This window comes from Kitasatospora sp. NPDC003701, from assembly GCF_053587085.1.
Genome location: NZ_JBSFNM010000025.1, coordinates 55,808 through 113,478 on the forward strand (window position 1 = coordinate 55,808; position 57,671 = coordinate 113,478).

At 73.9% G+C, this 57,671-nt stretch carries 40 protein-coding genes (1 of these 40 cut by a window edge); 16 read left to right on the forward strand and 24 right to left on the reverse strand.

Annotation, left to right across the window (positions count from 1 at the left end; genetic code table 11):
- Window positions 1-134 precede the first annotated feature (134 nt).
- Window positions 135-899 carry a C1 family peptidase gene (locus ACWDRR_RS23445; RefSeq protein WP_449774142.1) on the reverse strand — a complete coding sequence of 255 codons (765 nt, stop codon included), beginning with the start codon at window positions 897-899 and terminating at the stop codon, window positions 135-137.
- 704 nt (window positions 900-1,603) lie between these two features.
- Here ACWDRR_RS23445 and ACWDRR_RS23450 point away from each other — a divergent pair.
- Window positions 1,604-3,016 (forward strand): DUF7507 domain-containing protein, encoded by a 1,413-nt coding sequence (locus ACWDRR_RS23450; protein WP_449774143.1) that lies wholly within the window; start codon window positions 1,604-1,606, stop codon window positions 3,014-3,016.
- Window positions 3,017-3,149: 133 nt separating this feature from the next.
- On the opposite strand, the gene ACWDRR_RS23455 is transcribed toward ACWDRR_RS23450, so the two are convergent.
- Both ACWDRR_RS23455 and ACWDRR_RS23460 read right to left on the reverse strand, forming a co-directional pair.
- The gene (locus ACWDRR_RS23455) at window positions 3,150-3,392 is read right to left on the reverse strand and encodes a hypothetical protein (RefSeq protein WP_449774144.1); all 243 of its coding nucleotides are present in this window, start codon (window positions 3,390-3,392) and stop codon (window positions 3,150-3,152) included.
- A 36-nt stretch (window positions 3,393-3,428) separates the two neighbouring features.
- Window positions 3,429-3,560, reverse strand: coding sequence for a hypothetical protein (locus ACWDRR_RS23460; protein WP_449774145.1), 132 nt, complete (start codon window positions 3,558-3,560; stop codon window positions 3,429-3,431).
- Window positions 3,561-3,612: 52 nt separating this feature from the next.
- On the opposite strand from ACWDRR_RS23460, the gene ACWDRR_RS23465 reads away from it, so the two are divergent.
- From ACWDRR_RS23465 to ACWDRR_RS23485, 5 genes are all read left to right on the forward strand, one after another.
- Window positions 3,613-4,005 carry an Imm32 family immunity protein gene (locus tag ACWDRR_RS23465; RefSeq protein WP_449774146.1) on the forward strand — a complete coding sequence of 131 codons (393 nt, stop codon included), beginning with the start codon at window positions 3,613-3,615 and terminating at the stop codon, window positions 4,003-4,005.
- 125 nt (window positions 4,006-4,130) lie between these two features.
- Window positions 4,131-4,676, forward strand: coding sequence for a hypothetical protein (locus ACWDRR_RS23470; RefSeq protein ID WP_449774147.1), 546 nt, complete (start codon window positions 4,131-4,133; stop codon window positions 4,674-4,676).
- A 388-nt stretch (window positions 4,677-5,064) separates the two neighbouring features.
- Window positions 5,065-5,922 (forward strand): NAD-dependent epimerase/dehydratase family protein, encoded by an 858-nt coding sequence (locus ACWDRR_RS23475; RefSeq protein ID WP_449774148.1) that lies wholly within the window; start codon window positions 5,065-5,067, stop codon window positions 5,920-5,922.
- Between the two features lie 125 nt (window positions 5,923-6,047).
- Window positions 6,048-6,926, forward strand: a complete 879-nt coding sequence (locus ACWDRR_RS23480) for a LysR family transcriptional regulator (RefSeq protein ID WP_449774149.1) — start codon at window positions 6,048-6,050, stop codon at window positions 6,924-6,926.
- A 126-nt stretch (window positions 6,927-7,052) separates the two neighbouring features.
- Complete coding sequence (locus tag ACWDRR_RS23485) at window positions 7,053-7,676, forward strand: DJ-1/PfpI family protein (protein ID WP_449774150.1); 624 nt, start codon at window positions 7,053-7,055, stop codon at window positions 7,674-7,676.
- 90 nt (window positions 7,677-7,766) lie between these two features.
- Here ACWDRR_RS23485 and ACWDRR_RS23490 read toward each other — a convergent pair whose 3' ends face one another.
- On the reverse strand, window positions 7,767-9,080 hold the full coding sequence (locus ACWDRR_RS23490) for an MFS transporter (protein WP_449774151.1): 1,314 nt from the start codon (window positions 9,078-9,080) through the stop codon (window positions 7,767-7,769).
- A 133-nt stretch (window positions 9,081-9,213) separates the two neighbouring features.
- Between ACWDRR_RS23490 and ACWDRR_RS23495 the strand changes: the two genes are divergently transcribed.
- A complete protein-coding gene (locus ACWDRR_RS23495) occupies window positions 9,214-10,149 on the forward strand; it encodes a LysR family transcriptional regulator (protein ID WP_449774152.1) in 936 nt (311 codons plus the stop codon).
- 126 nt (window positions 10,150-10,275) lie between these two features.
- Here the strand turns inward: ACWDRR_RS23495 and ACWDRR_RS23500 are convergent, their stop codons facing one another.
- The 3 genes from ACWDRR_RS23500 to ACWDRR_RS23510 are packed head-to-tail and all read right to left on the reverse strand — an operon-like array spanning window position 10,276 to window position 11,796.
- Window positions 10,276-10,497 carry a hypothetical protein gene (locus ACWDRR_RS23500; protein WP_449774153.1) on the reverse strand — a complete coding sequence of 74 codons (222 nt, stop codon included), beginning with the start codon at window positions 10,495-10,497 and terminating at the stop codon, window positions 10,276-10,278.
- 23 nt (window positions 10,498-10,520) lie between these two features.
- The gene (locus ACWDRR_RS23505; RefSeq protein ID WP_449774154.1) at window positions 10,521-11,108 is read right to left on the reverse strand and encodes an SMI1/KNR4 family protein; all 588 of its coding nucleotides are present in this window, start codon (window positions 11,106-11,108) and stop codon (window positions 10,521-10,523) included.
- Window positions 11,092-11,796 (reverse strand): DUF6000 family protein, encoded by a 705-nt coding sequence (locus tag ACWDRR_RS23510; RefSeq protein ID WP_449774155.1) that lies wholly within the window; start codon window positions 11,794-11,796, stop codon window positions 11,092-11,094. Before ACWDRR_RS23510 ends, ACWDRR_RS23505 begins: the two co-directional genes overlap by 17 nt.
- 286 nt (window positions 11,797-12,082) lie before the next feature.
- Here ACWDRR_RS23510 and ACWDRR_RS23515 point away from each other — a divergent pair, with 286 nt between their 5' ends.
- The 4 genes from ACWDRR_RS23515 (at window position 12,083) to ACWDRR_RS23530 (ending at window position 18,121) form a co-directional block, all read left to right on the forward strand.
- Window positions 12,083-13,024, forward strand: coding sequence for a MerR family transcriptional regulator (locus ACWDRR_RS23515; protein WP_449774156.1), 942 nt, complete (start codon window positions 12,083-12,085; stop codon window positions 13,022-13,024).
- 437 nt (window positions 13,025-13,461) lie between these two features.
- Window positions 13,462-14,967: a hypothetical protein gene (locus tag ACWDRR_RS23520; protein ID WP_449774157.1), complete on the forward strand. Its 1,506-nt coding sequence runs from the start codon at window positions 13,462-13,464 to the stop codon at window positions 14,965-14,967.
- A 442-nt stretch (window positions 14,968-15,409) separates the two neighbouring features.
- Entirely contained in the window at window positions 15,410-16,576 is a 1,167-nt protein-coding gene (locus tag ACWDRR_RS23525; RefSeq protein WP_449774158.1) for a methyltransferase domain-containing protein, read from the forward strand.
- Window positions 16,577-17,098: 522 nt separating this feature from the next.
- Window positions 17,099-18,121: an alcohol dehydrogenase gene (locus tag ACWDRR_RS23530; RefSeq protein ID WP_449774159.1), complete on the forward strand. Its 1,023-nt coding sequence runs from the start codon at window positions 17,099-17,101 to the stop codon at window positions 18,119-18,121.
- A 74-nt stretch (window positions 18,122-18,195) separates the two neighbouring features.
- Here the strand turns inward: ACWDRR_RS23530 and gndA are convergent, their stop codons facing one another.
- Window positions 18,196-19,641, reverse strand: a complete 1,446-nt coding sequence (gene gndA, locus ACWDRR_RS23535) for an NADP-dependent phosphogluconate dehydrogenase (RefSeq protein ID WP_449774160.1) — start codon at window positions 19,639-19,641, stop codon at window positions 18,196-18,198.
- A 9-nt stretch (window positions 19,642-19,650) separates the two neighbouring features.
- Entirely contained in the window at window positions 19,651-19,911 is a 261-nt protein-coding gene (locus tag ACWDRR_RS23540) for a co-chaperone GroES (RefSeq protein ID WP_449774161.1), read from the reverse strand.
- A 420-nt stretch (window positions 19,912-20,331) separates the two neighbouring features.
- Between ACWDRR_RS23540 and ACWDRR_RS23545 the strand changes: the two genes are divergently transcribed.
- Both ACWDRR_RS23545 and ACWDRR_RS23550 read left to right on the forward strand, forming a co-directional pair.
- Entirely contained in the window at window positions 20,332-22,572 is a 2,241-nt protein-coding gene (locus tag ACWDRR_RS23545) for a protein kinase domain-containing protein (protein ID WP_449774162.1), read from the forward strand.
- 2 nt (window positions 22,573-22,574) lie between these two features.
- On the forward strand, window positions 22,575-25,007 hold the full coding sequence (locus ACWDRR_RS23550; RefSeq protein ID WP_449774163.1) for a protein kinase domain-containing protein: 2,433 nt from the start codon (window positions 22,575-22,577) through the stop codon (window positions 25,005-25,007).
- 87 nt (window positions 25,008-25,094) lie between these two features.
- Here the strand turns inward: ACWDRR_RS23550 and cspE are convergent, their stop codons facing one another.
- The 10 genes from cspE to ACWDRR_RS23600 form a co-directional block, all read right to left on the reverse strand.
- Window positions 25,095-25,307, reverse strand: a complete 213-nt coding sequence (gene cspE / locus ACWDRR_RS23555) for a transcription antiterminator/RNA stability regulator CspE (protein ID WP_449774164.1) — start codon at window positions 25,305-25,307, stop codon at window positions 25,095-25,097.
- Window positions 25,308-25,580: 273 nt separating this feature from the next.
- Window positions 25,581-27,461 (reverse strand): hypothetical protein, encoded by a 1,881-nt coding sequence (locus ACWDRR_RS23560; protein WP_449774165.1) that lies wholly within the window; start codon window positions 27,459-27,461, stop codon window positions 25,581-25,583.
- Window positions 27,454-32,727: a hypothetical protein gene (locus tag ACWDRR_RS23565; RefSeq protein WP_449774166.1), complete on the reverse strand. Its 5,274-nt coding sequence runs from the start codon at window positions 32,725-32,727 to the stop codon at window positions 27,454-27,456. Before ACWDRR_RS23565 ends, ACWDRR_RS23560 begins: the two co-directional genes overlap by 8 nt.
- Window positions 32,709-35,951: a hypothetical protein gene (locus tag ACWDRR_RS23570; RefSeq protein ID WP_449774167.1), complete on the reverse strand. Its 3,243-nt coding sequence runs from the start codon at window positions 35,949-35,951 to the stop codon at window positions 32,709-32,711. Before ACWDRR_RS23570 ends, ACWDRR_RS23565 begins: the two co-directional genes overlap by 19 nt.
- Entirely contained in the window at window positions 35,948-37,132 is a 1,185-nt protein-coding gene (locus tag ACWDRR_RS23575) for a Kelch repeat-containing protein (RefSeq protein WP_449774168.1), read from the reverse strand. The genes ACWDRR_RS23570 and ACWDRR_RS23575 overlap by 4 nt, the downstream gene beginning before the upstream one ends.
- Window positions 37,133-37,151: 19 nt before the next feature.
- A complete protein-coding gene (locus tag ACWDRR_RS23580) occupies window positions 37,152-41,843 on the reverse strand; it encodes a DUF6603 domain-containing protein (protein WP_449774169.1) in 4,692 nt (1,563 codons plus the stop codon).
- A complete protein-coding gene (locus ACWDRR_RS23585) occupies window positions 41,836-44,391 on the reverse strand; it encodes a hypothetical protein (protein ID WP_449774170.1) in 2,556 nt (851 codons plus the stop codon). Before ACWDRR_RS23585 ends, ACWDRR_RS23580 begins: the two co-directional genes overlap by 8 nt.
- Window positions 44,392-44,696: 305 nt before the next feature.
- Complete coding sequence (locus ACWDRR_RS23590; protein WP_449774171.1) at window positions 44,697-46,097, reverse strand: amidohydrolase family protein; 1,401 nt, start codon at window positions 46,095-46,097, stop codon at window positions 44,697-44,699.
- A gap of 224 nt (window positions 46,098-46,321) precedes the next feature.
- Window positions 46,322-47,188 (reverse strand): helix-turn-helix transcriptional regulator, encoded by an 867-nt coding sequence (locus ACWDRR_RS23595; RefSeq protein WP_449774172.1) that lies wholly within the window; start codon window positions 47,186-47,188, stop codon window positions 46,322-46,324.
- A gap of 385 nt (window positions 47,189-47,573) precedes the next feature.
- A complete protein-coding gene (locus tag ACWDRR_RS23600; protein ID WP_449774173.1) occupies window positions 47,574-47,921 on the reverse strand; it encodes a hypothetical protein in 348 nt (115 codons plus the stop codon).
- Window positions 47,922-48,373: 452 nt separating this feature from the next.
- Here ACWDRR_RS23600 and ACWDRR_RS23605 point away from each other — a divergent pair, with 452 nt between their 5' ends.
- Together ACWDRR_RS23605 and ACWDRR_RS23610 are read left to right on the forward strand one after the other, a co-directional pair.
- Window positions 48,374-50,275, forward strand: coding sequence for an RICIN domain-containing protein (locus ACWDRR_RS23605; protein WP_449774174.1), 1,902 nt, complete (start codon window positions 48,374-48,376; stop codon window positions 50,273-50,275).
- A gap of 132 nt (window positions 50,276-50,407) precedes the next feature.
- Window positions 50,408-50,752: a hypothetical protein gene (locus ACWDRR_RS23610; RefSeq protein ID WP_449774175.1), complete on the forward strand. Its 345-nt coding sequence runs from the start codon at window positions 50,408-50,410 to the stop codon at window positions 50,750-50,752.
- A gap of 129 nt (window positions 50,753-50,881) precedes the next feature.
- On the opposite strand, the gene ACWDRR_RS23615 is transcribed toward ACWDRR_RS23610, so the two are convergent.
- From ACWDRR_RS23615 to ACWDRR_RS23635, 5 genes are all read right to left on the reverse strand, one after another.
- Window positions 50,882-51,973 carry a CU044_5270 family protein gene (locus ACWDRR_RS23615; protein WP_449774176.1) on the reverse strand — a complete coding sequence of 364 codons (1,092 nt, stop codon included), beginning with the start codon at window positions 51,971-51,973 and terminating at the stop codon, window positions 50,882-50,884.
- Window positions 51,970-52,599 (reverse strand): RNA polymerase sigma factor, encoded by a 630-nt coding sequence (locus tag ACWDRR_RS23620; RefSeq protein ID WP_449774177.1) that lies wholly within the window; start codon window positions 52,597-52,599, stop codon window positions 51,970-51,972. Before ACWDRR_RS23620 ends, ACWDRR_RS23615 begins: the two co-directional genes overlap by 4 nt.
- Window positions 52,600-52,747: 148 nt before the next feature.
- Complete coding sequence (locus ACWDRR_RS23625; RefSeq protein ID WP_449774178.1) at window positions 52,748-54,847, reverse strand: HelD family protein; 2,100 nt, start codon at window positions 54,845-54,847, stop codon at window positions 52,748-52,750.
- A gap of 172 nt (window positions 54,848-55,019) precedes the next feature.
- Window positions 55,020-55,544, reverse strand: a complete 525-nt coding sequence (locus ACWDRR_RS23630; RefSeq protein ID WP_449774179.1) for a hypothetical protein — start codon at window positions 55,542-55,544, stop codon at window positions 55,020-55,022.
- 310 nt (window positions 55,545-55,854) lie between these two features.
- Complete coding sequence (locus tag ACWDRR_RS23635) at window positions 55,855-56,595, reverse strand: VOC family protein (RefSeq protein WP_449774180.1); 741 nt, start codon at window positions 56,593-56,595, stop codon at window positions 55,855-55,857.
- A 379-nt stretch (window positions 56,596-56,974) separates the two neighbouring features.
- Here ACWDRR_RS23635 and ACWDRR_RS23640 point away from each other — a divergent pair, with 379 nt between their 5' ends.
- Window positions 56,975-57,671, forward strand: the 5' portion of a protein-coding gene (locus tag ACWDRR_RS23640) for a phospholipase (RefSeq protein WP_449774181.1). 311 nt of this gene lie beyond the right edge of the window; 697 of the gene's 1,008 nt are visible here — the first part of the coding sequence; the start codon lies at window positions 56,975-56,977; its stop codon lies off the right edge, out of view.

Here is a 57,671-nt window from a genome sequence, read left to right on the forward strand (position 1 = left end):
GCACCTGACGGCCGTCCCGGCAAGGCGCATCACCCCTCCTTCACCGTCCCCGAGGACGGCCTCCGCGCCCGCCCCGGGGCATGAGAAGGCCGCGGGGCAGGGGCTCGGGGTCGGGGCGGGCGGAGGGTCCGGGGCTACGCGGTTGTGGGCCACGGGTTCTGGTAGGGCGCGGGACGATTGAGGACGGGCTGGTCGGCCTCGGTGGCGATGCCGCACTGGTTGTCCTTGCCGCGGGACATCTCGATGTAGCCCTGGATGCCCCAGGAGGTGCCGTAGTCGTTCTTCACGAGCCAGTAGTCCTCCCCGGCGTCGGTGCCGTACCCGACGACGGTCGCGTACGTGTCCAGGTCCGTGGACGAGCACAGCGGCTCGTCGTACACGCCCGTGGTGTAGAGCTGGAAGCTGGCCCGGGAGGCGTCGATCCGGACGCGGACCGGGCCCTGGTCCACGGCCTGCCGCAGCGCCTCCTCGCTGCCGGACGGCCCCACCGGCTTCCACTCCCTGAACTCCTCGACGGGGAAAACCTCGCCCCCGCGGGGGTGGTCGCAGACGGTCTCGAAGACGTCCTGCCCGTTCTGGTCCACGACCTGCGGCTTGAGGACCCGCAGCGCGTGGCCGTTCTGGAGGACCCACGCGCTTTCGAGAACGGCGGCGGTGGCGAACGCCTTGCCGACCACCGCCCGGTCGCACTGCCCCCGGTCCGCCACCGGGGTCACCACCCCGGCGTCGCGCCAGTCGACGGTGGCCGCCCGGACGGCTCGCTCGGCGGCCGGAGCGGCGCCGCTCGCGGCGGCGGGCAGGGGCGCGCCACCGGTCACGGCGAGCGCGGACACGACAGCGAGCAGCGCGGTGCGCGCACGGTGGCGGGCAGCTGCGGGCGGGGCCTGAAAGGGGATCACGCGTTCCTCCGGGAGGACAGTGGGGCCTTCCCGGACGACGTACGGACGGCGTCCGGGACGAACGGTCTCAACGCACGAGTCATCCTGGGCAGCGGGCCCCTCCCCGCCGCTCGCGGCGCGCGGGTGCTGCGACGCGCACCACCCGGCCGGTGCTCCGCCGCCCTGCACGGAGCCGGCCGCTGCCCCCTGCCACTGGCCGACCCCGGCCCCGGCTTTCCGACATCGCCGTCCTGACGGTCTCCACCGAATCGCCGGGCTCCCCGTCGAGGTGCCGGGCCCGGCGCGGAGCCGACGGCCGTCACCAGGGCCAAACCCTGGCCATGGGGGCACACGGAGACGTCCCCCCGGCCCGTGCCGCCGGCTTCGCGCGGGCCGCGCAGAGCAGGGGCGGCCGGCCGGACGGATCGCGACCCCGTGCACTCCGGGAGCCGCACTCCACGCTCTCGTACGTACGGGAACCATTGCGCACTCTGAGGTCGGACGCCTCCTGCGACCGACGCCGCCCGGGCTCCCGGGCACAGGGCGTGTCGTAAGGCCGTGGGCCCCTTCCTCCATCCCCTCACCCCCGCATCGAGGGACCGCCCCGCTCCCGGTCGACGCCACCGGAGCCGCCGTTCCCGTGCACCGGTGGCCCGCTCGTGCGGGTCCCCGGGCCTGCGGCCAGGCCGGCGTCCAGCTCCCGGCATCGAACGAAAGGCAAGACCGTGACCACTCCCGTCCCGTCCCGCATCGCCCTCACGAACGGCAGCTTCGAGCAGCCCGTCATCGGCGGCGGCAACGCGCTGCTGCCCGACGCCTCCCAGACCCAGAGCCCGAACCGCGTCCCGGGCTGGCTGACCACCGCCACCGACCACGTCATCGAGATCTGGCACGACGGCTTCAACGGCGTCCCCTCCGCCGACGGCGCCCAGTTCGCCGAACTCAACGCCAACCAGGTCTCCACCCTCTACCAGGACCTGCCCACCACCCCCGGGGCCACGCTGTACTGGCGGCTCTACCACCGCGGGCGGCTCGGCCAGGACACCATGGCCCTGGACATCGGCAGGCCCGGCGCGACCGTCCAGCAGCGTCAGTTCACCGACGGCACCACGGCCTGGGGCTTCTACACCGGCACCTACACCGTCCCGGCCGGGCAGACCACCACCCGCTTCGCCTTCCGCTCCGTCGCCTCCGCAGGCGGCAACCAGTCGGTCGGCAACTTCCTCGACGGCATCTTCTTCGGCACCGCCCCCGCCGTCACCCTCACCAAGTACGCCGTCCCCGACGGGCCCCTCCAGGTGGGCGACGTCCTCACCTACCGCGTGGTCGCCACGAACGAGGGCGGGGGCAACGCCGAAGCCCTCGTCCTGACCGACACCATCCCGGCCGGCACCACCTACCGACCCGGCTCCCTGCGCATCGTCAACGGGCCCAACGCCGGCGCGAAGACCGACCAGGCGGGTGACGACCAGGCCCACTTCGACCCGGCGGGCAACCGGGTGGTGTTCAACCTCGGCAACGGCGCCGCCGCCGACCGGGGCGGCAGCCTGCCCAGCACCGACACCCTCCCGAACGGCACGACCGTCGAGTACCGGGTCACCATCGACGAGGCCAGCGGTGGCGGACACGTCAGCAACACCGCCACCGCCACCTACGAGAACCGCCTCGGCGCCACCCCCGCGCCCCTCACCGCCACCTCCAACCAGACCGACACCCAGATACTCCCGGCCGCCGACCTGAGCGTCACCAAGTCCGCCGACGCCACCACCGTCACCGTCGGCCAGACCGTCACCTACCGTGTCACCGTCCGCAACGCCGGACCCAACACGGCCACCGGCGTCACCGTCGCCGACCCCCTCCCGGCCGGCCTGGCGTTCGTCTCCGCCACCCCCGGCACCGGCACCTACGACCCCGGGACCGGCCGGTGGAGCGTCGGGGCGCTGACCGTCGGCGGCTCCGCCACCCTGGTCCTCCGGGCCAAGGCCACCACCCCCGGCCCGGTCACCAACACCGCCACGGCGCACGCGCCCGAGACCGACCTCCACCCCGCCAACAACACCGACTCCGTCACCGTCTGCGTCGAGGCCGCCCCCACCTGCTGCCCGCCGTCCGGCGGCTGCGGGCCCTGCGACTCCTGACCGCCACCCGGCATCACGCGTGCGGGTGACTAACGGCCGGCCACCGCTCCCGGCCGGTCGTCCGCGGCCACCGTTGTGGCGGCGCGGTACCGATCACCGTGCCGCCGCACGGCGCACCCCGCCCGACCGGGTGTCACCGGCGAGGGTCGCGCGGACGGTTCGACGCCCCGAGGCGCCGGCCCCGGGCCGGGCCGGGCCGGCCGCGCTCACGGTGCGGTCCGGTCCGGTCCGGCCAGTTCGGAGTGGGCCAGGCCCGGAGGAGCCTGCGGGCGGCTCCGCTGCTTCCGAGCCGGTGGACGGCGACGGCCGCCGGGCGGACGGTGAAGGCGTCGACCACCGCGTCCGGGGCGAAGCCGTCCGGGCCGCTCTCGCGCATCCGGTCGTTCAAAAGCGCGGAGCAGCGCAGGGGCGTTCATGAGGCCAAGGTCGCTCCGGACGGCGGCCGGCGCTGTTCGGTGATCGCCTGGTCGGTGATCGCCTGGTCGGTGATCGCCTGGTCGGTGATCCCCTGGTCGGCGTCCCGCAGCGGGGCCGCTGCTAGCATCCGTCCGGTCCGGCCGGGGCCCGGACCGGCCCGCCCCCCAGACGGAGGAACCATGCAGCTGCACTACTCGGACCACGGCGGGGAGGCCGCGCTCTTCGGCGGTCCCGACGAGCTGATCGCGCTCGCGGCGGTGATCCGCGCGGGGGCCGGCACCGTCGCGCTGGACCCGGTCGCCGATGCGGCGCCCTACGACCGCGGGCTGGCTGTCCTGGAGGTCGGGACCGCGGCCGGGGCGGCGGTCACGCTGTCGGTCGAGGGGCCCTCCGACCGGTACCGGATCACCGGGGAGCCCCGGCTGCTCGACGTGCTCGCGGCGAACGTCGAGGAGTACGCCCGTTACGCCGACCCCGACGACTCGCTCGACCACCTGCACGTCGATCCCTTCCCCGGCCACTACTACCTGTCGCCGGAGTCCGAGTCCCTGGTCGTCCACCTGAGCGCCTGACACCACCGGCTCCCCCCGCCACCTTTCGCGCTTGCCTCCCCCGGGCCCGTCGGGGGACAGTGGCCCCTGCTGCGGACGCCGGTGGGGGCGTGACCACGGGACACGGGGGGCGACGGATGTGCGCGATGGATGCGACGGCCATGGAGGCCCTCGTCGCCCGGTTCCTCGCCGAGCATCCGAGAGCCGGGCGCGCCGCGTGCGACCACCCGGCGCTGCGCGGCTGCGACGACGCCCCCTGGGAGCGGATCCCCGGCTGCCCCGCCGGGATCCCCGTCCTGCTGCGCGCCCTGCTCGACGAGGCGGTCGACGCCGAGGCGCTGCGCGTGCTGACCAACCTCCTGCTGAGCAGCGTCCTGCACGCGAGCGCGGCGATGCCGGTCGCCCTGCCGTTCCTGATCCGCCTCGCGGCCGACCCCGGCCTCCGGTTGCGGACCGAGCTGCTCGACCTCGTGCTCCTCGTCGCGAACATCGCCCGGCCCGTCGACCCGGACGAGGGCGCGGCGGGACTCTTCGGGCACGAGCTCGACCACCCGGAACGTGCCGAGTGCCGGGCCGTGTTCACCGAGCACGCGACCGAACTGCTTGCGCTGCTGGTCGACGAGACGCTGCCGGAGGGCCTGATCGGCACCGACGACCACGATGCCGTGCACGCCGTCCTGGCGTCCTGCTGACGCGTCCCGGCGGGCGGACCGGGGGCGGGGGGGCCGGGCCGGGCGGGCGCGCCCGGGCTCCCGGGCCGTCCGGCGCGCTCGTAGTCCCGCACCACGACGGCCGGACCGGCGGCGGCCAGCTGTGGCACGGTCACCGCCCACCCGGCCGGCGTCGTCACCGCGGCCGACCGCCCCCTGCCCCGCCGTTCGCACGACCGCCGATCGCGGTCGCGCGTGTCCCGCCCATCCGCCTCTCCGCCTCTCACGACGGGGGCGCGCGCCGGACGGCCCCGACCGCCTCCTCGATCCTGATGCCCGGACGGCATCACAGGCGCCGGAACAGGTCTTGGACGCCGGTACCGGCGCCGCCGCAGGCTGAAAGCGATCCCGAAACGAGAGGAACAACGTCATGAGGGTCTTCGTCACCGGCGGTTCCGGCTACATCGGCAAGGCGACCATCGGCGCGCTGACACGGCACGGCCACACCGTGCGCGCCCTGGCCCGCAACGAGCACGCCGCCCGGACCGTACGGACGCACGGGGCGGATCCGGTCACGGGCAGCCTGGCCGACCTGGGCGTGCTCAACGAGGCGGCAGCGGAGGCCGAAGCCGTCATTCACCTCGCCCAGGCGGCCACCGGCGCGGAGGATCTCGCCGCCGCCACCGCGATGCAGGACGGCATCGGCGCCGGCCCCTACGTACACACCGGCGGTACCTGGGTCTACGGCAACACCGACGGCGTCGTCGACGAGGACGCCCCGTGGGACCCGCCGGCCCTCGTCGCCTGGCGCCGCCCCGTCGAGGATGCCGTCCTCGCCCGCGCCGCGCGTGGAGGCCGTCCCGTCGTGGTCCGGCCCGGCCTGCTGTACGGCGGCGACAACCGGCTCATCGATGCCTACTTCACCCGTCCGGGCAAGCTGGCGGGCGCCGTCGCCCACATCGGAGACGGCTCGCAGCACTGGGCTCTGGTCCACGTCGACGACCTCGCGGAACTGTACGTGGCCACGTTGCGCGCCCGGCCCGGCGCCGTCTACGCCGGCGTCGGAGGAGTCGATCCCACGGCCCGGGAGTGCGCTGAGGCCATCAGCCGAGGAGCGGGTCTCGGCGGCAGGACCGTCTCCATCACTCTGGAGGAGGCACGCGCGGCCATGGGCGCCGTCGCCGACGCCTTCGCCCTGGACCAGCAGCTCACCCCGGCGCGCGCCCGCGACCAGCTCGGCTGGCACCCGACGTACACCGACCCGCTGACCGTCCTCGCCCGGGGCTGATCCACGCCCCGGCGGCCGGTCCCCGCGCCGACCGGGGGAGCCGCCGCCGGGAGCGGCACCCCGCCGGATCCCACGGGGTATCACCAGGTGTACGGACACCGATCAGGACGGGACACGGCCACGGTATGGACATCGACCTGCGGAAACTGCGGTACTTCGCGGCGGTCGCCGAGGAACTGCACTTCGGCCGCGCCGCCGAGCGACTGCACATCGCCCAGCCGGCCCTCTCCCGGCAAGTGCGCGCGTTGGAGAGCGACCTGGGCGTCACGCTCTTGCGCCGCGACCGCAGGGGCACCGTCCTCACGCCCGCCGGAGCCCAACTCCTCGACGATGTGGGCCCGCTCCTCGCGGCGGCCGAGGCCGTGGTCCGCCGGGTCACCGCCACAGCCGCCGCCACACGGGTCTTCACCATCGGGTTCATGCCCGGTATCACCGTCACCCCCGCGGTGCGGGCGCTCACCGCCCGCCGTCCCGGACTCGACGTCCGGCTGCTGCGCACCGGCTGGGAGGACCAGGTCGAGGTCCTGCGCGACGGACGGGCCGACGTCAGCATCGTGCGTCTGCCGATCGATCAGAAGGGGCTGCGCGTACTGCCGCTGTTCGGCGAACCGCGCGTCGTCGTGCTGCCGGCGGACCATCCGCTGGCCGACAAGCCGGCCCTCACGGTCGCCGACCTTGCCGGCGAGCACCTCCTCCAGGACCCGGACGCCGTACCGGAGTGGCGCGACGTCGCGCAGGAACTGCGCACCGGCGAACGCTCCCGCATTCCACCCATCCACAGCGTCGAGGAGAAGCTCGAACTGGTCGCCGTCGGCGCGGGCATCTGCGTGATCCCGCTGTCCACAGCGAACTTCTACACACGCCCCGACGTCGTCGCCCGGCCGGTCGAGGGCCTCGGCCCGGGGCAGGTCTGCCTGGCGTGGCCCGCCACCCGCCGTTCCGGGCTCATCCACGACTTCGCCGACGTGGCACATACCCTGTCACCACCGCCCACCTCAGCATGACCGCCACCGTGGACGAACCTTCCGCCATCGCCGTGGGGTGTCCCCGACGTGGCCCAGTCTTTGACCGTCCTGCTCGTGGGTCCCTACCGTCAACACCCATCCCACTCCTGCGGAAGGACAGCCGCCGTGCACATCGCCATCCTCACCTTCGAGGGCTACAACGAGCTCGACTCCCTGATCGCGCTCGGTGTGCTCAACCGCGTCAAGGCCGACGACTGGCGCGTCACCATCGCCACCCCCGGGCCCAGGGTGACGTCGATGAACGGGGTCGTCATCGAGCAGATGTCCACTCTCCAGGAGGCGTGCGCCGCCGACGCCGTCATCATCGGCAGTGGCATCGCCACCCGTGAGGTCGTCGAGGACCCGGCGATCATGAACGTCCTGCGCGACCTGGACCCCTCGCGCCAACTCATCGCGGCGCAGTGCTCCGGCGCGCTCGTGCTGGCCCGGCTCGGCCTGCTCGACGGCATCCCCGCCTGCACCGACCTGACCTCCAAGCCCTGGGTCGTCGCCGCCGGCGTCGAGGTGCTCAACCAGCCCTTCCACGCCAAGGACACCATCGCCACCGCGGGCGGCTGCCTCGCCTCGCACTACCTCGCCGCCTGGCTCATCGCCCGCCTCGTGGGCAACGACGCCGCCGAGAGCGCGCTGCACTACGTCGCCCCGGTCGGCGAGAAGGAGGAGTACGTCGAGCGCGCCTGGCGCAACATCGGTCCGTACCTGCCCGCTCCCGCACCGGCGCTGGTCTGACCGACCGGCCCCCGGCCCGGTCCCTCCTGACGGCCCGGGCCGGGCCGGGGGCCGGTCGGGGGGCGCGCGGGAGGCCGCGGCAGCAGCCCGTCAGGCGCGGCTCGGTGCCGGTTCCGATTCCGGCTCCGGCTCCGGCTCCGCGTCCGCCGCCCCGGCGCGGAGGACGGCCGAGCGACGGGGAAGCAGCAGTGGGGTCGCCAGCAGGAGCAGACCGGCCAGGCCGAGGGCCGTCCGCGGGCCGAGCAGGGCGCCCAGCACACCCCAGAGGGCCGTCAGCAGCGCCGTCGAGGCCCTGGTGGTCACCGCCCAGGCGGACAGGGTGCGGGCCACCCGGTCGGTGGCGGTACGCCGGAGCCGGTGGGTGGCCGAGACGGGGTTGAAGACCCCGCAGCAGAAGATCAGGCCGAGCTCGACGCCCATCACCAGCAGCAGTCCCCCGGTACCCGGCCCCAGGAGGACCAGGCCGACGGGCCAGATCGCGCGCAGCGCCCCGGACACCACCAGGACCTGGTGCTGCCCGAACCGGGTGGCGAGCGGTCGGGCCAGCCGCGAACCGACCAGGCCGCCGATCGCGGGCGCGGCGAAGGCGAGGCCGTACTGCCACGGTGCGAAGCCGAGCCGGTCGAGCATCAGGACGGCCAGCAGCGGCTCGGTGGCCATCACCAGACCGTTGAACAGGACGGTGTTGAGGAACAGCGGGCGCAGCGTGGCGTCGGCGAGGATGTACCGCCAGCCGTCGAGCAGGTCGCCGGCCCGCAGGCGCCCGGCCTTCCGGGCTGCGGGCGGCGGCTCGTGCCCGCCCGTCGCGCGGATGCCCAGGGCCGAGAGCAGGTAGCTGACCGCGTCGGCGACCACCGTCGCGACCGGGCCGAGGAGCCCGACGGCCGCGCCGCCCAGGGGCGGTCCGATGATCGTGGTCGTCCAGGCCGTGGACTCGAACCGGGCGCCCGCGACGAGCAGGTCCTCGGCCGGCAGCAGCGTCTTCAGGTACGCGCCGGAGGCGGCGCGGAAGGTGATGTCGGCCGCCGCGACGACGACCGAGACCAGGAGGAGTTGGAGGAAGGTGAGCACGCCGAGCGCGAACGCGGCGGGGATCGTGAGCAGCGCCGCGAACCGCGCCAGGTCCATCGCGATCAGCACCGGCCGCTTGCGGCGGAACTCCACCCACGGGCCGAGCGGCACCGCCACGACCGCGCCCACCGCGGCCCCCACGCTGGAGAGCGCGGCTACCTCGGCCGGTCCGGCGTGCAGCACCTGGATGGCGATCAGCGGGAGGGCGCCGAAGGCGAGCCACGTGCCGAGCGCACTGGTCCCGTACGCTCCCCAGAGCCACCCGAACTGTCTCCCCAGGCGCGGTCCGAGCAGTCGTCCGATCAGCTGTCCCAGCCGGTTCCCGCTCCTCATGCCCGACGCCCCTCGTCGCTCACCCGCACAACCGATCCGCGATCGGATTCATCAAAGCGAGCGCCATACCCGGGGATCAAACAACCGCAGGGCCACCAGCCACAACCACCCGTTGTGCCCTTAGGGTGCCGGCATGGATCTCGACACCGTCCGGACCTTCGTCGCCGCCGCCGACGCGGGGCAGTTCCAGGAGGCCGCCGCCGAGCTGGCGGTCACCCAGCAGGCCGTCTCCAAGCGGATCGCCGCGCTGGAGCGCAACCTCGGCGTGCGCCTGTTCACCCGCACCCCGCGCGGCGCCGCTCTCACCATCGACGGGCAGGCCTTCCTGCCCCACGCACGCGAGCTGCTGCGGGTCGCCGAGCGCGCGGTCGCGTCCGTCCGCACCGGCCGCCGCCCGCTGCGCGTCGACGTGCTCACCTCGCGCAGCGCGCAGTCGGGCCTGATGCGCGGCTTCCACCGCGCGTACCCCGACATCGAGCTCGACGTGGTGATGCTGTTCGACATCGACGCGGCCGTCGCCGCCATCCGCTCCGGTGCGATCGACGCCTCCTTCCGCGCCGTCGCCGCACCCGGCCGGCCGCTCCCCGAGGACATCGAGTCCGTCCGGGTGCTCGACGAGTCGCTCCAACTCCTCACCGGCCCGGCCCACGCGCTGGCGGGCGCCCGTTCGGTGACCCTCGCCCAGCTCGCCGGGCACCGGATCTGGATGCCCGGCATCGTCCCCGGTACCGAGTGGACCGCCTACTACGACGACCTCGTCGCCGAGTTCGGGCTCACCATCGAGGCGACCGGCCCCAACTTCGGCTCCGACGCGCTCCTCGACACCATCGCCGACACCCCGGCCCTGGCCACCTTCATGGGCGAGCAGACCCGCCTCATCTGGCCCGCCGGCCACGGTCTGCGCCGCATCCCGGTGACCGACCCGGCGCCCGTCTACCCGCACTCCCTCCTCTGGCACCGCGACAACCCCCACCCGGCACTGGCCACCCTCCGTGCCCACCTCACCGCCACCGCGGCCGGCCACGACGACGCCGGGACGTGGACGCCGGACTGGGTGATTCCACGCTGAACGCCGCAGCGTCCGCCCTCGTCGAGGCCGGAACGACGGGCCGACGGGCCGACAGGCCGAACCAACAGTCCCGGCCCGCAAACGGACCTCCCGGCCACCACTACCGCAGGTGGTCGGGAGGCCCGGTCACGCGACCAGGCGCAGCCAGGCCGCCGCGAGAGCGGCGTGCCCGGCCGGCGTCGGGTGCACACCGTCCGCGGCCCAGTGCTCCGGCCCGGTCGTTGCGGCGAGCCCGGCGAACATGCCGTCGGCGGCGAGCAGATGCGCGCTGTACTTGCGCGCGAGCCCGCGCACGGCCTGGATCTTCGGATCCAGGTCGGTGCGCCACTCCGTCCGCCCCTGCGCCAACGGGACGAAGCATCAGTGTTTCGCTATGCGCCGCAGGACAGTCTGCTTGCGGCCTGGTCCCATGGCCGAGGCTCGACCAGGTCGTCCCTGTCGAAGGCGTCCTCCTCGAACCAGCCCGTCCCCGCGAGCCATGTCTCCAGCCACGTTGCGAGGCTGGCGGAGTCGAGGAACCAACACTGATCCCACGATCCGCCGCTGTACGGGTTCGGCTCGAAGAGCAGGACCTGGCCGTCCTCACTGAGGCAATCAACGGCTGCGTACATGGCGCAGCCCCAGGTCAGGATCGGTACGACGCCTTCGGGCCACTCCGGGTGCTCCACTCCAACGGATGCCTCACGTCGCGTCAGGTATTCGCCGACGACGCTCGACCCCGGACCGAGCAGCGGCAGCAGTCGGTAGTCGGGGCCGAAGCCGCCGTCGGCGACCTCGCGATACAGGCGCGCGAGTAGGGGATGCAGCGCGAAGCCCAGTCGCCCCTCGGCCTCCGCGATCCGGGCCTCGCCGGCAGGCGCGGGAAGGTCCTGGTTGTCCGATGCGGCCCGGCTGGCAACGCGCTGTACGAGGTCATCAATGTCGGTCACGACCGTGATGCTGTCAGAGCCCGCCGACATGTCGACGGCCCGGGACGACGGGCGGACTGGTGGGCGACAGGACGCTCAGAGAAGACGGGCGATCAATGCTCGTTTCCAGTGCTGCGAAGAGTTCAGCGCACTCGCCGGCGAAGGAGCACAGCTGGTCCACGAACTGCCGAATACGCTGTGGATCCCGGTCCCCTTGAGGCTGAGCGTCGGTCCACTGGTGCCACAAGCCGTCTACGGCAAGGTAGCGGGATGCGTGCTCGGTCCCGAGGGTGGCATCGAGGTGAAGCAGCGCGCCAAGAGCAAGGCCTTGGTCGTAGACGAGGTCAGGCCGCAGCAAGTAGTGATCAAGGTATCTGCACAGCAGATCCGCGTCGGCACTGTCACCGAACGTGGCAAGAGTGACGCAGTAGGCCGCGCCGGCATAGGGCCCTCCGCTGGCCAGCAGAAGTTCGCCGATACGACTTCGGAACTCAGTCCTGCCGGCTACAACAACCAGCCAGGAGGCAGTCTTGCACTCTCGCCACCCACCTTCGAAGAGGATGCCGAGCTCAGCGGGGGTGATCTCCGAGGCAGCTCGGACCAACTCCCTCATGAACAGATCGCGCTCAGGCCCGCTCAACCGCAGCGAGCTTCCACCCAACCGAAGGTACCGGCGTCCGGGCGTGACGAATCGGCGGACCAAGCCCGACAGCTCGGGGTCAGTGCTGGTATGACGCATGGCTGCATCCTTGCCCGGGTCAACACCCGGCTTCCAACGGCTTAACCCCAGGGGCCGCCTCATCCAAGTCATCCAGAAGCTCCGCGAACGCGTCCGCGAGCCGCAGCTACGGCCGGCTCAGAGAGGTCGAAGGAATCCAGGTCAGCATCGACGCCGCCACCGCCAGGCTCAACAGAGTCATTGTCAGGACCTGTGGAGGGGGCGGGGACGGCCTGTCCCCGCGCTGACGGGGTCTCCTGGAGGATGGGCTTGAGTCTCCAGTAGGGGGAGACGCGAGGGTGGGGACATGGACGACGACACGCTGTACACGATCGGGGCGCTGGCCCGGCGGACCGGGCTGACGGTGAAGACCATCCGGTTCTACTCCGACACCGGAATCGTGCCGTCGACCGACCGCAGCCCGGCCGGCTACCGGCTCTACGACCTCCGCGCGCTCGCGCGCCTGGACCTCGTGCGAACACTGCGTGACCTGGGACTCGACCTCGCCGTCATCCGGCAGGTGCTGGACCGGGAGGTCTCGGTTCCCGAGGTCGCGGCAGCGCATGCCGACGCCCTGGACGTGCAGATCAGCACCCTGCGACTGCGTCGCGCGGTACTGCGAGCGGTGGCCAAGCGGGGCTCCACCCCCGAGGAGATGGACCTCATGCACAAGATCGCGAAACTCTCCGACGACGAGCGCCGACGCCTCGTCACCGAGTTCATCGACGACACCTTCGGCGGCCTGGACGCCAATCCCGACTTCGTGGCCATGATGCGCTCGGCCATGCCCGACCTGCCGGACGACCCCGAACCGGATCAGGTCGAGGCATGGGTGGAACTCGCCGAACTCACCCGGGACCCGGGCTTCCGCACCGCGGTGCGCCGGATGGCCGAGCACCAGGCGGCCGAACGCGCGCAGGGGGACACCACCGGTCTGCACCACGACCTCACCGAGACGGTCCGCGAACAGGTCGGGCACGCCCTCACGGCCGGCATCACTCCCGCCTCCACCGAGGCGGCAGCCGTCATCGACGCCCTAACCGCCCGCTACGCCCAGGTCTTCGGCCGCGCCGACGACACCGACCTGCGCCGCTGGCTGCTGACACGCCTCGAAGTCGCCAACGACCCGCGCGCGGAACGCTATTGGCACCTCCTGGCCGTCATCAACGGATGGCCCGTCCCACCGAGCCTGGCGCCGGTGTTCTCCTGGTTCATCGAGGCCCTGCGCGCCGGTTTCGAGCAGGAGTAGCCCGCTGGCACCTCTGCTCCCGCCGAGGCCCTCGCGGTGCTGAGACCATCAGGCCGCGAGGCCCTCGGGGCGCTCCACCGGCGCCGGCCACGGTCGGAGCGGGCCCCGCCGGCTGGGTCGGCGAGCTCACCGGAAAACAGCCGGCCACACTCGAAGGCGCCCACATCCTCTGTCACGCAGCGGGCAGCATCGCGCCTTTCGACCGAGCCGCCGAGGCCCTGCTCTCCGCCCTCCCGAGCTCGGATTGACCCGGCGCCGGAGCATGGCGACGTGGCGCACTGCAACGATCACGCATTGTGCCCGAGGCATGAACAGGGCCGTACGGGACGGGTGTTGCCGTGACGCGCTACCTCGGCCGCACGACCTGTCCCGTCGCCTCTTCACCGGCGCCGCCAACGCCGTCGACGCGGTACCTTGATCGCTGCCAGAATGTCCCGATGTCCTCCTCCGTTCTTGCCGAGCCGTGGCTGCGCGGTGTCGCGACCAACCCGGCTGCGCCGTCCGAGGTCCTGCTGCGTCTGCTCGCCCCGCAGGGGCGCGCCCTCTGGACGGTCCTCTGCCAGGAGCGCGACCTTCCCGCAGAGGTCGTCGAGGCGGTGCTCACGCACCCCGAGCGGGCGGTGCGCCGCGGCTTCGCCCGTAACCGGCACGCCGCTCCCGAGCAGCGCGGCCGACTGGTCGACGATCCCGATTCCCTGGTCCGCGCGGCCCTGGCCGGAGGCCCGCGCCCACGCCTGCGCAGGGCCGAGCCGCTGCCCGACGACGTCCTGGAAACCCTGCTGACCGCGGAGAACGACGACCGCCCGGACCAACTGCTCACCGCTGCCGAGATCCGGCAGGAACTGGAGTCCTCCGGGCAGATCCCGCAGTCGTTCCGCCGCAGGATGCTCGATCACCCGAACCCCGAACTGCGGGCCCAGGCCGCCGGCATGTGGCTGTGGCTCACTCCCGGACAGCGCGATGCGCTCCTGGCCGACCCGGACCCCGCGGTGGCCGGGGCCGCCCACGGTCACAGCCGGACTCTGGACCCGGCGGCGATGGAGGCCGACCTGACGGAACGCGACTGCCACCACCGGTCGCTCCTGCTCGGCAACTACGCCGTCTCCCACGCCGTGGCCGAACGGTGCCTCGCGGAGCGGCGCAACCTGTGGTCGCTCGCCCACAACACCCACACCCCCGGCGACATCGTCGCCCGCCTGGCCCGCGACCCCGATCCCGACGTGCGTCGGCAAGTGGCCGCCCGAGCCGATCTCGACCCCTCGGTGCTGGCGGAACTGGCCCGGGACCCGGACCGTGCCGTACGGACCAGGGCCCTGCTGCAGCCGCTCCCCCGGGCCTGGTCGCAGCGTGCCGCCATCGACCGGGTCATGGGCCACCCGGCCGAGTGCATCGGCCCGGTCGACGAGATGATCACCGAGCCGCGGACGAGCTGGTACGAGGCGTGCGCCGGGTCCGAGGATCCGGCGCTGCGCCGGGTCGCCGCGACCTGCCCCCTCCTGCCGGAAGAGCTGGTTCACCGCCTGGCGAACGACCCCGACGCGGACGTGCGCCACCTGCTGGCCTACAACCACCCGCTGGCCCCGCCCACGACCGTCCTCGACGCCTTCGTCGCCACGCCGCGCCAACGCCCCTACCTGCTCACGCTCTCCCGCCTGCCCCGCACCGGTCTTGACCGGCTCCTCCACCACGACGACCCCGACGTCCGCGCCCTGGCCGCGGCCGACACCGGCCTCGCCCAGCCGCCCGTCCACCTGCTCGCCGACCCCGAACCGCGCGTTCGTCGAGCCGCGGCCGCCAACCCGCGCCTTCCCCTCGACCTGGTCTCCTCCCTCCTGGAGGACCCGGAGCACGCGGAGGGAGCCGCGGCCAATCCGAGCCTCCCCGCCGAACGCCTCCACGAACTGCTCGACCACGCCGGTCTGCCCCGACTCGCACCGCGGTGAGGCCGGCAGCTCCGTGAAACCCCAGGTGGATGGCCGTCTCGTCGGCGCGGTGGCGTGCGCCCGTGACACAGCTCGACCTGGACGCCCGCGTCCTGGTGAACCTCCGGCACCATGACTTCACCGGCCACGGACCGCACGGCTACCGGTGGGTCGATGTGAAGGCCGAGGGGCCCGAGCGGCTCCTGCGGGGCGTTGCCCCCGGGCCGCTCAGCCCCAGGGAGCGCGGGCGCAGCAGTCGGGAGCCCCCGCTGTACTGCTGCGCGCCCGCTACCGCTGTCGCGCGGGGGCGGTCAGGATGGCCGGGTTGTCGTCCTGTGCACGAAGGGGGCCTGATGGGAAGTCACGAGAAGCCTGCGCCGGACCCGGGCACGGGCGACCCGCCACCGGGGAACGCGGACGGCCAGGTCCCGAAGCCGCCGCCGGGCGACGGGAAGCACAAGAAATGACCGTCGGTACGGCCCTGCTGCGGGCGCGCCTGGACGAGGCGATGGTCGCGCGCGGAGCCTGGCCCGAGCGGTCGCCGTGGCTGCGCGAGGCCGTGGCGGCGTTGCCGCGCGAGGAGTTCGCGCCGGACCGGTTGTGGCGGTGGGACGGGCGGGCGTACGTGCCGGTGGACCGTCGGGCCGATCCGGACGGCTGGGCGCGGGAGTTGTACGGCGAGCAGGACGCGGCCGCGGTCACCCAGGTGACGGGCGGGCTGCCGTCGTCGAGTCTGTCCGCGCAGGGCGTGGTGGTCGACATGCTCGACAGTCTGCTGCTGGAACCCGGGCACCGGGTGTGGGACATCGGGACGGGGCAGGGCTGGAACGCGGCGCTGGCGGCGTGGCGGGCCGGCCCGGGCCGCGTGGTGTCGACCGAGGTGGACGCTGGCCTCGCCGCGTTCGCACGCGGGCGGCTGGCCGCCGCCGGCCTCCGGGTGGCTGTCGTGGTGGCGGACGCGACCGCGACGGTGCCGGACGTCCCGGTGGATCGGCTGATCGCCACCTACGCGGTCGAACGGGTGCCGTGGTCGTGGGTGGCGGCGGTCCGGCCCGGCGGGCGGCTCGTCGTCCCCTGGGGCCGGCTCGGGCACGTCGCCCTGGACGTCGGCGACGACCACCGGCAGGCGTCCGGCTGGGTCCAGGGCCTCGCCCAGTTCATGGCCGACCGTACCGCCGGCCCGGTACCCGCGGGTGGGCACGCGGGATACGCCGCGGTGCGCGGCACCGGGGCGCCCGAGACGAAGCGCGTGGTCGAACGCGACCTCGCCCCGCTCGCGGACGACTGGGACCTGCGGTTCGCGTTGCGCGTCGCCGTGCCGGAGGCCGCGGTCGTCACCGGCACGGACGAGGACGGGGTGTCGGCTTGGGTGCACGACGCCGACCGGTCCTGGGCGGCGTTGTCGGCCGTCGGAGACGGCACGGTGACCATGTACCAGGCCGGGCCCCGGCGGATCGGCGACGAGCTGATGGCCGCCTGGGCGCAGTGGGAGGGGTTGGGCCGGCCCGGCCCGTACGACTACGGCATGACGGTCCGCCCGGACGGCCAGTTCGTCTGGCTGCACGATCCGGTGGACGGCCCGCGCTGGCCGGCGGCCGGGGCCGAAGCGGCCGGCGGGCCGGCTCGTTGAGGCCGCGCCCCGGTCGCCCCGGGCGGCCGGGCGCCTGACCCCGCTCCGCCCCGGGACGACCCGACCGCGGCCTCAACGAAGACCTCCTCGCCGGCATCCACGGCTGCCGGCTCCTTCACGACCGGTACACCGGGACTCCGACCGCGAGCCCGAGCGCCAGCGGCCCGGCGGCCCGGCGGCGCGGATCTGCGCCAGGTCCTGTGGTGCCCCTTCGACCCGGCGAGACCGACCATGACCACCGTCGGCGACGGCTGCCACCAGCGGCTCCACGCCTGCCCGACGTCGCCGGAACACCCGCACACCGCGCCGCTCCAGCAGCCGGCCGGCGGTCCCGCGCGGATCCGCACGCCGGTTCACCCGATCGGCGCAGGAACGCGGCCGCGATGGGCCGAACCGGTGCGTCCGCAGGCCGCCGCCCGCCGTGCGCGATCGGGCCGGAACTGATGTGCTGGGCGCGGGAATGCCGTTTTTGGGGGGTGCCGTAGCAGTACCAGGTCGTGCCAGTGCTTGGGAGAGATCCGGATGAGTACCTATCGAGTCGCACAAGTCCCGTCCGCCGGTGGTCGCTTCGAGATCGTCGAGCGTGACGTACCGCAGCCCGGCCCGGGCCACGTACGGATGGCGGTGGAGGCGTGCGGGGTCTGCCACAGCGACACCGCCTTCGTGGAAGCCCTGCTGCCGGGCGTGCGGTTCCCGCTGGTGGCGGGCCACGAGATCGCGGGGCGCATCGAGGCCGTGGGCGAGGGCGTCCACTCCGGCTGGCAGGTGGGCGACCGGGTCGCGGTCGGCTGGTTCGGTGGCAGCTGCGGCCACTGCCGGCGCTGTCGACAGGGCGACTTCATCGTCTGCGAGACCCTGAAGGTCCCCGGCTGGGCGTACGACGGGGGGTACGCCGACGCGGTGATCGCACCGGTGGACGCCCTGGCCCGGATTCCGGACGGGCTGTCGGCGGCCGAGGCGGCCCCGCTGGGCTGTGCGGGCGTCACGACGTTCAACGGGCTGCGGCGCAGCTCCGCCAAGCCGGGCGATCTGGTGGCGGTGCTGGGCATCGGCGGTCTCGGCCACCTGGCGGTGCAGTACGCGGTCGCCATGGGCTTCGAGACCGTGGCCATCGCCCGCGGGGCCGCCAAGGCGGACTTCGCCAAGGAGCTCGGCGCGCACCACTACGTCGACAGCACGGCGGGCCCCGGCGTCGGGGAGGCGCTCCAGTCGCTCGGCGGAGCGCAGGTGGTCCTGGGGACGGCCGCGAATTCCGCCGCGATCACGGCCACCGTGGACGGTCTGGCCACCCGGGGCGAGCTGGTGGTGATCGGCGCGGACGCCGCACCGCTGGGCATCAGCCCGAACCAGCTGCTCATGAGCGGCAAGATCATCCGCGGCCACCCCTCGGGCACCGCGCAGGACGTGCAGGACACCATGGAGTTCAGCCTGCTCCACGGCATCCGCCCGATGATCGAGACGGTGCCGCTCGACGGGATCGCCGCGGCCTACGACCGGATGCTCTCCGGCGCCGCCCGCTTCCGGATGGTGGTCACCACCGGCTGACCCCCCGCGCACCCGCGTGCCACGGCCCTACCGGGTTCGCCCGGTAGGGCCGTGGCACGCGGCAGGCGACCCGGTCAGCGCTCCTCCTCCGGGCGGTCCGCCTCCTCCCAGCGGGTGTGGAACACCCCGTCGCGGTCGACCCGCCGGTAGGTGTGCGCGCCGAAGAAGTCCCGCTGCCCCTGGATCAGGGCCGCCGGCAGCCGCTCCGCCCGCAGGCTGTCGTAGTACGCGAGCGCGGTCGCGAAGCCCGGTGCCGGCACGCCCAGCTGCGCCGCCGTCGAGACCACCCGCCGCCAGGCCGACTGCGCGGACCCGAGCGCCTCCGTGAAGTGGGCGTCGGTCAGCAGGGTGGGCAGCGCCCGGTCCTCGTCGTACGCGGCCTTGATCCGGTTGAGGAAGCGCGCCCTGATGATGCACCCGCCGCGCCAGATGGCGGCCATCGCGCCGGGGTCGATCTGCCAGGAGTACTCGGCGCTGCCCGCCTGGATCTGGTTGAAGCCCTGGGCGTACGCGACCATCTTGGAGGCGTAGAGGGCCTGCTCGACGTCCTCGGCGAAGCGGTCGGAGGCGGCGCTGTCGAGCCAGGTCTCGGTCGGTCCCGGCAGGCCGCGGCCCGCCTCGCGCAGGGGCACGCTGCCGGACAGCGAGCGGGCGAAGACCGCCTCCGCGATGCCGCCGACGGGGACGCCGAGTTCCAGCGCGGTCTGGACCGTCCAGCGTCCGGTGCCCTTCTGCTCGGCCCGGTCCAGCACGATGTCGACGAAGGGCCGGCCGGTCTGCGGGTCGGTGTGGGCGAGGATGTCCGCGGTGATCTCGATCAGGTAGGACTCCAGCCGCCCGCCGTTCCAGGTGCGGAACACCTCGGCGATCTGGGCCGGCTGCATGCCCGCGGCGTGGCGCAGCAGGTCGTAGGCCTCGGCGATCAGCTGCATGTCCGCGTACTCGATGCCGTTGTGGACCATCTTGACGAAGTGGCCGGCACCGTCCGGTCCGACGTGCGTGCAGCAGGGCCTGCCGTCGACCTTCGCCGCGATGTCCTCCAGCAGCGGACCCAGCAGCCGGTACGCCTCCACCGTGCCGCCCGGCATGATGCTGGGGCCCTCCAGCGCGCCCTGCTCGCCGCCGGAGATGCCGCTGCCGACGAAGTGCAGCCCGCGCTCGCGCAGGGCGGCCTCCCGCCGTCGGGTGTCGAGGAAGTGGGCGTTCCCGCCGTCGACCAGCACGTCGCCCTCGTCGAGCAGCGGGACGAGCTCGTCGATGACCGCGTCGGTCGGATCACCCGCCTTGACCATGACGACGATCATGCGTGGGCGTTCGATCGCCGCGACGAAGGCCTCCGGCGACCCGGCCGGGACGAACTCGCCCTCGTGGCCGAACTCCTCCAGCAGGGCGTCGGTCCTGGCCCGGGTGCGGTTGTGCACGGCGACGCGGTAGCCGTGGCGGGCGAAGTTCCTGGCCAGGTTGCGGCCCATCACGGCCAGTCCGGTGACACCGATCCGGGCCTTCGGCTGCTCGGTCATCAGGCTCTCCTACTCGGCGGACAGCGAGAGGATCTCGTCCTCGGGGACCTCCAGGTACGTCTCCCCCTCGACCTCGATCGCCGAGCCGGAGAACGTGGCGAAGACGATCCGGTCGCCGACCTTGACGTCCACCGGGTGCGGCTTGCCGCTCTCCAGGGGCCGGCCGGGTCCCACCGCCACCACCTCGCCCGTACGGGTGTCGGCGTCCGCGGCGGGTTCCCCGATCGGCCGGACGACCAGGCGATCGTGCTCCGGGTGGAAGTCGGGCATGGGGTGCTCCTCTGAACTGGGCGGTACTGAACCGGGCGGTACGGGTGCGAGCGGGGGGACCGGCGGAACCGGGCGACGGAGGCGCGGCCGAAGCGGTCCCCCTTCGATTCTGCCGGGGTTCCCGGATCCTGCACGGTGTGACCACGGGCTTTCGGCCGCGTGGAGTCGGGGCCACCCGGCTGCGCGGCGTCGTGGCCGCCGGCCTGCGGCGTCGCGGGACCGCCCGGGCCTGCCGCTCCGGCGCCCGGGCCTCACACGAACAGCGGAGCGGCTCGGCGCCGGGGGTGAACGGCGGGCCCCGGTGGGCCGGTCACCGTCCCCCGGCCTCCGATCGAACACGGTTCTCGCGGAAACCGATGATCGCCTGTCATGCCCGCGCGGTTCCCCCTAGCCTGTGAGGGCTCACGGGAGGGGGACACGTTGGAGCAACTCGGAGCCGCGGACCCGCGACAGGCCGGGCCGTACACGCTCATGGGGCGGCTCGGGGCCGGCGGCATGGGCGCGGTCTACCTGGGGCGGTCGGCCGGCGGGCGGACCGTCGCGGTCAAGGTGGTGCGACCGGAACTGGCCCAGGACGGGTCCTTCCGGGCGCGCTTCCGGCAGGAGGTGGCGGCGGCCCGGCAGGTCTCCGGGGCGTTCACCGCACCGGTGGTGGACGCCGACACCGAGGCCGCGACGCCCTGGATGGCGACCGCCTTCGTGGTCGGCGTCCCGCTCCAGGACGCGGTGGCCCGGCACGGCCCGCTGCCCGAGGAGACCGTGCGGACGCTGGCCGCCGGCCTGGCGGAGGCCCTGACCGAGGTGCACCGGGCCGGGCTGATCCACCGTGACCTGAAGCCCGGCAACGTGCTGCTGGCGCTGGACGGCCCGCACGTCATCGACTTCGGCATCTCCCGGGCGGCCGACGGCACCGGGTTGACCACGACCGGCGCGGTCATCGGGTCGGCGCCGTACATGTCGCCGGAACAGGCGCTGGGCGAGCCGCTCACCCCGGCGAGCGACGTGTTCGCGCTCGGCTCGACGGTCGCCTACGCCGCGCTGGGCATCCGGCTGTTCGGCGACGGTGCCGGGGCGGCGGTGCTGTTCCGGGTGGTGAACACCGAGCCGGACCTGGGCGGGCTGCCGGACGGGATCCGGCACCTGGTCGCCGGGTGCCTGGCCAAGAACCCGAACCACCGCCCGACGCCGCGCCAACTGGTCGAACTGGTGGAGCGGATCGGCCGCCCGGATCCGGCGAGCGGCTGGCTCCCGCCCGCCGTCGCGACGGACGTGGTCGCCGCTCGTGCCGTCCTGACCGCACTGCCCCTCCCGACCCCCGCGGCGGAACCGCCCGCCGGCCCTCCCGCCGCCCCGCCGCCGGTCCCCGCCGATCGGACTCCCGGGGACGCGGTGCCCGGTCGCCGCCCGAGCCGCCGGGCGGTGCTGTTCGGCGTCGGCGGCGGCGTGCTCGCGGCAACGGGGGCCGCCACCACGCTCGCCCTGCTGAAGGACCGGGGCGGTGCCGGAGCCGAGGCCCGCGGCCCGGGCAGCACGCCGTCCGCCCCCGTCCGCCCCTCGGGCGCCGACGTGCCCGAGATCAAGCCCGGCTGGCAGGTGACCCAGCCGAACCCCTGCCCCCAGGTGCTCTCCGCGGACGGCGTGGTGGTCTGCGTCTCCATCCTGAAGATCTGGGGTGTGGACGACGACGGGCGCACCAAGTGGACGGTGGACGGCGCCACCACCGGCGGTGTCTTCGCGATCGACCCGACCACCCCGCGCTCCGTCGCCGGGGTGGACGGCGGCCGGCTCTACCTCTACGGAGGGGCGACACCGTCGCCCGAACTCCTGGCCTTCACCCTGGCCGACGGGAAGCTCGACTGGCGGCTGGCGCAGGGCCGGAAGAACGCGGCGGGCGGCCTCTCCTTCGCCGGAATCCGCGCCGGCAAGGCCTATCTGCTCGGTCTCGGCGACGGCAACGACCACGGTGCCCTCGTCCCGGCCGGCACCCACGTCTGGACCGTGGACCTCGCCACCCGGCAGAGCCTCTGGTTCCACGGCGAGGACACCATGCTGCTCCAGTCGACGCTGCCGTCGGACGACCGGATCGTGGTCTCCAACCTCGACCAGCTGAAGGCCCTGGACGGGAAGGGCGAGACCGTCTGGGAACGCAGGCTCGCGGCGCTCGGCCTCGGAACCGCCGGGACGTACGTCCTCGCCCCGGACAAGGACGGCACGCTGACCGCCCTGACCCCGGACACCGGCAGCCCGGCGTGGACGGTCGGCGGCGTCGTCGGTGCCTCCCTGCGCGGTGACGGCTTCGCCACCAGCGAGGACGGCCGCGTGCTGCACGTCCTCTGGCAGGACGGGGACGGTGGCTTCTCGGTGGGCGCCGTGGACCCGGCGAACGGCCGCACCGCCTGGCGGACCCCGCTGCCGCCCGACTCCCCCGAAGCGCCCTACCTCGGCGCCCGCCTGCTCCGCGCCGACGGCAACCTGTACCGGATGGGCGCGGACGCCGTGCTGTGGGCGCTCGACCCGGCGAACGGCGAGGCCCGCTGGAAGTACTCCGGGCTGAAGGGCAAGGACACGTCGAAGCTGGCCTGGACGGCCGGCGCCGGCCGGCTCTGCGTCTCCGACACGACGACCCGGACGATCACCTCCCTGCCCGCGAAAGGGGCCTGAGCATGCGCCGGCTGGAGCCCGTCGACCCGACCCGGATCGGCCCGTACGCCCTGCTCGGCCGGCTGGGAGCCGGGGGCATGGGGGTGGTCTACCTCGGCCGGTCCGCCGGCGGACGGACCGTCGCGGTCAAGGTGGTCCGGCCCGAACTGGCCGGTGACGCGGGGTTCCGCGCACGGTTCCGGGCGGAGGTGACGGCGGCCCGGGCGGCCTCCTCCGCGTTCACCGCCCCGGTCGTGGACGCCGACACCGAGGCGCCCGTGCCCTGGATGGCGACCGCCTTCGTGCCGGGGGTCGCGCTGGACGAGGCGGTCCGGCTGGTCGGCGCGTTCCCCGAGCACGTGCTGCGCATCCTGGCGGCCGGGATCGCCGAGGAACTGCGGAACATCCACGCCGTCGGGCTGACCCACCGGGACCTCAAGCCGAGCAACGTGCTGCTGGCGCTGGACGGGCCGCACGTCATCGACTTCGGCATCGCCCGGGCGGCCGACGGCACCGCGCTGACCGCCGAGGGCACGGTCCTCGGCTCGGCCGCCTTCATGTCACCGGAGCAGGCTCGGGGGGAGCGGGCGGGCCCGGCGAGCGACGTGTTCTCGCTCGGCTCGACACTGGCCTTCGCCGGCACCGGCGGCACCGCGCCGTTCGAGGGCGGGCATCCGCTGCAGGTCCTGTACAAGGTGGTGCACGAGGAGCCGGACCTCGCGGCGGTGCCCGGCGGAGCACGACTGCTGGTCGCGGCCTGCCTCTCCAAGGACCCGGCCGACCGCCCGACGACGCAGCAGCTCGCCGCCTCCCAGGGCGAGGGACCGCTGACACCGGGGACCTGGCTGCACCCCGTGCTGGTCGCGGCGATCGAGGAGGCGGCGGCGGTGATGGCCCCCCCGACCACCGCCGTGCCCCTGCCGCCGCCCCCGCCGGCGCTGCCACCGGGGGCTCATCAGGCACCCGGGCACCCGGGGCCTCCTCAGGTACCCGGGCAGCCGGGGCCTCCTCAGGTACCCGGGCAGCCGGGGCCGGACCCGGGCGCGCTGCCGACCGCGCACCAGACCCTGCCGCTCGGGCCGGCCGCGCCCCGGCCCCGGCCCGGCCGCCGCAAGCTGCTCCTCGGCCTGGCCGGCGGGGTCGTGGTGGCCGGGGCGGGCGGCGGCACCGCGGTGTTCCTCACCCGCCCCGGCGAACACGAGAAGCCACGGCCCGCCCCCGGCGGCGCGGCACCGACCCCGTCCGCCGACCCGACCGACTACTCGCGCTCGCTGGAGACGGACGTGGTGGCGACCCCGCTCTGGACGGTGCCGCTGGTCGAACCGGTGATCGCGGTGACCGGCGAGGGCGACACCGTCGTGGCCGCCGGGATGGCGAGCGTGTGGGCGGTCGACCGCACCGGGCGGACCCGCTGGGGACCGCTGACCAACTACACCTCGCCGGCCGGCGCCGGCATCGGCGACTGCCCGGTGGCCGTCGGCGGCGGAACGGCCTACGTGATGGGGTACGGCGGCCCGAGCGACCTGACGTACGTCCTCAAGGCCGTCGACCTCGCGACCGGCGCCGCCGCCTGGACCCTCTCCCCGCCCGACCTGCGCATCTCCCCCTCGGCCTCGGTGGTCGGCATCCTCGACGGCCTCGTCTACGTCCACGGCGAGGCGAAGGGCACCTTCCCGCTGGCCGACCCGACCGCCCCGGCCTCCTACGCGGCGAGCTTCGTGTGGGCGGTGGAGCCGGCGACGGGCCGGCTCCGGTGGCAACTGGTGCGCCCGCACGACGTACTGGAGAACTCCAGGCTCTCCGTCCCCTCCTCCGGGACCCGCCTGCTGTTCGAGACCTACGCGATGGACCTCACCACCTACCGGAGGACCGGAAAGCTGGAGGCGCTCGACATCGGCAACGGCGGGAAGAGCCTCTGGGAGCAGCTGGCTCCCGGCAGCGGCAGCCTCGTCCCCGGGCTGCCCTTCTTCGCCGACGGCCCGCACACCTCGGCCGGCGGCTACTTCCTCCACCTGGCCGACCGGCTCTACGCGGTCGATCCGGCGGACGGGAAGGTGGCGTGGCAGTCGGCCGGGGAGTGGAACTTCCGGGGAGCCGTGGCGAGCCCCGACGGCAGCACCGTCTTCGCCGTGGGAGCGCACTACGCGAAGGCACGCACGGTCGTCCAGGCCTTCGACGCCCGGACCGGTGCGGTCCACTGGTCGGGCTCCCTGCCGATGGGCAACCTCCAGGACATGGCGGCGCACTACGCGGACGGCACCGTCTACATCTGGGTCCACGGCAGGGTCTGGGCGCTGGACCCGGCCACCGGCGCCCCCCGCTGGACCTTCGACTTCCACCCCAGCAGCGGCTCGGCGACCCCCGTGCCGTACTGGGCGGGCGGCGGCCGGATCTACGGCCCGACCGACAAGGGCCTGGTGGCGATCGCCGCCGACGGCAAGGCGGCCCATGGCTGAACCGGCCGGTACGCACGCGGCACCTGTCCCGGCGGCTCCGCCGGGGCAGGTGCCGCGTCGATGCGTACGAGGGCGCCGGACCGGGCCTCAGACGGCCACGACGTTCACGGCCGACGGACCCTTCGCGCCGGCCTCGATCGAGAACTGGACCCGCTGGCCTTCGACCAGGGTCTTGAAGCCGCTGCCCTGGATGGCGGAGAAGTGGACGAAGACGTCCTTGCTGCCGTCCTCAGGGGTGATGAACCCGAAGCCCTTGGACTCGTTGAACCACTTGACCGTGCCGTTGAGTGCAGTAGCCATCGCCGCTGTCCTTCCCTCGCCTACGACGCCACGTCGAAGGAGCCCCGCAGGCTCCCTGTCGTGGCCATGATCAATCGTCAGCGTACGGCCCACGGGCCTGCCGTGCGGGTGAAATCCCGAACAACCTGATGGCAGGCCAGCCCGTCGGGCGGCTTGGTGCGCCGGGGCAAGGACCGGGCAACGCAGGGCGGCGCAGCGCAGACGGCGGTGAGCCGCAGGTGCGTCCCGACGACCGGATGGGCGAGAGGCGGTCCTCGACCCACCGGACGCCGGTCACGGGCTCGGCGGAACCCATCCGGGCAGGAGCCCGGCGGGCTGCTGCGGCCCGGTGGCCGGGGTGTCGACCAGGAGGTCGAACGCGAGGCCGCTGGAGCCCTCGCCGCGGCCGGTGCCGCGTTTGGCGCTGAGCCAGAGGCAGACCCGGCCGTCGCGCCAGCGGGTGCGGTTGTAGGCCACGGAGAGCCGGGTGCCCGACTGCGGGACCTCCTCGTTGTTGACGAAGTACCCCCGGGGCGTCGGGGCGTCCAGGCCCGCGCGGAGCAGGGAGGTGCGGGGTTGGACGGGCGGCAGGACGCCGACGACGTTCGGCATGGCGGCGCGTTGCAGCTGGATGGTCCGGTTGTCACCCGGCACGTGCACGGGGATGAACGGGATCCAGTTCTCCGGGACGGAGTTCATCGCCTCGTAGGCGATCGGCGCGAGCGGCCCGTCCGGTGGGGTGGACGGGTGCAGCCGCAGGTGGTGGGCCTGGATCTCGGCGGCGACCTCGCTGCCCCGACGCCCCTCCCCGGTGGCCAGCGGCACCGTCGACTCGATGCCCCAGACCAGGTCGGCGTTCTCGTCGCGGATCAGCGACACCTCCTCCAGCGCGGGCCCGTCGGCCACCTTGGGCACGCTCGCGGGCAGGAACAGGCTGGTGGCAGCGGCCACCCGGTCGTCGCCGATCGTGTCGAGGGTGAACATGGACCAGCGCTGCCAGTCGTCGTCCTGTCCGGCGCCGGCCGGGGTGATCCACAGCCGTTGCCCGAACACGTCGGTGACGGCGAGGCCCTGGATCGACGCCAGCGTCCCGACCGGGAGGTCGCAGGGGAACTGGTACCAGTCGTTGCTGTAGACCAGCGCGAACTCCAGGAAGATCAGCCGGGCGAGGTCCGTACTGTCCGGCGAGACCGCGGCGAAGTTGGTGGCACCGTCCTCGACCGCCCACCAGCGCGGCAGCGGCATGCCCGCGTACCGGACCGGCGCGGGGAACACCGTGCGGTTGATCGGCGGGGGCGCCGGGTCGGTGCCGCCCACCGGTGCGGCCGGGTCGATCGAGAAGGCGTGCCAGTCCAGCTCGCCGCCCGGGTACTCCTGCGCGGTGAGGACCTTCTCTCCCCCGCCCGGGGCCGAGCCCGCCACGGAGAAGCGGTGCTCCAGCCGGCGCGGGTCCCAGGTGGCGTCGCCGTGCGGCTGGTCGATCAGGTCGTCGAACCAGGCGACCAGGCGGTCGCCGAGCGCGTCGAGCGCGGGATAGTGCAGGTGCAGCAGGTCGTTGATGCCGTCCGAGGCGCGCCCGCCGTCCTTGACGTGCCGGTAGAGCAGGTAGCCGTCCAGCCGACGCCCGGCGACGGCCTGCATGCTCGCCCAGACCTCCGGGTGCGCGACCCGGGCGGCGTCGCCGTCCTGGTAGGGGTCGGGCAGCGCGATCGGGTAGAGCCGGACGTACTGGCCGCGGAAGTCGAGCAGCAGGCTGCCCAGCACCGCGGAGCGGCCCACCAGCTTCAGCCACCGCCGGCCGATCGCCAGCCGGAGGTCGAAGGCGATCGGGTCGGCGCCCGCTGTGAACGCCGGCGGACGTCGCTCGGCGAGGGCCTCCAGCGGGCGGTCCGGCGGCAGGGGTTCGGCCGTGCCGCCGGCCGGGCGGAACCGGCTGGGCCGGGTGCCGGTGACCGAGTACGTGGCGGTGACCGGTGAGCCGGCGTCGCTGCCGCGGAACTCGCCCATCTGCCACTGCCGGGTCAGCAGCCAGAGCGGGTCGCGCACCTCGGCGCGCAGCGCGCGGTCGAAGTCGGTGGTGCGCGGCCTGCCCTCCAGGCGGTTCCAGATGCCGACCGTCGGGCGCTCCCGGTCCGCGATCGCCCGGGCCAGGTGGTCGATGCGGGGCTCAGTCATGGGCGGCCTTCCAGCGCTGGTTGGCGATCGCGAGATCGGTGGAGATCGTGATCGGCTGGCGGGTGGCCGACATCACGGTGGCCGGCAGCAGTTGGGCGTAGGCCGTGCCGTCCAGGTGCTCCGGTTCGACGGCCCGGGCCTTCGCCAGATCGAAGGTCTCCGTGACCGCCGCGACCAGGTCGTCGGTGTTCCAGGCGCCGGTGCGTACCGGGGGCACGACCAGCAGCATCGCCTGGGGCGGTTCGGAGTCGGGTCCGTCGAAGTGGACCGCGAGCCCGGTGGTCTCGCGCTCGGCGGGAATCACCTCGGTCCACTCGTCGAGAAGGAGACCGACCTGCGTGGCGGAGCCGAGCAGCGGGTCGGGCGCGTAGCAGGCGGTGAACAGCACCTTGTCCTCGGTGACGACCGTGCCGGGGCTGAACTCCATGCCCAGCCAGTGGTCGTTCGGCCGGTAGGGCAGCTGGACCGGCACCAACTGGGGCTCGCCGGACTGGAGGAGGTCACCGAGGAGTCCGCCCGTGCCGCGCAGCGCGTCGCTGAGCAGGACGGCCTTCTCCCAGAGCCGGGGCTTCTCGCGGACCCGTGCGATGCCGTGCGCCCAGTCGTCGACCGGGAAGTCCCGCGAGAACGGCGGCTGGGTGAGGTGCTGGACGAGCTTGCCGCTGTCGTCGCGGGCCTTCTTCCAGTCCGCGGCGAGCTGCGGGTCGGGCGTGAACTCGGGCACGGCGAGGGCGTCCTCGCCGAGCAGTGCCTTGAGCGCGTCCGTCGCGGCCTCGACCCGGTCGGGGCCGGTGACCGCCGCGTCGTAGGCCGCGAGCGCCTGGTCCGCGGCGGCGAGACGGCGGAGGATCTCGGTGCGCAGCGCCCGGGTGCGGTCCAGGAGGTCACGGCCGAGGACGACGACCCGGTCCTGGAAGGGGGTGAGGTCCAGGCCGGTCGGGTCGAAGGCGGTCAGCGGCAGTTTGGCGGCCACCTCGGTGAGCAGGCCGCTGAGGGTCCGCGTACCCGTTACGGCCTCCGCCCGGAGCGACTGGAGCTTGGCGTTGAAGCTCTGGCGGCGGCTCCCGACGGTGGCGCGGAGAGTGGCCGGCCGGGCCGGCAGCGGCTTGGTCGGGACCGTGGCGATCAGCCGTTCCGCCTGTTGCAGGATCCGGAACCGTTCGGCGTCCGAGGTGGCGGCCGGCAGCGCGTCGTAGCCGGCGAGCAGTGCGTCGGCCTGGGCCAGCGCCCTGCCCATCCGGTCCGCGGTTCCCGCGACGGCGGCCAGCACGTCGGCGAAGACCCCGCGCCGCCACTGGGCCAGTTCGCCCCAGCCGCTGCGGACCATGCCGAAGCCGCTCGCCGTGGTGACCAGGGCGGCGTACGTGGTGATCAATGAGTCGACGGCGGTGAGGATCTGCGCGCGAAGGGGCGCGGCGCCGGCCGGGTAGAGCGGTGTCAGGGTGGTGAGGGAGCTCTCGACGTTCTGGCGCAGGGCGTCCAGGGAGGTCCGCACGGCGGCCGGCCGCTCCCGGGGCAGTGAGACCGCCGCGTCGGCCGCCCGGTCGGCGGGCGCCGGGCCGGAGGCCGGGACCAGGTCGGTGGGGCGCAGCGGGCGGGCGGTGGTCAGCAGTGTCCGCAGGGCGGCGATCAGCGGGGAGAGCTCGAAGAAGGTGGTGCGTCCGGCGACCCGGTCGGTGTAGCGGATGGTCAGTTCGGCGTCGGGCCGGGGGTTGTCGGTGGCGAGGACCACACCGACGATCCGGTCGTCGAGGTCGGTCATCGCGCCCTCCCCCACCGGGCGCAGCGCCCAGAGCAGGTCGATCGGCCGCAGTCCGGTGTCGGCCTGGCTGACGGCCCGGCTGTGGCCCTGGCCATTGACCGGGTCGGTCCAGGTGACCTGGGCGACGACGGTGGCGGGGGCCGGGAGCAGGCTGGGCAGCCAGGCGTTGACGGCAGGTTCGGCCTGCGCGCGTGGGGTGTTGTGGCCGAGCAGCGGCGCGCCGTTGTCCGGTTTGAGGCCCGCGGTCAGGCGAAGCCCGAACCGGTGGGTCAGGGTGGTGCCGCTGCGGGGTGTGGCGACGACGGCGGGTTCGGGCGGCAGGCCTTCCTTGGCATAGGCGTCGAGGGTCGCGGAGGCTCGTTCGGGGTTGCCCAGCAGGGCCTGGTGGGTGCTCTCGGCGACGGCGAGGTCGGCGAGGGCGTCGTGGACGTCGAGCAGGTCCTGGACGGCCCGGTCGACGACGGCCCGCTGGGTGGTGTCGGCCGGGGGGAGGTCCGCGAGGCCGAACGGGTAGGCGGCCGGGGCGTCGCCGCGGGTCACGTGGCGCACCAGGGCGAGGCCGTCGACGACGTTGCCGGCCTCGATCTGCTCGATGGCTAGGGGCTTCGACGGGTCGGGCTGGTCGGCCTGGTGCGGGACCGTTTCGGCGATCCGCCCGGCCCGGAGGGGGAACTTCAGCCGCAGGGCGGAGATGAGGAAGTCGACCTCGGCCTGTTCGTGGCTGTCGTGCAGGGCCCGTTCCAGCCGGTAGCCGAGCAGTGCGCCGAGCGACTGGCCCTGCCGCATGCCGTCCAGCAGGCCGAGGGCGATCCGGACCCGACCGGAGCTGAGGTTGACGGCGAAGGAACCGGGGTTCTGCGGTGAGCCGTTGGCCAGGTAGCCGGCCCGGAGCACGGCCGCCGTCCGGGCGTGGCCGGGTGACGGGGCGTGCAGGTAGCCGCCGTTGCCGGGGTCGTGCATCAGCGGCGCGGTGCCCTGGAAGACCTGGGCGAGCGGTCCGGTCAGGGTGACCGGGGTCAGCTGCTTCGCCCTGGGGCGGACGTCCTCCAGCCAGCCGTACGCGCCGAGGTGGAGGCCGCGTTTGGCCGGGCCGTTGCCGTCGGAGCCGTACCGCAACTCGGCGAGGCGTTCGTTGGCCAGGCCGAGGCGCCAGGCGTCGAGCCGGTAGGTGGCGCAGTCCAGGTGCTCGGCGAGCACCCGCTCCAGCCGGGCGGTGGGCAGGGTGGTCAGCAGGTCGAGCGCGTCGGCCTGTTCGGCCAGCCGGGCGGTACCGGGGTCGGTGCCGAGCACGGTGGGGATGTGGTCGACGACGAGGCGGTGGGCGTCGTGGGTGATGTCCTGCGACGGCGAGTAGAGCCGCGCGAACCGGCTCTCGCTCGGGATGGTCCCGCCCTGCTGCGGGATCCGGACGTGGATGAACGCCGGCTCCGTCCCGGCGAGTTCGGCGGGGCTCGCGACGTGGGCGGCGATCGCCAGTTCGGTGGCGGCGTCGGCCCAGCCCAGCAGGAGGGCGTGCCGCAGCAGCAGGTACAGCAGCGCGGACGGCCGGTCGTCCTCGGGGAAGCCCGACTCGGTGCGGATGGTCTCCAGGTCGGTGCGGGCGTGGGTGGCTAGCCACTGCAGGTAGTTGGCGCCGTCGGTGGTGTAGGGGCGGACCGGGTCGGTCTCCGAGAGCGGGCGGTCGTCGACGGGCGGGGCCGTCAGCGGGTGCTGGGTGTCGACGAACAGGCGGCGGATCAGGTCCGGGTCCTGTGCGGGGCCGGTGTCGGCGTGGCCGAACCGGGTCAGCAGGGCACGGATGGGGCCGGGCATGTCCAGGTGGTCCAGCGCGGTCAGGACGGTCGAGCCGAGCGCGCCGAGGTTCTCCCGGTTGAAGACGTCCTCGACGCTCTGTGCGTACCGCTGGTAGTACTCGGCCGAGGTGGGGTGCAGCGCGAGGATGTCCAGCAGGTGCTGGTGCGCGTCGTCGGCCCGGCCGCCGAGGTGGGCGACCTTGCCGGTGGCCGTCTGCCAGTCGGTGGCGGCGGCCGTGAGCACCCGGTGCAGGCCGCGGCGGTGGGTCGCGGTGTCCGGCCAGGCCAGCCGGGAGAACGCGGTGGTGGGCAGGATCCCGTAGGGCTGTCGGCCGATCCGCGCGGTCGGAACGGGGCCGCGCCCGGAGACGTGGCGGAGGAAGAACAGGCGGGTCTGCTCGACGACGTCCCGGGTGAGCACCGGGTGCAGCATGCTCTGCAGGTGGTAGCCCCAGGTCGCCGGCCACAGGGCGGTGTTGGCGGCCCGGGCCTCGCGCTGGTCGGTGCCGTCGGCGCCGGGCATCCCGGCGAGGTCGGCGGGGTCGAGGCCGAGGAGTTCGGCGAACCACTGGCCGTCCGTGCGGGCGGTCCAGGCGGTTCCGGCCGGCGCGGCCCGCAGACCGGCCGCCGACCGCAGGCCGGCGTCGGCCTCCTCGGTGCGGTCCGGGCCGGCCGGCGCCTGGGCGGTGTTGTTGGTGGGGGTGCCCTGGGCCAGCAGGCTGAGCCCGGCCGGGCTGCGGAGTTGGCGGGTGAGCTGGGCGGTGAGGTCGGCGGCGGACTGGCCCGGGGTGGACTGCCGCCGCAGGCCGAGGACCACCAAGCGGTCGAGCCCTCCGCTCAGGGCGGCGGTCCGCGGGATCCGGACGCCCATGCCGACCGCCACGGCGCGGTCGAAGTCGGTCAGCCAGCGCAGCTCGTCCGGGACGGTGAGCACGCCGGTCGTCTCGTCGACCTTCAACCGGTCGGTGGCACCCGGGTCGGGGCTCACCGGGAGGGTCGCCGGGACGGGCGCGCCGTCGACGTCGACGACCTTCTGACCGCCGGTCCACCCGAGGAAGCGGAAGCGGTCGGGCAGCAGGCCGGCCCGGGCCGCGACCGTCCACGACTGCGGGGCGATGCCGGAGGCGGGCGGCCGGGGCACCACCAAGAAGGTCACCAGGGCCGCGGTGCCGAGGTCGACCGTGGCGGCCCCGATGCCGGCCGGTCTGCGGCCGCGGATCGTGGCCGCCCTGGTCGGGCCGACGGCGGCGAGCAGCGCGATGTCGGCCTCCCTCAGCTTGCCGCGGTCGCCGCGCGCCTGCCAGACCGCCGTCCAGTAGGTGACGGTCGGCTGCCGGTCGGCCGCGGGGAGGGCGGCGGCGCTGAGGACGACGAGCACGGTGGTGGCGGCGGGGACCGGCACCGGCCGGTCGGCCGGGTTGGCCGGCCGGTGGTCGCGCAGCAGCCACGTCGCCCGGCCGGCGGCGATCCGGCCGACCAGTTCGTGCCAGGCCGCCCGGTCGCCCACCGGACTGCCCCCGGTGCGCCACAGGGCCGTCCAGTACGCGTCGAGCGCACTCAGCTCGGCCTCGGTGGGCCGGGGCTCGAAGGAGTCGACCGACCACTCGTCGGGGAACACCCGGACCAGCAGTTCGGTCGCGGTGAACCTGGTCTCGACCCGGACCGGCCCCAGCAGGACCGGGTAGTCGTCGCTCAGGTCGTTGTCGGCCATACCGGGAGCATCTCCTGTGCGTGGACGGCGACCATGACCGGCGCCTGGAAGAGGATGTAGGCGATGTCGGCGGAGCTCAGACCGGAGTGCCAGAGCGGTAGCGCGACGTCCTCGGCGCGCTGCTCCTGCTTCTCCTGGTCGTCCTCGGAGCCGTCGAAGGGCGCGAGTTCGACGTGCGTGGCGTCGGTGAGCTCGACGAAGCCGAGGTGGTCGGGGTCGACGTGCTGCCAGGTGAGGTCGTTCCACACCTCGACGGGCGGTGGCGGGCCCCCGGGTTCGTCCACGCCGAACCGCGGTTCGCCGGGGCGTTCCTTGAGGACGAAGAACCAGCCGAGGTCGCCGGGCGGTGTTCCGCGGGCCTCGGCGGCGTCGAGGTCGAAACCGAGCAGGTAGATGTCGGGCTCGATCTTGGCCTCGTACAGCGGCAACCGGACCAGGTCGGTGGTCGGGTGGTCCTCGTCGGGCAGTGGGGCGGGGACGCGCTCCCCCGTCGTGACCGGGTTGCCGTCCTCGTCGAGCGGCCAGACCGCCCGGTGGGCGTAGACCGCCGTGTTCGGGTACTTCTTGAGCAGTTCGCCGCGGATGACGAGGATCAGGTCCTCCTTCCGGCCGGTGCCCGGGAGTTGCCGGTTGTCGTTCTCGCCGAGCAGGGCACCGGTGCCCCAGCGGTGGACCGGCCTGATGTCGTACAGCCGCTCGCGGCGCTGTTCGGGGGTCTCGCCGGGCGGCGACAGGACGGCGCGCGGGTCCCAGAACTGGCGGAAGGGGGTGCCGCGCTGGTCGGTCGGGTACTCGCGCCAGAGCATCTCCCGGGCCATCTCGTGGTTGAGGCCGACCAGGAAGGATTCGATGAAGCGGCGGTTGTTGGCCAGCAGGGTGATCGAGTTCGCCGGGATCAGGTCGAGGTTGGGCGCGAACACCTCGACCGACAGGTCGATCAGCGACTGGTACATCGGCAGGTCGATCACCGGGTAGGCCATCGCCTCGATGAAGTCCTCGGCGAACGGCCGCAGGCGCTCGGGCAGGTCGACCGCGCTCAGCAGGGTTCTCGGCACCGTGGTGTCCGAGCGCAGCCGGGACAGCACCGCGTCCGTGGTGCCGGTGACCCCGAGCTGTTCCCGGGGAGCCTGCTGTCCGACGGCGGCGGCCGAGTCCCAGCCGTCGTAGAGCTCGCTCAGCGCGCCCTTGAACCGCTCGGCCTCCGGGCTGTCGACATCGCCGCCGGTTGTCGGCGGGGTCGGGTCACCGAGCTCCTTGATCACGAAGTCCCGGCTCTTCGGCAGCGAGCCGACCGGGTCGGCGGCGGCAGCCCGTGCTCCGCCGCCGGGGTGCAGCACGTGGTCGAGCCGGGCCGGCGTCACCAGGGCGGTCGGCACGACCTTGGGCGCGGCAGCGGTGACCGCGCCGATGACGGCGTCCATCCGCGGCAGGAGTGCCTCGCGCGGAGCCTCCGGCGGGAAGGCCAGCGAGCGCATCAGCCGGGCTCCGGGACGGGTGATCCGGCGCATCGCCGCGGACACCGGTGCGGCGGCGACCCGGCTGGTCGCCACCCGGAAGCCGACGGCGAGCTGCTCGCCGGCACCGGCCGCGTCAGCGGCCCGGGCGGCCGCGCGGTCGGCTGCCACGGGGGCCGGGGCCGTGACGCGGGAGTGCGCGGGGGCGGTCAGCACCAGGTACTTGCCGGAGGGCGGCGGCGCCACCGCATCGGTGGGCGGGGCGACCGGCTCCAGGTGCTTGGTCTGCAGCCGGTGCCCGACCTCGCGGGCCAGTTGGGCCTCACGGATCCTGGCGTTGGCCTTCAGCACGTCGCCGATCTGGGCCCAGGCGGCATCCATGAACTCGTCCTGCCGTGCCTGGACGACCCGGGTGCCGAAGTTCGCGGCCACCCGGTAGCGCGGGTCGAGGTTGAGCCGGTGCACCCAGTTCCGGTTGGCGGGTGACGGCAGCGGACGGCCGTCCGCGTCGACCAGCAGCCGCGAGGTGAGCGCGTGCCAGCGGCCGTACAGCGGTGGGGTGATCACCGGGTCGACGCCGGCCGACAGCGCCCGGGCCTGGGTGCCGGGCAGCGCGCCGTGCGCCGCCGCCGGGGTGCTGCCACGGTACGCCTCGGCCAGGTTGACCAGGTTCGCCATCGCCTGTTCGAAGGGGTGCGGGTAGGGGGCCGCGGGCGGCGGCTTGTCGTACCAGTTGTCCCAGTTCTCCCAGGCGTCGACCGGCTGCTCGGGCAGTTGGAGCGCGCCGCCGAGCCGCAGGACCCCGCCGATCGACGCCGGGGTGGTGATCCCGGGCAGGCCGGGCCCGGCCGAGCGGTGCACGTCCATGTCCCGGCGGCCGACCTTCGGGTCCGGGCGGCGGGGCTGGAGCAGCCGGACCAGGTACTCGAAGTCGCCGGTGGCACCGGTGGTGAAGGACCAGCGGTGGTAGTACGGCAGCCGGCCCGCGCTTTGGCGGCCGGGGTAGTCGACGCCCCAGCCCGGATGGAGCGCTCCCGGGGAGAGCGCCGGGTCGAAGCCCAGCCCCGCCAGCCGGCCGGTCTCGAACGCGGGGACCAGGAACGCCTCGTACGCACGGTCCTGCCGCAGGTGGCGCGGGCAGAGCAGCCGGGAGCAGGCCCGGTCGGGGTCGGTGCGGAGGATCTCGGCGAGACCGGCCAGCACCGGGTCGCCGGGGCCGGCCAGCTCCCTGGCGACCGGGCCGTCCAGCGAGCCGTTGACGTGGACGTGCGCCCAGGCGCCGAGCTGGGCCGGCGGTGGCAGGACGGCCTGGTCCTTCACGGTGATGAACGGCAGCGGCCCGCCGCCGCTGCCCTCCTCGAACTCGGCCGGCCCACCCGCCGCGTCCGCCTTCGCGGCCAGGACGACGAGCGCCAGCCAGGGCGCGAGGCGGTCGGTGGTGCCGTCGGGCCCCGCCGGGCTGTAGCGCCAGGGCAGGTCCTCGTCGTAGAACTCGACGTGCGCCAGGTAGTTCGGCTCGACGTTGGTGGTCCCCGGCTGCGGCTCCCGCCGGGAGACCGCCCGGGCGTCGACGCCCACGATGTCGCCCGGACCGTAGAGCTGCACCGCCCGCTCCACGAACTGGCTCAAGGCGGTGCCGTCCAGGGCCTCGCCGCTGAGCAGCAGCTTGACCGGGACGGTGGCGCGGGCCGCCGCCCCCGGGTCGCCGGTGATCCGGGTCGAGAGGCCGGAGCGCAACCAGGGCAGGAAGGAGTAGCCGTTGGCGGTCATGTACCGCTCCCGGGGAAGAGCTCCGCGGCCGCGGTCAGCTCGGTGACCGCCGGATCCGCCGCGGCCAGGCCGGATCGGGCGGCGCCTCCGACGACGAGCACCCGGGCGTCGGGCAGCGCCGCGGCGGCGAAGGCCCACCGGCCGGTGATCAGGCCGGGCTGGGCGGTCCAGGTGTCGGCGCCCGCGTCGTAGCGGACCACGCTGCGGTAGCCGGCTTCGTCGGCGTCGCTGCCGGTGCCACCGATCACCAGGACCGCGCCGGAGCCGGCCGCGACGGCCCGGTGGGAGGCGCGCCCGGCGGGCATCTCCTTCACGGCCGTCCACCCGCCGCTGGTGAGGTCGTACTTCTCCGCCGTCCGCCGGCTGAGCGGGTCGAAGGTGAGGTCGTCGCCGGCGCCCGGCGCTCGCCCGCCGGTCACCAGAACGGTGGTGTCGGACAGCGCGGTGGCCTGGTGGAGCGCCCGGGGCCGCAGCAGGCTGCCGGTCGGCGCCCAGCTGTCGTGGTCCGGGTCGTACAGCTCGCAGAAGGCGAGCGCCGGATCCTGGTCCGTGCCGACGGCCGCCGTACCGCCGACCACCAGCACCTTGCCGCCCTTGAGCACCACCGCGGGGTGCCCGGAGCGGGCGTCGGTCATGGCCGCGGCCGGCGTCCAGCGGGTGGCGTCGGTGGTGGCGGCCGGGTCGTAGAGCTCGGCCGAGCGCAGTGCCCGGGTGGTCCGGCCGGCCCGGACCGCGCTGCCGCCGGCGACCAGGACCTTGTTGTTCGGCAGCAGGACGGCGCTGTGGCCCCAGCGGGCCTGGCCCATCGTCCCGGCCGGTGTCCAGGTGTCGGCCACCGGGTCGTAGACCTCGGCCGAGGCCAGGCCGGGTGAGGAGGAGCCGCCGATGCCGCCGGTGACGAGGACCTTGCCGTCGGACAGCCTCGTCACCGTGTGCAGCCTCCGGGGCGAGGGCTGGGTGGCGGTGGGCTTCCAGGTGTCGTCGGCGGGGTTGTAGAGCAGGGCCTGGCCGAGCGCCGTCCCGGTGGCGTCCGCGCCCCCGACGACCAGGACCTTGCCGGCGGCCGGGCCCGTGCCGGTGAGCACGACCGGTCCGTCGTGCTGCCCGTACCAGGCGGTGGCCGTCGCCAGGTCGTGCGCGGCGGTCCACTTCGCCGCGGCCACCACGGTGGGACTGCTCATGGTGTCGAACCTTCCGTCGTCAGGGGACGTACAACTCGGCGGTGGTGGCGAGTTCGACCGGGTCGGGGCCCGGGGCGGCGGCGCCCGCCAGCGCCGTACCGCCCGCCACGAGCACCCGGCCGTCCGCCAGCTCCACGGCCGCGAAGCCGGTCCGGCCGGTGGCCAGGTGCCCGGTGACCGTCCAGGTGCCGCGGGAGGGGTCGAGGACGGTCACGTTGCGGTAGCCCACCCCGGAGGTCGGAGCGCCCGTGCCGCCGATCACCAGGACGAGGCCCGAACGCAGCGCGAGGCAGCGGTGTCCGCCGCGCCCGCCGGGCATCGGGCCGAGTGCGGTCCAGGTGCCGGCGGTGGGGTCGTAGAGCTCGGCGGCGGCGAGGCTGTGCGGGTCGTGGCCGCCCGGCCCGGTGACCGGGTCGCCGCCGGTGACCAGGACCCGGCCGTCGGCCAGCAGCGTCGCCTGATGGCCCTTCCGGGCGGTCAGCAGGCTCGCGGTCGGCGTCCAGCCGCCCGTCGTCGGGTCGTAGAGCTCGCAGTGGGCCAGGGCGCTGTCCGCCCCGCCGGTCGGCAGCGCGCCGCCGATCACCAGGACCTGACCGCTCTTCAGCAGCACGGCCTGATGACCGGTCCGGGCATCCGTCATCGGCGGCCCGGAGGAGTCGAAGGTACGGGTCACCGGGTCGAGGAGCTCCACACCGGTCAACGCCCTGCCGTGGGCGTCCGTCCCGCCGGTGACCAGCAGCTTCCCGCCAGCCAGCGCCGTCGCCGCGTGCCCGTGGCGCGGCGTGTCCAGCGTGCCGGCGGGGGTCCAGGTGCCCGGCGCCGGGTCGAAGAGCTCTGCGGCGGCCAGGACCCCATCCGTCGCGGACCGGCCGCCGGCGGCCACCACCCGGCCGTCGACGAGCCTGGTCAACGAGTGCCGGCGGCGCGCGACGGCCAGCGGCGGAGCGGGCGTCCAGGTCGCGGCGACCGGGTCGAACAGGGCTGCGGCGGCCACGGCGCTCCCGGTGGCGTCCGCGCCCCCGGCCATCAGCACCTTGCCGCCGGTCAGCCGCACCGCCTCGACCTGCCCGGCAGCCGACGGCGGGCCGCCGGCGACCGTCCAGCTGCCCGGCGCGGCCGGTGCGCCCACCGCCTCGTCCGCCGGGATGACGTGCAGTTGGTCCGCCAGGCTCGCGTCCCGGCCGGTCCAGTCCGCGAGGGCGTCCTCGGCGGTCGTCCGGCTGTTGAACGCCGCCGAGGCGAGGCCGCCGGTCGGTGGGTGGGCCTGCACGTTGTTGCGGACGTTCGCGACGACGTAGCGCCGGTCGGTGAGCCGTACCGTCTCCGCGGCCGGGAAGGGCTGGCGCAGCCTGGCCTCCCGCCGGGAGACCGGCGAGCGGCTGGTGCTGCTGCCCTGGAGCAGCTGGTCGAACACGGCGGGGCTGACGTTGTGGAACCGCTTCGGCGCGGCGACGGCGGAGCGTGCCGCCATCGGGACGACCCGGCGAGCCGCGGCGGCGCTCTCCGGTACCCCGCTGTCGATGATGTGCAGTTCGTACCGGGCGCTGCGGCGGACCACCCGCGGCGAGAGCAGCGTCCCGGCAGCGGCGGTCAGCTCCAGCCCGGCGTCCTGGTTCTCGTACGCCGGCCGCGAGAGCTTGGCCGCGTCGTCCATGTCCTGGAACTGCGCCATCGCGAACTTGTCGCCGGTGTCGGACACCCGGACCAGGCCGCTGTCCGAGGCCGGTGCGACGGCGAACCGCTTGCCGTCGCTCGGCCGCTGCGCACCGATCCGGTCGAGCCGGACGCCGAGCGGGACGGCGCGCTGCCGGACGAACAGCGTGCCGAGCGGGTGCAGCACCAGCTGGTCGCTGTCGGGCAGCTGCCGGAGGGTGACCAGTGCGTTGCCGCCGCCGGAGGGCAGCCTGGTCTGCCAGCCCTCGGTCTTGCCGAACTCGCCGACCAGCAGGGGGAGCACCGCCACCGGGGGCAGCGTCGTGTTGTGCTCCTCGCCCCAGGTGATGTCGAAGTCGGCGGAGATCTCGAAGAACAGCAGGGAGATGGAGCCGCGCCCGTGCGCCCGCCACGGCGACGGACCCTCCAGCTCGAAGTGCAGGTCGATGCCGAAGACCCCGACCCCGAAGGCCTTCAGGGTGACCCCGGCGGAGATCGCGATGGTGAACGCGAACGGCGAGAAGCGGAACATCGCGTCGAAGGAGAGGTGTCCTTCGACACCGAAACCGCCGAAGCCCAGCCGCAGTTCGACGGCCGCGCCGAACTGGACGGTGTTGCTGGTGACCGCGAAGTAGCCGGAGACCCGGATCAGCTGGCCCGGCCGGTTGAGGATGTCCACCGAGAGCCGCTTGGGCACCGGGAAGGGCAGCGGCGGCGGTTTGAAGGAGGGGTGGAAGCCGCCGACCGTCAGGACGAAGTCCGGGTCGTCGCCCCAGGCGACGAGCAGGCCCATCCCGCCGTCGATGGTCATCATGAGGACGTGCGAGTCGAAGAGTTCGGCGAAGAACCAGAGCCTCGACTTGTCGACCTCCAGCGCGCCGACGAAGTTGACCTGGAGCGCCAGCAGCGGCAGCTCCTTGGTGGGCAGGATGCACTTGAGCACCCCGAGTACGGCGATGTTGCCGGGTGGGATCTCGACGATCACCCCGAGCGAGACGCTGACCAGGGTGGGCGTCCCCCAACCGATCTTCGCCATCGGCCCGATCAGGAACCGGCCCTGCTCGGGCGGGAAGAAACGGCGCAGATCGGAGAGGATCCGCGGCGCGTTGGCGATGACGTCCTGGGGGAACATCACCGACTCGACCGAGCCGCTTCGCACGCCCTCGGCCAGCGCCTGCAGGTTCATCCCGCGGTTGAGCCCGATGATCCCGCCCACCGCGAGCAGGGTGAACCCGTACCCGAGCTGGATGCCGGTGGCGCCGAAGTCGGTGGTGATCACGATCAGCAGCGAGAAGCCGTCGGAGCCGTCCGGCATGCGGGTGCTGATCAGGCCGATCGCCTTGAGCTCGACCAGCCCGGCGAAGTCCAGCTCCAGCGCGCCCGCGTACTCGCCGTGATCGGGGTCGAAGGAGAGGTACCCGCCGCCCTTGACCGGTCCGGCGTCGACGGCCAGGCCCACGCCCCTGGGCGGCTTGAACCCGAAGGAGAGGTCGAGCGGCCCGAGGTTACCGTCGCCGCCGGACCGGAACGCGAGGTCGGCGGTCAGGCCGATCTGCTCCACGACGGCCGTGATCGGGCCGAGTTGGGCGCGGAACGAGACGCCGAGGCCGATCGGCAGCCCGTCCGGGCCCGGCGACGCGGAGATCGTGAGGCCCCGGATCTCCAGCGGGCCGAGCTCCAGGTGCACGGGGAGCTGGATCTCCAGGTTGGAGGTGCCGCGGAAGTAGAAGCCCTGCCGGTAGGAGAGGCCGACGGCAAGGTCCGCGCCGAGGGTGACCCCGCTTCCGGGCAGCACGGCACCGATGAAACCGTCCGCACCGGCCGGCGAGAGGACGAACTCCAGCCCCTCAAGGTCGACCTCGGCGAAGAAGTCGGCCTCCTGACCGACCAGCCGGACCCCGCCCGCGCCGGCCATCCGGCGCAGCTGCAGTCGTGTCCCGTCGGCCGAGCCGAGGAGGATCCGGGGCTTGTCGGTCGGGCCGGACCGCTCGACCCGGACGTCGATCGACCCCTTGGCGTGGACCGGGGGGCCGGACGACTCGAAGCCGAGGACCATCTCGATGCCCCGACCGGGCCGTGCCAGCAGTGCGACTCCGCCCTGGAGGTCGAGGTCGCCGCGGATGGTGACGGCGACGTCCGGCCCGAGTTCGAAGCGGAAGCCCTGGCGTCCGGCGAACGAAGGAAGGAGCGCCAGCCCCGCCGGGGCCCCGTCGGCGGCGGGCAGTGGCAGCAGCCGGAGCTCGGCCGCCATCCGGGCCGAGGGCTGGACGCGTTCGAAGAGGACGGCGGACAGCATCGCCGGCGCCGGGCCGAACGGGTCGGGCGCGGCGCCCTGGACGGCCAGCGCGGTCGACGACGGCACGTCGACGGTCTGCACGTTGGCGCCGATGGCCCGCAGCAGGTTGTCGAGCTGGGAGAACAGCGCCCGCTGGTCGAAGGCGGGCGTACCCCAGCCGAAGGCGTCCTTCAGCACCTGGGACGGATCGGTCAGCATCCGGAACAGGTCGCCGAGGTCGAGGGCGAGGTGCATGTACGGCGGGCGCCCGCCGGTGGCGGGGGCGTAGTCGGCCTTGATCACGCCGAGGCTGCGCAGGGCGAAGCCGAGGTTGGCGTGGTAACGCTGCAGATAGCCGACGACCAGGAAGTCGACGAGCTGGCCGGGGAAGAGCGCGAGGAAGCCGTCCGCCCGCAGGGAGGCGGGAATGGCCGAGGGCGGGGCATCGGTGATGGCGTGGATGCCCTTGATGAGTGCCTGGACGGCTCCGAGGGCGCGTTTGACGTCGTCCGGCGAGAAGGAGGCCGACGCCGAAGCGCCGCCGTCGCCGACCGTGCCGTCGACGCTCAGCCCGCCGTCGCCGAGCAGGGTGTGCAGGCTGTCGTAGAGGGTCTCGACGCCGGTGCGCAGGTCGACGAAGGGTTGCGGGATGTCCGTCGCGATCCACCCCAGGCGGCGCAGCAGTGCGGAGAAGGCGCCGGGCGAGGCCAGCGCGTCGCGCAGCGGCAGCAGCGCCTGACCGACCTCGGCCAGGATCCGTTCGAAGGTGCCCGGCTCACTCATGCTTCTTCGCCTCCGCCTTCGACTCCGGGTAGAACTTCCGGTCCAGCAGCGCGTGGAACGTGGGGTCGACACGGTTGACGATCAGCCAGGCGCAGATGTGGCAGAAGTCCGTCGAGCTCTTGCGCATCTTGCAGCGCCCGGCCGGCCGGTAGTGGGCGCCGGCCTGGTGGTCGGCGCCCTCGAAGATCCCGATCAGTCGTGCGGACTTGCAGGGCGCGCTGAAGTCCGGGATGTCGACCGGGTTGTCGTCCTCGGTCCTCTTCCGGGCGGTGTCCTGGTCCTGGTTGAGCGGGTTGTGGTTGTCCTGGAGGAACTTGAGCACCTTCGGCTCCACCACGAGGAGCGGCTGGTGCAGGGTGTCCTTCAGCGGCACGAAGACGATCGAACCCTTCTTGAAGGTCGGCGGGGCGGCGGACCCGGGTGTGGCGATGACGAGCGCACCCTCCGCAGGGAGGACCTGGCTGACGACCAGCCCTTCGAGGTGGGCGGCGGGGCTGTCGTCCAGCGGGAGTTGCCGGCCCCCCGGCTGGATGCCGAAGGCTCGCAGCCGCACCTCGGAGAGGAGCGCCTTGGCCTGCTGCCACTGCGCCATGTTGCGCGAGCCGATGGTGACCTTGATGCCACGGACCGGGGTGGTCACGGCCACCGAGTCCGTGAGCAGGGCCGCCGCCGTCCGGATGCGCGGCAGCTTGAGCCACTTGACCTTGGCCGGGTCGATGTGCCGGTCGTTGGGGTCGGTGCCGGCTCGCAGGAATCCGAGTACCGACACGTTGTCACCGCTCAGGTCCGTCGCGGTCGTGGCCCCGCCGGTGTCGTCCCCGCCGAACTCCTCGTACTCGTCGGACAGGTTGAAACTGTGGCCGAACTCGTGCGCCACCGTCTGGATGACGTCGTCGAAGTCGACCGCGATGTCGGCGGGCGGGTCACGGCGCAGCTCCCGCTTGTCCGCCGCGTTGGCGTAGACGTAGGAGGCACCGGAGAACGTGTTCACCGTCTGGGCGGTCGCCGTCCGGACGTTGATGTTGGTGCCGCCGTCCACGCCGTCGTTGACGATGACGGCGATCAGGCCGCGGCTGGGCTGGTACTTCCCTTCGTCGGGCATCCACTGGGCGCCGACCGGGGCCGTCGAACCGGTGACCTTGAGACCGCGGACGTAGCGCAGCAGCGTGTTCGCGGGGTTGACGGTGCGTGAGCCCCGGTAGAGCTCCGGCGGATGGCGCCGCGGGTCAAGGGTCAGGAGCCTGGTCGGCCGGTTGAGGTAGAACTCGTACAGCCGGGCGACGAACGTCTTGACGGCCGGGTCACCGACGGTGTCGGCAGCGGGCTTCGGCACCGGGCCGGTCCCGGAGGCCTGGTCGGCGAGCCGGCCACCCAGGTGGAAGCCGAAGAAGGTGTCGCGGGCGTGCAGGATCCCCACCGACTGGTGCTTCTTCCAGGCCTCGATGAGTGGTCCGCTCACCCTGGCCGGGTCGAGGTCCGTGAGGTCCTGCCCCTGCCAGACCGCCAAGAGGTCGGGTCGTGAATCCCCGCGCATCGGGAGCCCGACCCTGCGGACCAGCTCCTCCAGCGTGTAGCCGGGGCTCGCGCCGATCACGTTGGACGGGATGGGGTGGCCGACGCCCTTCGCCTGGCCCGCCTCGACCGTCTCCGCACCGTCCGCGACCCGGAATCCGCAGGTGACGGTGTGCTGCTGGGACGGGGTGAAGGACTTGAAGGCGTTGAAGCTCGCCCGGAGCATCCCGTACGGCTCGTGCGCGGGCTTCTCGAACATCTCGTGGATCGTCCGGGTGACGATCTCGTCGAACCTCCCGCGGTCCTGCTCGCGGAACCCCTCCGCGAGGAACAGGACGTTGTGCTTGTCGGCGAGGGCCGCCGGGTCGCCGCCGCCCAGCTCCCAGGTCAGCGCGTGGTCGGCGGTGTAGTCGATCACGCGCACCTTGAGGGTCTGGGGCGTACCCACGCCCGGAAACGTGCCGGAGATCAGCCACGGGGTGTCCGGCTGGGTCGGGCTGACCGCCAGGCCCCGGACCCGGCCCCTGGGCGTGACCGCGAGTCCGGTCGACCCCGTCGGGGTCAACTGGACGTACCCGTGGCCGGTGATGTCACCGATCAGGTCGGTCCCGGTGCCGGCGTCGTCGCTGAACTTGGCGTACACCGAGGGCTGTGCATGCGCGACGGCGGCGTCGAGCGCGGTCGTGACGGAGTCGTTGCCGAACCACCAGCCGACCACCGACCGGTGGACCTGGAGCCTGCCGACGAGGTACTGGTTGCCGAACCGGGCCTGGAACAGGAACACCCCGGGTGTCGTGGCGGTGACCAGACCGGTGTTCGGGTCTACCACGGGCAGCCCCTCGAACCGCCGCGTCTTGGGATTGTGCGGGGCGAAGAAGAGGAACTCGCTCTGATTGGACGGCACCTCGGTGATCACGAACCCGTTCGTCGCGGGATTCGCGTCGGTACGGGTGGCCAGGGTCAGTTTGAGGGGTGGCGCGCCGGTCAGCGCGACATGGACGTCGCAGTGCGGAAACAGGAGCAAGTCGTCGGCCATGGCAGGAACCTCCTGACTACCGTCCACACAGGGCCATCGGAACCGAGACTCATCCCGATAGTCCGTAACCGTACTGCCCGGTGCTGACAAATCCGCCGGGAATTGTCGGAGATGACCCGAAGCGGCTAATTCTCATGTGATAATTCATCGGATCCGGTCATTGGCGACCGATAGTGGACCGGTCCTGCCCACACGGCACCGCCACCGAGGAACCGTTCGGGGCGGTGTGCGTCATCGGCCGGAGGAAGCGGCCCGGTCACGCCCGGCCGGCAGGGGGTGCGAGCCTGCCACCGCACCGGGCGTGCTCAGGGCGCCGGGGTGTTCACCACGTAGTCGCGGGAGGCGCGGACCTCGGTGCGCAGGGTGGGCAGGTCGACGTCGAGGACCTGCCCGTTCCACTTGCGGGGTTCGCCGTTGATCAGCACCGCGCTGATGTTCCGGGCGTCGGAGCCGAGGACGAGGGTGCCGATCGGGTCGTTGAGCGGCATGGTGTTGAGGTCCTCGGCCCGGACGACCAGCAGGTCGGCCTTCTTGCCCGGGGTGAGCGAGCCCGTGGTGTCGGCGAGGCCGTTGGTGCGGGCGCCCTGGAGGGTGGCGAAGTCCAGCACGTCGTGGGTGGTGATCCGGGAGGGCCGCCGGTCGGTGCCGTGGGCGGCGTTGACGGCGCGCATCCGCTGGACGGTGTGCAGGGCCCGCATCTGGGTGAACATGTCGCTGGCCAGGGCGACTTCGACGTCGATGCTCAAGCCCGGGCGGATTCCGGCGGCGAGGGCCTCGTCGACGGCGGGGATGGCGGTCTCCAGGCCGATCTGGGCGTCCGAGGTCGGGGCGAGCGCCACGGTGGTGCCGGTCTCCCCCATGGCCTTCCACGCCTCGGCGGTGAGCCCGGTGGAGTGGATGAGGGTGACGTCGGGGCCCAGGAGGCCGCCCTCGGCCCAGCGCAGGACCGCCTCGGAGGAGGCCGTGCCGAAGACGGCGTCCACGCTCACGCCGATGCCCAGGTCCTCGGCGACGCTGGCGAGTTCGGGTCCGTAGGCGAGTGCGGGGCCGGCGATCTCCGCGGTGGCCAGGGCCGCCAGGCGCAGGGTGAGCAGCTGGTCGTCGCTGCTGAAGTAGCGGTCCTTCAGGCGGGTGAGGTCGCCGGGCCACTGCTGGTCCCAGGTGCCGAAGTGCGGTCCCATGGAGGCGTGCACACCGCGGATGCCGGTGTCGAGGAGCGCCTGGACCGCGGCGTCGGAGTGGTCACGGGTGCGGGAGTTGTGGGAGAAGTCGAGCATGGTGGTGATGCCGCTGTCGATCGCGGTCAGGGCGGCGAGCCTGGTCCCGGTGTACATGTCCTCGGGCCGGTAGACCGTGGCGTAGCCGGCCAGGGTCGCCATGACGTAGCCGCCCAGGTCGTCCACGTCCGGCATGATCCGGCGCAACTGGGCCTCCCAGGCGTGGCGGTGGGTGTCGACGAAGCCGGGGCTGAGGATCGTGCCGGTGGCGTCGACGACCACGGCGTCGGCCACGTCCAGGTGGTGCCCCACCGCGGTGATGGTGTCGCCGTCGACGAGGAGATCACCGCGGTCGATGACGCCGAGGGCGGGATCCATCGTGACGATGGTGGCGCCGGTGAACAGGATCCGCCGCCGGTCGGCGGGCAGGCTCCGGATCCGGGCGAGGGTGGCGTCCGCGGCGGTGGGACGGGTGTCGGGGACGATCATGGGAGGGCCTTTCCGGCTGTCGGACGTGTGGCTGCGGCGACTGCCGCAGAGCCAGGCTGCTCGGCCGGCGGGACCGGAACCAGGCCGCCCCGTCCCCAGGAGTCGGGCACCCACCGTCCGGGGCACCGGGAGTGCGACGGGCGGCTACCTGTGCCGGCAGACGCGGAGAGCCCGGGCCGCCTCGGTGGAGGCGGCCCGGGCCGGAGGTGCGTCGGGGCGGGACGTCAGACGGTGCCGGCCGTCGGGGCGGGTTCCGCCCGCGCCGTCGAGGCGTGCCCGGTCCGGGCCCGCAGTTCAGCGAAGGCGGCCGCGGTGGCACCGGCGGGTTCGGCCTGGTAGACGACCAGCTGCTGGTGCGGTGCGCCGTTGACGGTGAAGGCGGAGAACTGGATCTCCAGGGCGCCCACCTCGGGGTGGGCGAGGCTCTTCGGCTGCTGGGTCTTGGCCTTCACGTCGTGCCGGGCCCACAGGTCGGCGAACTCCGGGCTCTTCGCGGACAGGGTGGCGACGACCTCGGCGATCCGCGGGGAGTCGGGGTCGTGCCCGTAGGCCGCGCGGAGCTCGGCGACGCAGGCCTGCGCGGAGCGGGCCCAGTCGCGGTAGAAGTCGCGACCGGCCGGGTCGAGGAAGGCCATCCGGGCCAGGTTGTCGAACCTCTGGAATCCGCTGTGCAGGGCGGCGGCGAGGCTGTTGTGCGCCAGGACGTCCAGCGCGGGCCCCAGGACGAAGGCGGGGGTGTCGGGCCAGCTGTCGAGCAGGCGTAGCAGTTGGGGGCCGATCCGCCCGTGCCCGGCGGGTGCGCCGCGGCGTTCCTGGAGTGCCCGGGCGAGTCGGCGCAGGTGGTCGAGCGCCTCGCCGTCGAAGTGGAGCGCGGCCGCGACGGCGGCGACGACCTGCGGCGAGGGGCCGGTCTCGCGCCCCTGCTCCAGGCGCATGTAGTAGTCGGAACTCACCCCCGCGAGCATCGCGACCTCCTCCCGACGCAGCCCCGGCACCCGCCGACGGCCGTGCTCCGGCAGGCCCACGTCCTGCGGCTTGAGGGCTTCGCGCCGTGCGCGGAGGAACTCGCCCAAGGGACTGCTGTCGCTCATGACCCAACCTGGTGGAGGATGTCCCGACCTCGGGCGGGCGGGACGTCCGGGCGTCCGGCGCCGCACCCGGGGTCGGTCCGCTGCGGTGTTCGGGTCGCCGGGCCTCGGTGCCCGGCGACCTGGGGACATTCCTACCCCACGGGCCGGCCGGCCAGCCTGGCCCTGACGCACCCAGGAAACCGCCGGCCGGCGGGGACCCGGCGCTCTCAGGGGTGCTGCCGGGGTTCCGGCAGCCCCCCTGCCGGTCGGAGCCGTCGGCGGGTGACGACGTACACAGCGGCGACAGGCCCCGCCGAACCGTCGGGCCGCGGCGGGCGCCCGCGCCGGCCGGCACGGGCGCCCCGTCTGCTCACGTGCCGTCAGCAGACCCGCCGTCGGCGCTCCGTCAGCAGCCGGCCCAGCCGATCCCGATGCCCGTCACCCAGTTGGCCGTCCTGAAGGAGAAGCTGCGCGTCGTGCCCTTGGGACCGACCCGGGGGCCGTTCTCCGAGCCGGCCGTCGTGTAGAAGATGACGTAGGGGCAGCGGCCGTCGGCCTTGTCGTCCGTGATCCAGCCGTTCACGTTGTAGCCGTCACACGCCTGGGCCCAGCCGTGGCCCTCGTTGTTCGACACGTTCGTGCTGATGCAGTCGTTCACGCGGGTCTCCACCGTCGTCGCGGCGGAGGCGGGCATCGCCAGGCCCACCACCGCCGCGGCCGACACGAGGGTGGTCGCCAGGATTCGTCGCTTCATGAGGTGTCCTTCTCTGGTCGATACGGGTGGGTACGGACGGGCTCCGGCCTCTCGTGGCATCCGGTCCGTCCGCGTCCGCGCCGGCTCCGCCCCCGACGGCCGACGGCGGTCGTGCCCGTGCGGTCGGACCGCCGGCCACGGAACCTCCGGGCCGTTCGAGGAGCCGGTGCGGGCTCCACCGTGCGACAGGGCGCGATTGTCCGACTACCGGAACGGCCCGAGGCGCAGGTGAGCGGCGGACAATCCGCACTTGACCGCGGACAACACCGGGCACCCGACGGCCCTTGCGGGAGCGCCCGTGAGCGGAGAACGCCCAGGTCGGGTCCGTCACCGCGACGAGTTGTCCGAAGAACCGATGGGGATCCCCCGCCACATGTTTGACTGACCATCAACAAGCAAGGCCGCTGGGGGCCGGTCATCCGGTTCGGCCCCGGACACCGGAGGGGGCAGGGGTGGCGAGTGCCGGACGTCCGCAGGGGCGCCTGAAGGGGGAGACCGAGCAGGCGGACGCCCTGGCCCGGTTCGTACGGGAGGTGACCGCCGGTGTCACCGTCCGCAGGCTCGCTCAGCGCTACCCCGCCGGCAGGACCAGCTGGAGCGAGTACCGCTCCGCGGAGAAGAACATCCCGTGGCACCTGCTCCAGCGACTCGTCCACGACCAGGTGACGGACCCGCGGACCCGGGCCGCGCTGCTGGCCCGCGCCGGCCACCTGCACGAACAGGCCACCCGGGCGGCCGGAGGCCTCCTGCCGCCCCGGCCGGAGCGGTCCGCCGGCGAGCAGGCGTTGGACCGGGCGCGGCAGGCGCAGCAGCAGGCCGAGGCGGCCGTGGCGGAGGCCGAGGAGCTGATCCGCGTGCTGGTGGCGATCGTCGCCGAGCTGCGGAGCGAGCTGGACAGCGACGGGTCCGGGGAGCCGGGCGCGGGCGACGGGGCCGGCCCGGGCAGCGGCGCGGGGACGCTGCGGCGGATCCGGCTGCGGGAGGCGACGTGGTGTCTGGGCGAGGTGCGGCGCATCCGGGACAGCGCCTGTGAGGTCCGACGGACGGCAGGGCAGGAACTCGACGCGGTCGGGCTCCTGGTCGACCGGGAGCGGGCCCGGGCCGGGACGGGTGAGGGCGGGCAGCCGGGGGCCGTGATCGCGGTGCCCGACGGGACGGGAGCGCACCTGCCGGTGCTGCGGCGCCTGGAGGGCGACCTCGTGGTGGTACGGCGGGCCCTGGCCGGCCGGTACCTGGAGGTGGCCGGGCCGGCCGCGACCGGCCCCGGGATCGTCCGTGGCGAGCTGGTCCGGGCGCCGGACCTTCACCCGACCGGCCCGTTCGCGCTCGGCCCGGTGTCCGTCGGCCCGCGGCGCGGCCGGCCCGCCGGTGCGCGACCGCGCTCCGCCGCGTGGACCGCCCCGGCCACGGGTGCGGTGGCGGCGCTCCTGGCCGGGGCCCTGGTACTGGCCGGGGTGCTGGTGGGAATCCGACTGGGCACTGCGAACCGGACACCCGTCGACGCGGCCCCCCAAGCGGCCGGCACCCGGCTCGGGCCGGGGCCCAGCGCGAGCGGCGGCCCCGCCTCCCCGCCGGAGGGGGGCTCCTCCGGGCCGACGTCGAGCCCGCCGCCGGGCACCTCACCGGCCGCGTCGCCGGCCGCTTCCCCGTCGAGCGGCACGCCCGCCCGAGCGCTGCCGACGGACCCGGCACAGCCCGCTCCCGCACCGACCGCCCCCGTGCCGCAGAGCACCCCCGCACCGGGCACGGCCGCGCGGACGCCGGACGCCGGCGCCCCGCCGGTGCCCGCCGCCCCCTCCTCGCCGGGCAGGACCGACGGCGCCGTGCCGCCGTCGCCGCCCCCCGCCTCACCGCCGGCACCGCAGACGGAGGCTTCGACCCCCGGCCGTCTCGGCGGCACCCCGATGGTGCCGCCCGCGGGGCCGGTGGAGATCAGCAACGGCAACAGCCTGCAGTGCATCGCCACGCCCGGCGGTTCCCGGGAGAACGGCCAGAACCTCCAGCAGTTCCCCTGCGGGGACTTCCCCGACCACTTCTGGGAGGCCCAGAAGTCCTACACGGACGCCGAGGGCGACACGCACTACCGGATCGTCAGCTACAACAGCGCGCTGTGCCTCTCCGTGCGCGACTCCAGCACCGAGGCCGCCGCCGGGGTGGTCCAGTCGGTGTGCGGGAACAGCCCCGGGCAGTCCTGGAGGATCGAGAAGTGGCCGAACGGCATCCGCTTCGTCAACGACAACAGCCGCCAGTGCCTCGCCGTCTCCTACCGCAGCACCGCTCCCCAGGCGCCCCTGATGCAGTACCCGTGCGGTGACTACCCCGACCACTACTGGACGTACGGCCCCCGCCGTTAGGGTCCGGCGTGACGCTCCCGTCCGCCGGGACGCGGGCGTGCCCGTGCTCCGGGCCGCCCGCCCGGTCGGCCCGGTTGGTCCGGATGCCACCGTGCGGGTGCGGCGGACCGGTCCGGCGGCCACGTTGAGGGGATGGACATCGTCGTCGTGCTGGAGCTGGACCTGCCCTCCAACGTTCGGATCCTCGGACCCGACCACGCGCCAGCGGAACCGGAGAACCCGGTGCGCCGCGCGCACGCCGCCCCCGCGGAGGCCTCGGGCGCCTGCGGCCCCCTCACCCTGTGCGGCCTGGACACCGGGGAGATGACCCTCGCCCCGCACCGGTTCGCCGAAGCCGGCCACCCCAGGCCCCGACCGCTGTGGCATGCGTGCAGCACCTGCCAGACCGCCAAACAGACCACCGCACCCACCGCCGCGAAACCCGCCGCGGACCGGCACGCGGACGACGCCCACCCGGCGGAGACCGCGGCACGCTGAGCAGCCGCCCGGCGTGCCGCGGCACCATCGTCGGCTCGCCACCCGACCGGAACCGGCCGGAACCGCCGGCCTGACGAGGGCCCGCCCCCGAACGGGCCCTCGACGCGGTCCGGCCTGTGGCGAGCGGGCTCAGCTCCTGGGCTGGTCGCCCGGCCGGTCGACGACGCCCGCCTGGAGGACGGCCGTGGCGAAGTCGTAGCCCTTGCCGTTCCCGGCGCCCGGGGCCGGGCTGCCCACGGGCGGGCGGCCGTCGCGGCCGACGGGCGGGAGGTCCGCGAGCAGCACCTGCCGCACGCCGAGGAACACGCCGGTCTGCTTGTCGAAGACGAGCGACACCCGCATGGTGCCGTTCATCCCGACCACCGCGACGCCGTGGCGTCCCAGCGCGTCCACCTCGTCGGCGACCACCGAGGTCCCGGCGAGCGTGGCGGCCGCCTCCATGAGCGCTCCCGCGACGGCGGGGGGCGCCCCCACGTTCTGGAAGATCAACTGGATGTCCCCGAACGCGATCTGGTAGCGCATCTCCTTCGTCATCTGCTGCCCCGCCACGGCCTTGGACCGGTCCGCGTTGAGGAGCTGCTGCAGGAGCCGGTCCCGCTCGGCGGGCAGCGAGGCGACGAACTCGTAGGTCGGGACGTCGAAACCCGCCTTCTTCGGTGCGCCGACGGCGGTCCCCAGCGGGGCGGGCCAGGCGACCCGCCCCTCGGTGTCCGCGCCGTACATCGTCGGGTCCACGATCAGGCCGGCGGACCTGCCGTCCACCGGCATCCACGTGGTCCGCTCGCGCTTCGACTCGCGCGCGCCGTCCGTGATCTGCCGCTGGTAGACGAACTGGGTGTTCTTCGCACCCGGGTCCGGGCTGCTCAGGACGGCCTTCGCGGCCCGGCTCAGCAGAGCGGCGGCGTCCGCCGGCTCGGGCACGGCCGGCGACTTCGACTCCGCCGCGGACGTGGCCGGAGCCGTCGGCGCTGACGTGGCCGACGACGCCGGCGCCGCACTCGCCGACACGCCGGGGGCGGCCGGACCGCGGCCGTCGTCGTGCCGCCCCTGGCCGACCACGGTCACGGCGGCCACCGCGGCGATCGCCAGTGGCGGCGCGATCCACCAGGCGTGCCTGCGCCGCGACCGCGGTGCCTTCGTCTCTGCGGCGATCTCACTCATCAGGTGCTCCCTCAACAACCGGTGGCGGTCGGCGGTGAGCATCTCGGGTGTGTCGTTCATCGGAGCTCCCCCTGCATCGACCGGGCGGCACGGAAGCCGCTCTCCCCTACCTGTCCGGGCACGGCCGCGGGTTCCCTACGTTCCATCAGGTCCTTCTCGACGAGCGACCGCAGTCGGGTGCGGGCCCGGGAGAGGCGGGAGCGCACCGTCCCGACCGGGATGCCGAGAGCCTCGGCGGCCGACACGTAGTCGAGCCCCACCCAGACGCAGAGCCTGAACACCTCGCGCTCGGCCCGGCGCAGGGCGGGCAGCGCGCGCCGTACCGCCGCCAGCTCCGCGCCGGCGTCGAGGCGGGCGACCAGCTCCTCGGCGAAGTCCTCCTCCGGCTCCCGCTCGCCCAGCCGCTCCAGGGCCGCCCGGTGCCGCCGCGCCGCCCGCGCGGTGTTGCGCAGCACGTTGGTGGCGACCCCGAACACCCAGGGCCGCAGGGCCTCGTCGCCCTCGCGCAGTTTCGCGCGCAGCCCCCAGACCTCCAGGAAGGTCATCGACACCACGTCCTCGGCCGCCGCGCGGTCCCCCAGGGTGCGCAGCGCGTACGCGTAGACGTCCTGGGCATGCGCGTCGAACAGCTCCCCCAACGCGTGGCGATCCCCGGCGCGCAACCGCGCCCGTTGTGACAGTTCCATGCCCATCCCTGTCCGCGCGGCTCACCGGGTTCCCAGTGATCCACATCACTCCCGCGCCCGCCGGTCGCCGGAGCGGCGGCTCCTCGCGGACGCTCCGCCGGGCCCGGGTCGTCGGCCGGCGCAACACCCGCTGAGCGCCCGGCCGTCCTCAGCCCGTGATCGTCACGGCGGGCGGGACGGTGATGGTGCACAGCCGCTTGGTGGCCCGGGTGAGGGCGACGTACAGGTCGCGCTCGCCGCCGGGGCGGGCGGCGGTGATGCCGTCCGGGTCGACCACGATCGCGGTGTCGAACTCCAGGCCGCGCGCCTGTGAGGCCGGCACCAGCCGGGCGTGCCGCTCGACCCCCGCAGCCGCGAGCTGCTCCGTCCTGCCATCGGCGCAGAGCACCCCGACCAACTCGCCCGGGTGCGCGGCGCCCTGCTCCCGCAGCTCCTCCAGCAGGGCGGTGACGAGCGCTTCGGGGGCCGCGGCAAGGGTACGAGGCACCTCGCCGTGCCGGATCGACCGGATCGGCGACCGGTCCGGGGCGATCCGGGCCAGCAGGTCCTCCGTGGTGGCGAGGATCTCCTGCGTGGTCCGGTAGCTGACGGTCAGGGTGCGCAGGTCGAAGCGCCGTCCGAGGTGCGGGCCGAGCGCGTCGTTCCAGTCCCGGGCCACCGTCGCCGGGCCCGCCTGGGCGAAGTCTCCGACCAGGGTCATCGACCTGCCGGGGCAACGGCGCACGACCATCCGCCACTGCATGGCGGTGAGTTCCTGCGCCTCGTCGACGACCACGTGCCCGAAGGTCGGCCCGGGCGGGCCGTCGACCAGGCTCGCCGCCTCGTCGAGCAGCGGCAGATCGGCGTCCGTCCAGGGCGCACCGGGTGTCCGCCGCAGCAGGGCCCGCTGGTCGTCGGCGAGCTGCCACAGGTACGCGGCCCGCGCCTCGTCGTCGGTCAGCAGGGCGTCGACCACGTCGCCGGGCGCGAGCAGGGGCCACAGGTCCTCGACGGCCCGGTCGATCGAGACGTCGTCCAGGAGATCGGCGCGCACGGCGTCGGCGTCGAACTCGTCGGCGCCGGTGGCGGGCGCGTCGTCGACACCGAGGCGACGCAGGTCCGCCGCCGCCATCCGGTCGAGGTCGAGGCCGGTCAGCTGCACGACCTGGGCGTCGATCAGTTCGAGGGCCTCGGCGCCGCTGCGGGCGAGCTCCCGGACGAGGGCGTCGACCAGCAGCTCCTTGAACAGCCGGCGCGCCCGGTTGTGCGCGAGACCGCTGCTCCGGGCCGACTCCCGCGCCTGTGCGACATCACCGTCCCCCAGGCGGATCCACTCCTTCCCGACCCGGACTTCGAAGTCGCCTCCCGGGGCCTGCCGTGAGCGGACCACGGCGGCCAGCGCGTCGGCCAGCGCGGAACTCCCCTTCAGGCGCGCCGCCTCGAAGGGCTCCGCCGCGCCCGGTACGACGCCGGCCAGCTCCTCGCACGTCGCCAGGACGACGTCGTTCTCGCCGAGCGAGGGCAGCACCTGGGAGATGTAGTCGAGGAACCGCGCGTTCGGCCCCAGCACGAGCACGCCGCGCTCGGCCGCCTTCGGGAACGCGTACAGCACGTACGCGGCGCGGTGCAGCGCCACCACCGTCTTTCCGGTGCCCGGACCGCCCTGCACCACCGTGACCCCGCGGTGCGGCGAGCGGACGATCGCGTCCTGCTCGGTCTGCAGCGTGGCGACCGCCGCACCCATCCGCCCCGTGCGCCTCGCCCCGAGCGCCGCCGCCAACGGACCGTCACCGACCACGTCCTGTCCGGTGGGTGCGGAGCCGTCGAGCAGCTCGTCGCTCACCCCCACCACCGTGCGGCCCGTCAGCCGCAGGTGGCGACGCCGACGCAGCCCCATGGGGTGGACCGGCGTCGCCTCGTAGAAGGACCGCGCGGCCTCGGCCCGCCAGTCCACCAGCACCGGCAGCTCGTCCGCGTCCCTGTGCAGCCCCAGCCGCCCGATCCGCAGGACCGTCCCGTCCGCCAGGTCGATCCGCCCGAAGACCAGTCCCTCCTCGGCCCCCTCCAGCCGGCGCACCTCCCCCGCCAGCCGCCCGGCCGCCAGATCCCGCTCGTACGCCTTTCCCGCGCCGTCGGGCGGCGAAGCGAGCACGCTCGCCAGCTCCTCCCGCGCCCCGGCCAGCCGCTCGTCGAACAGCCCGCCTATGACGGACACCTGAACGCGCTCGAGCTCCACTTCGCGCGCGGCACCATCGTCGATCTGAGACAAGAAATGGCCCCCTCGGCTCAACCCACCAATATTCGAGGCGCCACTATGCAGACGGATTCCGGAAAAGTAAATATTGACCGGACCAGGTGGAATGTGACCTCGGAAGCGCAACGGCGCCCGCCGGGTTCCGGCGCCGGGGTCCGCTGCCCGGCCGGGGCGACCGGCGGAACGGTCAGGCGGCGCGGCAGAGTTCTCCGGGGGCGACCGGAGCCGAGGCGCGGGCCACGGTCGCGTGCACGGGGCGGGCGGTGCGGACGGTGACCGCGGCCTGCGAGCGACGCCGCGCGAACACGACCAGGCGCAGCACCGCGAACCGGGCGACACCGGCGAGCGCCGAGGCCGACAGGTAGACGACCTGCACGAGCACCGCGCCGGGCGCCGCCACCAGTTGCTGCAGGGCGAGCATCGCCGCACAGGTCACCAGGTACGCGGCGGCGGCGGATCCGGCCGATTGCGCGTGCTGACGCCAGGTCGCCCGGCCGCCCGCGCCGAAGGTGAAGCGGGCGTGCAGTTCGGTGGCGAGGAGCGTGGAAACCACGGTGACCAGCGCGTTGGCCACGGCCCAGGGGATCCGGGCGGCGAGGGCGGTCACGGCGAAGCTGGAGGCGAGCCCCACCCCTCCGCCGCAGAGCACGAAGCGGGCGAAGGCGGTGAAGGCGCCGGGCGCCGCCTGTTGCCGGCTCTCTGCTGCCCCCATGATCCGACCCCTTTGCTGGCTCACCCCGCGAGAACGCGCCCCCTTCGGCCTGCGGGCCCGAGGGGCGCGGCCGCCCATGGCACCAGTATGGCACCCCCGTGGCGCCATGGGGAGCCACTTTCGGCCGATGCGCGGGGCACCGTGGGCTCCACGGCCGGTCGCGGCTCGTGAAGGCCCAGCTCGGAGGCTTCCCCCCGCCGGCGCCAACGGCCACCTCGGGGGCGGTCGCCCGACGGGTCGGGCGTTGCAGTTCGGCGAGCGCGCCGGTCCCACCCCCGCCCGAAGGCTCGCCGCCCGAGCCGACGCCGCGTCAGGGCAGGGCGAGGACGCAGAACTCGTGGCCCTCCGGGTCGGCCAGGCACGTCCACGGGACGTCGCCCTGGCCGAGGTCGAGGTCGGTGGCGCCGAGGGCCCGCAGCCGGGCCGCCTCCGCCTCCTTGTCGTCGCCGGGGTACGGCAGCAGGTCGAGGTGGACGCGGTCCGGCACGGTCTTCACGCCGGGCGTGCGGAGGAACTCGAGATACGGGCCGACACCCCCGGCGGAGCGCAACGACGCGTGGTCGTCGGCCACCTCGTGCACGGCCCAGTCCGTCGCCTCGCCCCAGAACCGGGCCATCGCCCGCGGATCCTCGCAGTCGACCACGACCGCGGCGATCGGCCCGGTGTCCCGGTAGATCTCCCGGGGCTCCAGCACGCAGAACTCGTTGCCCTCCGGGTCGGCGAGGACCGTCCACGGCACCTCGCCCTGGCCCACGTCGACGGGCGTGGCACCGAGCACCCGGAGGCGCGCGACCAGCTCCGCCTGATGGGCCGCCGAGGTGGTGGCGAGATCGAGGTGCACCCGGTTCTTGGTCGCCGCCCTGGGTTCCGGAACGGGAACGACGTCGATGCAGACGGCGACCGGGTCCGGCCAGACGAGGCCGCCGGCGGGTCCGACGTAGGTGGTCACGCCCGGGCGGTACGCACTCCAGCCGAGCGCCTCCGCCCAGAACCGCCCGACCGCCGAGGCGTCGAGAGCCTTGATGTTCACCTGAACAGGTCGCAGTGCCATGACGGCGATCCTATGCGTCCGCCCTGCGACACCATCCGCACTCTCGCCGAACCAGGGCAACACGGTCGGTTCAGCCGGACCGGTCGTCGGCCAGGCCTCCTGTCGGCGGGAACGGTCGGACGGGGATTGACGCAGTCCGAGAAGTGACGCGGTCATCCGCCGCGACCGACCCCGGGCCCGTCCCCACCGCCGGCTCGCCGTTCCCCCCGCACTCGACCGCGGCAGGCCCGGCACCGCGTGGCGCCCCACCGTCCTCGGTCCGATTGGTGTACGAAGTTGGCCGAGAACGTACTCCCCGTCAGATTGTCATGTCCGCAACGGTTGAGGCCGGATCCCGTGATCGAAGCGGGATCGGATCCCGCCTGGAAAGAGAGAGCACATGCCTTTGTCCGTACGCCGTTCCCTCGGTGTCGCGGCCGCCGCCGCGGCCGCGCTGGTCGCCACGGCCGTACCCGCCGTCGCCGCCCCCGGTACCACCCCGGCCCCCGGTACCGCCCCGGCGGCAGCGGCCGATCAGCGTCAGCCGATCTACGCCATCGCGCACCGGGTCGACACCCTGGACGGCGTGGACGCCGCGCTCAACCACGGCGCCAACGCCATCGAGATCGACGTCTGCGCCTGGTGGAACCCGAACGAGTGGCGGGCCTATCACGACTGTTCCTCGGCCGGCGAGAACCGGCTCGGCCCCAGCTTCGACAGCATGATCGACCGCATTCTCTCCAACGCCAACGCGGGACGCCGGCTGGCGCTGGTCTGGCTGGACATCAAGGACCCGAACTACTGCGGAGAGGAACCGAACCGCACCTGCAGCGTCGCCGGACTGCGCGACAAGGCGCAGCGGCTGACGGCTGCCGGGATCCAGGTGCTCTACGGCTTCTACGAGTACCACGGCGGCAACACCCCCGACGTCGGCGGCAGGGGTTGGAAGAGCCTGGAGGGCAGGCTCGGCAGCCTGGAGGGCATCACCACGACCGGCACCCGCGATCAGGTCCGGAACGCCTTCAACCGGTCCGGCTCCGGGTTCCCCGCCGGCCACCGGGCGATGGACTACGGCGACTCCGACATCACCAAGGGAT

Coding starts and splice junctions, on each gene's coding strand:
- ACWDRR_RS23540 (WP_449774161.1), bottom strand. CDS start 19,911: ATGCCCGACTTCCACCCGGAGCACGATCGCCTGGTCGTCCGGCCGATC.
- ACWDRR_RS23560 (WP_449774165.1), bottom strand. CDS start 27,461: ATGACTGAGCCCCGCATCGACCACCTGGCCCGGGCGATCGCGGACCGG.
- ACWDRR_RS23595 (WP_449774172.1), bottom strand. CDS start 47,188: ATGAGCGACAGCAGTCCCTTGGGCGAGTTCCTCCGCGCACGGCGCGAA.
- ACWDRR_RS23460 (WP_449774145.1), bottom strand. CDS start 3,560: ATGCTAGCAGCGGCCCCGCTGCGGGACGCCGACCAGGGGATCACCGAC.
- ACWDRR_RS23525 (WP_449774158.1), top strand. CDS start 15,410: ATGACCGTCGGTACGGCCCTGCTGCGGGCGCGCCTGGACGAGGCGATG.
- ACWDRR_RS23475 (WP_449774148.1), top strand. CDS start 5,065: ATGAGGGTCTTCGTCACCGGCGGTTCCGGCTACATCGGCAAGGCGACC.
- ACWDRR_RS23530 (WP_449774159.1), top strand. CDS start 17,099: ATGAGTACCTATCGAGTCGCACAAGTCCCGTCCGCCGGTGGTCGCTTC.
- ACWDRR_RS23565 (WP_449774166.1), bottom strand. CDS start 32,727: ATGGCCGACAACGACCTGAGCGACGACTACCCGGTCCTGCTGGGGCCG.
- ACWDRR_RS23455 (WP_449774144.1), bottom strand. CDS start 3,392: ATGCGCGAGAGCGGCCCGGACGGCTTCGCCCCGGACGCGGTGGTCGAC.
- ACWDRR_RS23550 (WP_449774163.1), top strand. CDS start 22,575: ATGCGCCGGCTGGAGCCCGTCGACCCGACCCGGATCGGCCCGTACGCC.
- cspE (WP_449774164.1), bottom strand. CDS start 25,307: ATGGCTACTGCACTCAACGGCACGGTCAAGTGGTTCAACGAGTCCAAG.
- ACWDRR_RS23590 (WP_449774171.1), bottom strand. CDS start 46,097: ATGATCGTCCCCGACACCCGTCCCACCGCCGCGGACGCCACCCTCGCC.
- ACWDRR_RS23635 (WP_449774180.1), bottom strand. CDS start 56,595: ATGGCACTGCGACCTGTTCAGGTGAACATCAAGGCTCTCGACGCCTCG.
- ACWDRR_RS23570 (WP_449774167.1), bottom strand. CDS start 35,951: ATGACCGCCAACGGCTACTCCTTCCTGCCCTGGTTGCGCTCCGGCCTC.
- ACWDRR_RS23585 (WP_449774170.1), bottom strand. CDS start 44,391: ATGGCCGACGACTTGCTCCTGTTTCCGCACTGCGACGTCCATGTCGCG.
- ACWDRR_RS23520 (WP_449774157.1), top strand. CDS start 13,462: ATGTCCTCCTCCGTTCTTGCCGAGCCGTGGCTGCGCGGTGTCGCGACC.
- ACWDRR_RS23580 (WP_449774169.1), bottom strand. CDS start 41,843: ATGAGTGAGCCGGGCACCTTCGAACGGATCCTGGCCGAGGTCGGTCAG.
- ACWDRR_RS23510 (WP_449774155.1), bottom strand. CDS start 11,796: ATGCGTCATACCAGCACTGACCCCGAGCTGTCGGGCTTGGTCCGCCGA.
- ACWDRR_RS23490 (WP_449774151.1), bottom strand. CDS start 9,080: ATGAGGAGCGGGAACCGGCTGGGACAGCTGATCGGACGACTGCTCGGA.
- ACWDRR_RS23515 (WP_449774156.1), top strand. CDS start 12,083: ATGGACGACGACACGCTGTACACGATCGGGGCGCTGGCCCGGCGGACC.
- ACWDRR_RS23465 (WP_449774146.1), top strand. CDS start 3,613: ATGCAGCTGCACTACTCGGACCACGGCGGGGAGGCCGCGCTCTTCGGC.
- ACWDRR_RS23575 (WP_449774168.1), bottom strand. CDS start 37,132: ATGAGCAGTCCCACCGTGGTGGCCGCGGCGAAGTGGACCGCCGCGCAC.
- ACWDRR_RS23600 (WP_449774173.1), bottom strand. CDS start 47,921: ATGAAGCGACGAATCCTGGCGACCACCCTCGTGTCGGCCGCGGCGGTG.
- ACWDRR_RS23505 (WP_449774154.1), bottom strand. CDS start 11,108: ATGTCGGCGGGCTCTGACAGCATCACGGTCGTGACCGACATTGATGAC.
- ACWDRR_RS23495 (WP_449774152.1), top strand. CDS start 9,214: ATGGATCTCGACACCGTCCGGACCTTCGTCGCCGCCGCCGACGCGGGG.
- gndA (WP_449774160.1), bottom strand. CDS start 19,641: ATGACCGAGCAGCCGAAGGCCCGGATCGGTGTCACCGGACTGGCCGTG.
- ACWDRR_RS23480 (WP_449774149.1), top strand. CDS start 6,048: ATGGACATCGACCTGCGGAAACTGCGGTACTTCGCGGCGGTCGCCGAG.
- ACWDRR_RS23610 (WP_449774175.1), top strand. CDS start 50,408: ATGGACATCGTCGTCGTGCTGGAGCTGGACCTGCCCTCCAACGTTCGG.
- ACWDRR_RS23615 (WP_449774176.1), bottom strand. CDS start 51,973: ATGAACGACACACCCGAGATGCTCACCGCCGACCGCCACCGGTTGTTG.
- ACWDRR_RS23620 (WP_449774177.1), bottom strand. CDS start 52,599: ATGGAACTGTCACAACGGGCGCGGTTGCGCGCCGGGGATCGCCACGCG.
- ACWDRR_RS23630 (WP_449774179.1), bottom strand. CDS start 55,544: ATGGGGGCAGCAGAGAGCCGGCAACAGGCGGCGCCCGGCGCCTTCACC.
- ACWDRR_RS23470 (WP_449774147.1), top strand. CDS start 4,131: ATGGATGCGACGGCCATGGAGGCCCTCGTCGCCCGGTTCCTCGCCGAG.